The organism is Paucibacter sp. DJ2R-2 (assembly GCF_025717675.1).
Lineage (GTDB): Bacteria > Pseudomonadota > Gammaproteobacteria > Burkholderiales > Burkholderiaceae_C > Paucibacter_A.
This window is the reverse complement of the sequence record NZ_JAJIRT010000006.1, coordinates 170,366-225,527: the sequence shown is the minus strand read 5'-3', so window position 1 is coordinate 225,527 and position 55,162 is coordinate 170,366. Positions and strand designations below refer to the sequence as shown.

At 63.1% G+C, this 55,162-nt stretch carries 57 protein-coding genes, 1 tRNA gene and 1 other RNA gene (1 of these 59 only partly in view); 33 read left to right on the top strand and 26 right to left on the bottom strand.

The annotated features are described in order from the left end of the window. Positions 1-8: 8 nt before the first annotated feature. Positions 9-1,082 carry a 6-phosphofructokinase gene (locus LNV28_RS15925; protein WP_263517353.1) on the top strand — a complete coding sequence of 358 codons (1,074 nt, stop codon included), beginning with the start codon at positions 9-11 and terminating at the stop codon, positions 1,080-1,082. A 16-nt stretch (positions 1,083-1,098) separates the two neighbouring features. Here LNV28_RS15925 and LNV28_RS15920 read toward each other — a convergent pair whose 3' ends face one another. From LNV28_RS15920 to LNV28_RS15880, 9 genes are all read right to left on the bottom strand, one after another. Continuing rightward, positions 1,099-1,773: an AAA family ATPase gene (locus tag LNV28_RS15920; protein ID WP_263517352.1), complete on the bottom strand. Its 675-nt coding sequence runs from the start codon at positions 1,771-1,773 to the stop codon at positions 1,099-1,101. A 13-nt stretch (positions 1,774-1,786) separates the two neighbouring features. Further along, positions 1,787-2,446 (bottom strand): nicotinamide riboside transporter PnuC, encoded by a 660-nt coding sequence (gene pnuC / locus LNV28_RS15915; protein ID WP_263517351.1) that lies wholly within the window; start codon positions 2,444-2,446, stop codon positions 1,787-1,789. Between the two features lie 61 nt (positions 2,447-2,507). Beyond that, positions 2,508-2,777: a septum formation initiator family protein gene (locus LNV28_RS15910; RefSeq protein ID WP_263517350.1), complete on the bottom strand. Its 270-nt coding sequence runs from the start codon at positions 2,775-2,777 to the stop codon at positions 2,508-2,510. 106 nt (positions 2,778-2,883) lie between these two features. Then, a complete protein-coding gene (gene eno, locus LNV28_RS15905) occupies positions 2,884-4,170 on the bottom strand; it encodes a phosphopyruvate hydratase (protein ID WP_263517349.1) in 1,287 nt (428 codons plus the stop codon). A gap of 113 nt (positions 4,171-4,283) precedes the next feature. Then, positions 4,284-5,141, bottom strand: a complete 858-nt coding sequence (gene kdsA, locus LNV28_RS15900; protein ID WP_263517348.1) for a 3-deoxy-8-phosphooctulonate synthase — start codon at positions 5,139-5,141, stop codon at positions 4,284-4,286. 13 nt (positions 5,142-5,154) lie between these two features. After that, positions 5,155-6,798 (bottom strand): CTP synthase, encoded by a 1,644-nt coding sequence (gene pyrG, locus LNV28_RS15895; protein WP_263517347.1) that lies wholly within the window; start codon positions 6,796-6,798, stop codon positions 5,155-5,157. An 88-nt stretch (positions 6,799-6,886) separates the two neighbouring features. Continuing rightward, on the bottom strand, positions 6,887-7,708 hold the full coding sequence (locus LNV28_RS15890; RefSeq protein ID WP_263517346.1) for an alpha/beta fold hydrolase: 822 nt from the start codon (positions 7,706-7,708) through the stop codon (positions 6,887-6,889). 25 nt (positions 7,709-7,733) lie between these two features. Continuing rightward, entirely contained in the window at positions 7,734-10,340 is a 2,607-nt protein-coding gene (mutS, locus tag LNV28_RS15885) for a DNA mismatch repair protein MutS (protein WP_263517345.1), read from the bottom strand. A gap of 102 nt (positions 10,341-10,442) precedes the next feature. Next, entirely contained in the window at positions 10,443-11,402 is a 960-nt protein-coding gene (locus LNV28_RS15880; RefSeq protein ID WP_263517344.1) for an inositol monophosphatase family protein, read from the bottom strand. 184 nt (positions 11,403-11,586) lie between these two features. Here LNV28_RS15880 and LNV28_RS15875 point away from each other — a divergent pair, with 184 nt between their 5' ends. Both LNV28_RS15875 and cysE read left to right on the top strand, forming a co-directional pair. Continuing rightward, positions 11,587-12,306: an RNA methyltransferase gene (locus LNV28_RS15875; RefSeq protein WP_263517343.1), complete on the top strand. Its 720-nt coding sequence runs from the start codon at positions 11,587-11,589 to the stop codon at positions 12,304-12,306. Positions 12,307-12,370: 64 nt separating this feature from the next. Then, entirely contained in the window at positions 12,371-13,147 is a 777-nt protein-coding gene (gene cysE / locus LNV28_RS15870) for a serine O-acetyltransferase (RefSeq protein ID WP_411969984.1), read from the top strand. Positions 13,148-13,151: 4 nt separating this feature from the next. Here cysE and mog read toward each other — a convergent pair whose 3' ends face one another. Both mog and yjgA read right to left on the bottom strand, forming a co-directional pair. Then, a complete protein-coding gene (gene mog, locus LNV28_RS15865) occupies positions 13,152-13,766 on the bottom strand; it encodes a molybdopterin adenylyltransferase (protein ID WP_263568995.1) in 615 nt (204 codons plus the stop codon). Between the two features lie 8 nt (positions 13,767-13,774). Beyond that, positions 13,775-14,344 (bottom strand): ribosome biogenesis factor YjgA, encoded by a 570-nt coding sequence (yjgA, locus tag LNV28_RS15860; protein WP_263517341.1) that lies wholly within the window; start codon positions 14,342-14,344, stop codon positions 13,775-13,777. Positions 14,345-14,516: 172 nt separating this feature from the next. On the opposite strand from yjgA, the gene pmbA reads away from it, so the two are divergent. Beyond that, on the top strand, positions 14,517-15,926 hold the full coding sequence (gene pmbA / locus LNV28_RS15855; RefSeq protein ID WP_263517340.1) for a metalloprotease PmbA: 1,410 nt from the start codon (positions 14,517-14,519) through the stop codon (positions 15,924-15,926). Positions 15,927-16,035: 109 nt separating this feature from the next. Continuing rightward, on the top strand, positions 16,036-17,118 hold the full coding sequence (locus LNV28_RS15850; RefSeq protein WP_263517339.1) for a TRAP transporter substrate-binding protein: 1,083 nt from the start codon (positions 16,036-16,038) through the stop codon (positions 17,116-17,118). 136 nt (positions 17,119-17,254) lie between these two features. Here LNV28_RS15850 and LNV28_RS15845 read toward each other — a convergent pair whose 3' ends face one another. The 6 genes from LNV28_RS15845 to LNV28_RS15820 all read right to left on the bottom strand — a co-directional run bounded on the left by LNV28_RS15845 (position 17,255) and on the right by LNV28_RS15820 (position 22,177). Continuing rightward, on the bottom strand, positions 17,255-18,859 hold the full coding sequence (locus LNV28_RS15845; protein WP_263517652.1) for a TRAP transporter large permease: 1,605 nt from the start codon (positions 18,857-18,859) through the stop codon (positions 17,255-17,257). Then, complete coding sequence (locus LNV28_RS15840) at positions 18,859-19,467, bottom strand: TRAP transporter small permease subunit (RefSeq protein ID WP_263517338.1); 609 nt, start codon at positions 19,465-19,467, stop codon at positions 18,859-18,861. Before LNV28_RS15840 ends, LNV28_RS15845 begins: the two co-directional genes overlap by 1 nt. Positions 19,468-19,600: 133 nt before the next feature. After that, positions 19,601-19,942, bottom strand: coding sequence for a protein tyrosine phosphatase family protein (locus LNV28_RS15835; protein WP_263517337.1), 342 nt, complete (start codon positions 19,940-19,942; stop codon positions 19,601-19,603). Between the two features lie 11 nt (positions 19,943-19,953). Then, complete coding sequence (locus LNV28_RS15830; RefSeq protein WP_263517336.1) at positions 19,954-20,400, bottom strand: GatB/YqeY domain-containing protein; 447 nt, start codon at positions 20,398-20,400, stop codon at positions 19,954-19,956. A 175-nt stretch (positions 20,401-20,575) separates the two neighbouring features. After that, positions 20,576-20,788, bottom strand: a complete 213-nt coding sequence (gene rpsU, locus LNV28_RS15825; protein WP_007833691.1) for a 30S ribosomal protein S21 — start codon at positions 20,786-20,788, stop codon at positions 20,576-20,578. A 162-nt stretch (positions 20,789-20,950) separates the two neighbouring features. After that, positions 20,951-22,177: a BaiN/RdsA family NAD(P)/FAD-dependent oxidoreductase gene (locus tag LNV28_RS15820; protein ID WP_263517335.1), complete on the bottom strand. Its 1,227-nt coding sequence runs from the start codon at positions 22,175-22,177 to the stop codon at positions 20,951-20,953. Positions 22,178-22,505: 328 nt separating this feature from the next. Between LNV28_RS15820 and LNV28_RS15815 the strand changes: the two genes are divergently transcribed. Then, a complete protein-coding gene (locus LNV28_RS15815) occupies positions 22,506-23,534 on the top strand; it encodes a GGDEF domain-containing protein (RefSeq protein ID WP_263517334.1) in 1,029 nt (342 codons plus the stop codon). 27 nt (positions 23,535-23,561) lie between these two features. On the opposite strand, the gene LNV28_RS15810 is transcribed toward LNV28_RS15815, so the two are convergent. The 8 genes from LNV28_RS15810 to LNV28_RS15780 form a co-directional block, all read right to left on the bottom strand. After that, positions 23,562-24,029 (bottom strand): EVE domain-containing protein, encoded by a 468-nt coding sequence (locus LNV28_RS15810; RefSeq protein WP_263517333.1) that lies wholly within the window; start codon positions 24,027-24,029, stop codon positions 23,562-23,564. Positions 24,030-24,095: 66 nt separating this feature from the next. Further along, positions 24,096-24,275, bottom strand: a non-coding RNA gene (gene ssrS, locus LNV28_RS25260) — 6S RNA. Between the two features lie 38 nt (positions 24,276-24,313). Beyond that, a complete protein-coding gene (locus LNV28_RS15805; protein WP_263517332.1) occupies positions 24,314-24,631 on the bottom strand; it encodes a cell division protein ZapA in 318 nt (105 codons plus the stop codon). After that, positions 24,628-24,843: a cell division protein ZapB gene (locus LNV28_RS15800; RefSeq protein WP_263517331.1), complete on the bottom strand. Its 216-nt coding sequence runs from the start codon at positions 24,841-24,843 to the stop codon at positions 24,628-24,630. The genes LNV28_RS15805 and LNV28_RS15800 overlap by 4 nt, the downstream gene beginning before the upstream one ends. Positions 24,844-24,859: 16 nt before the next feature. After that, positions 24,860-25,531 (bottom strand): endonuclease III, encoded by a 672-nt coding sequence (nth, locus tag LNV28_RS15795; protein ID WP_263517330.1) that lies wholly within the window; start codon positions 25,529-25,531, stop codon positions 24,860-24,862. 34 nt (positions 25,532-25,565) lie between these two features. Further along, positions 25,566-26,231 (bottom strand): electron transport complex subunit RsxB, encoded by a 666-nt coding sequence (gene rsxB, locus LNV28_RS15790; protein WP_263517651.1) that lies wholly within the window; start codon positions 26,229-26,231, stop codon positions 25,566-25,568. A gap of 17 nt (positions 26,232-26,248) precedes the next feature. Continuing rightward, the gene (locus LNV28_RS15785) at positions 26,249-27,559 is read right to left on the bottom strand and encodes a polyhydroxyalkanoate depolymerase (protein WP_263517329.1); all 1,311 of its coding nucleotides are present in this window, start codon (positions 27,557-27,559) and stop codon (positions 26,249-26,251) included. 240 nt (positions 27,560-27,799) lie between these two features. After that, complete coding sequence (locus LNV28_RS15780; RefSeq protein WP_263517328.1) at positions 27,800-29,002, bottom strand: amino acid aminotransferase; 1,203 nt, start codon at positions 29,000-29,002, stop codon at positions 27,800-27,802. Positions 29,003-29,161: 159 nt separating this feature from the next. Between LNV28_RS15780 and uvrB the strand changes: the two genes are divergently transcribed. The 9 genes from uvrB to tsaD all read left to right on the top strand — a co-directional run bounded on the left by uvrB (position 29,162) and on the right by tsaD (position 38,003). Beyond that, positions 29,162-31,255, top strand: coding sequence for an excinuclease ABC subunit UvrB (uvrB, locus tag LNV28_RS15775; protein WP_263517327.1), 2,094 nt, complete (start codon positions 29,162-29,164; stop codon positions 31,253-31,255). A gap of 207 nt (positions 31,256-31,462) precedes the next feature. Next, entirely contained in the window at positions 31,463-31,996 is a 534-nt protein-coding gene (locus LNV28_RS15770) for a Fe-S cluster assembly transcription factor (RefSeq protein WP_263517326.1), read from the top strand. A 47-nt stretch (positions 31,997-32,043) separates the two neighbouring features. Beyond that, entirely contained in the window at positions 32,044-33,264 is a 1,221-nt protein-coding gene (locus LNV28_RS15765) for an IscS subfamily cysteine desulfurase (RefSeq protein ID WP_263517325.1), read from the top strand. A 90-nt stretch (positions 33,265-33,354) separates the two neighbouring features. Beyond that, on the top strand, positions 33,355-33,741 hold the full coding sequence (gene iscU, locus LNV28_RS15760; RefSeq protein WP_102770308.1) for a Fe-S cluster assembly scaffold IscU: 387 nt from the start codon (positions 33,355-33,357) through the stop codon (positions 33,739-33,741). 10 nt (positions 33,742-33,751) lie between these two features. After that, positions 33,752-34,075, top strand: coding sequence for an iron-sulfur cluster assembly protein IscA (gene iscA / locus LNV28_RS15755; protein ID WP_102770309.1), 324 nt, complete (start codon positions 33,752-33,754; stop codon positions 34,073-34,075). A 131-nt stretch (positions 34,076-34,206) separates the two neighbouring features. Beyond that, positions 34,207-34,737, top strand: coding sequence for a Fe-S protein assembly co-chaperone HscB (gene hscB, locus LNV28_RS15750; protein ID WP_263517324.1), 531 nt, complete (start codon positions 34,207-34,209; stop codon positions 34,735-34,737). Positions 34,738-34,740: 3 nt separating this feature from the next. Then, positions 34,741-36,597, top strand: coding sequence for a Fe-S protein assembly chaperone HscA (gene hscA / locus LNV28_RS15745; protein WP_263517323.1), 1,857 nt, complete (start codon positions 34,741-34,743; stop codon positions 36,595-36,597). A 27-nt stretch (positions 36,598-36,624) separates the two neighbouring features. Next, positions 36,625-36,963, top strand: coding sequence for an ISC system 2Fe-2S type ferredoxin (gene fdx / locus LNV28_RS15740; RefSeq protein ID WP_102770312.1), 339 nt, complete (start codon positions 36,625-36,627; stop codon positions 36,961-36,963). 8 nt (positions 36,964-36,971) lie between these two features. Continuing rightward, positions 36,972-38,003, top strand: coding sequence for a tRNA (adenosine(37)-N6)-threonylcarbamoyltransferase complex transferase subunit TsaD (gene tsaD, locus LNV28_RS15735; RefSeq protein ID WP_263517322.1), 1,032 nt, complete (start codon positions 36,972-36,974; stop codon positions 38,001-38,003). 12 nt (positions 38,004-38,015) lie between these two features. Here the strand turns inward: tsaD and LNV28_RS15730 are convergent, their stop codons facing one another. After that, complete coding sequence (locus LNV28_RS15730; RefSeq protein WP_263517321.1) at positions 38,016-38,453, bottom strand: Hsp20/alpha crystallin family protein; 438 nt, start codon at positions 38,451-38,453, stop codon at positions 38,016-38,018. A 376-nt stretch (positions 38,454-38,829) separates the two neighbouring features. On the opposite strand from LNV28_RS15730, the gene rpsO reads away from it, so the two are divergent. The 18 genes from rpsO to nuoL all read left to right on the top strand — a co-directional run. Beyond that, positions 38,830-39,099, top strand: coding sequence for a 30S ribosomal protein S15 (gene rpsO, locus LNV28_RS15725; RefSeq protein ID WP_102770315.1), 270 nt, complete (start codon positions 38,830-38,832; stop codon positions 39,097-39,099). A gap of 256 nt (positions 39,100-39,355) precedes the next feature. Beyond that, on the top strand, positions 39,356-41,485 hold the full coding sequence (gene pnp / locus LNV28_RS15720; RefSeq protein WP_263517320.1) for a polyribonucleotide nucleotidyltransferase: 2,130 nt from the start codon (positions 39,356-39,358) through the stop codon (positions 41,483-41,485). Positions 41,486-41,494: 9 nt separating this feature from the next. Beyond that, the gene (locus LNV28_RS15715; protein ID WP_263517319.1) at positions 41,495-42,481 is read left to right on the top strand and encodes an NAD(P)H-quinone oxidoreductase; all 987 of its coding nucleotides are present in this window, start codon (positions 41,495-41,497) and stop codon (positions 42,479-42,481) included. A gap of 41 nt (positions 42,482-42,522) precedes the next feature. Next, complete coding sequence (gene tpiA / locus LNV28_RS15710) at positions 42,523-43,263, top strand: triose-phosphate isomerase (protein WP_263517318.1); 741 nt, start codon at positions 42,523-42,525, stop codon at positions 43,261-43,263. A gap of 71 nt (positions 43,264-43,334) precedes the next feature. Next, on the top strand, positions 43,335-43,703 hold the full coding sequence (gene secG / locus LNV28_RS15705; protein WP_263517317.1) for a preprotein translocase subunit SecG: 369 nt from the start codon (positions 43,335-43,337) through the stop codon (positions 43,701-43,703). Between the two features lie 184 nt (positions 43,704-43,887). Beyond that, positions 43,888-43,972: transfer RNA gene (locus LNV28_RS15700), tRNA-Leu, on the top strand. A 228-nt stretch (positions 43,973-44,200) separates the two neighbouring features. Next, positions 44,201-44,560: an NADH-quinone oxidoreductase subunit A gene (locus LNV28_RS15695; RefSeq protein WP_263517316.1), complete on the top strand. Its 360-nt coding sequence runs from the start codon at positions 44,201-44,203 to the stop codon at positions 44,558-44,560. A gap of 147 nt (positions 44,561-44,707) precedes the next feature. Next, a complete protein-coding gene (locus LNV28_RS15690) occupies positions 44,708-45,184 on the top strand; it encodes a NuoB/complex I 20 kDa subunit family protein (RefSeq protein ID WP_047484384.1) in 477 nt (158 codons plus the stop codon). Positions 45,185-45,198: 14 nt separating this feature from the next. Continuing rightward, complete coding sequence (locus tag LNV28_RS15685; RefSeq protein WP_263517315.1) at positions 45,199-45,792, top strand: NADH-quinone oxidoreductase subunit C; 594 nt, start codon at positions 45,199-45,201, stop codon at positions 45,790-45,792. Positions 45,793-45,795: 3 nt separating this feature from the next. Next, the gene (locus LNV28_RS15680) at positions 45,796-47,049 is read left to right on the top strand and encodes an NADH-quinone oxidoreductase subunit D (RefSeq protein ID WP_263517314.1); all 1,254 of its coding nucleotides are present in this window, start codon (positions 45,796-45,798) and stop codon (positions 47,047-47,049) included. 15 nt (positions 47,050-47,064) lie between these two features. Further along, entirely contained in the window at positions 47,065-47,598 is a 534-nt protein-coding gene (locus LNV28_RS15675) for an NADH-quinone oxidoreductase subunit NuoE family protein (protein WP_263568994.1), read from the top strand. Positions 47,599-47,613: 15 nt separating this feature from the next. Then, the gene (gene nuoF, locus LNV28_RS15670) at positions 47,614-48,966 is read left to right on the top strand and encodes an NADH-quinone oxidoreductase subunit NuoF (protein WP_263517312.1); all 1,353 of its coding nucleotides are present in this window, start codon (positions 47,614-47,616) and stop codon (positions 48,964-48,966) included. 18 nt (positions 48,967-48,984) lie between these two features. Next, a complete protein-coding gene (nuoG, locus tag LNV28_RS15665; protein WP_263517311.1) occupies positions 48,985-51,324 on the top strand; it encodes an NADH-quinone oxidoreductase subunit NuoG in 2,340 nt (779 codons plus the stop codon). Positions 51,325-51,337: 13 nt separating this feature from the next. Then, positions 51,338-52,396: an NADH-quinone oxidoreductase subunit NuoH gene (gene nuoH / locus LNV28_RS15660; protein ID WP_263517310.1), complete on the top strand. Its 1,059-nt coding sequence runs from the start codon at positions 51,338-51,340 to the stop codon at positions 52,394-52,396. Positions 52,397-52,410: 14 nt separating this feature from the next. Beyond that, entirely contained in the window at positions 52,411-52,896 is a 486-nt protein-coding gene (nuoI, locus tag LNV28_RS15655) for an NADH-quinone oxidoreductase subunit NuoI (RefSeq protein ID WP_263517309.1), read from the top strand. A 154-nt stretch (positions 52,897-53,050) separates the two neighbouring features. Further along, entirely contained in the window at positions 53,051-53,704 is a 654-nt protein-coding gene (locus LNV28_RS15650) for an NADH-quinone oxidoreductase subunit J (RefSeq protein ID WP_263517308.1), read from the top strand. Continuing rightward, positions 53,704-54,012 (top strand): NADH-quinone oxidoreductase subunit NuoK, encoded by a 309-nt coding sequence (nuoK, locus tag LNV28_RS15645; protein WP_102770459.1) that lies wholly within the window; start codon positions 53,704-53,706, stop codon positions 54,010-54,012. Before LNV28_RS15650 ends, nuoK begins: the two co-directional genes overlap by 1 nt. 6 nt (positions 54,013-54,018) lie before the next feature. Then, a protein-coding gene (gene nuoL, locus LNV28_RS15640) for an NADH-quinone oxidoreductase subunit L (protein ID WP_263517307.1) crosses the window boundary here: on the top strand, positions 54,019-55,162 show its 5' portion. The gene runs 908 nt beyond the window's last position; the window shows 1,144 of its 2,052 coding nt (coding positions 1-1,144); the start codon lies at positions 54,019-54,021; its stop codon lies beyond the right edge, outside the window.

The following is a 55,162-nucleotide window of genomic DNA, read 5'->3' as shown; positions in this document are numbered from 1 at the left end:
GGCCCAGCATGCACATAGCCATCCTCACCGGCGGCGGCGATTGCCCCGGTCTCAATGCCGTGATCCGGGCCGTCAGCCTGGCCCTGATCCAGCAGTGTGGCGCGCGCGTCAGTGGCGTCGAGCGCGGCTTTCTGGGCCTGATCGAGCAGCGCCTGCGGCCCCTGGCCCTGGCCGATGTGCAAGACATCCTGGCGCAAGGCGGCACCATTCTCGGTACGCACAATCGCTGCGACCCTTTCCATTACTTCGCCGAGGGTGGCGCCGATGTCTCGGCGCGCGTGCTGGACTACGTTCGGACCCAGGGCATCGATGCCCTGGTTGCCATTGGCGGTGATGGCACCATGGCGATTGCTGAGCAATTCAGCCGTTTGGGCCTGCCGGTGGTGGGCGTGCCCAAGACCATCGACAACGACCTGTTCCTGACCGAGCGCAGTTTCGGTTTCGACAGCGCCGTGGCGGTGGTGTCAGAAGCACTGGACCGGCTGGAGACGACAGCGCGCAGCCACGGCCGGGTCATGATTGCCGAGACCATGGGGCGCAATGCCGGCTGGATCGCGCTGGAAGGCGGTCTGGCGGGCGGGGCCGACGCCATCCTGCTGCCCGAGCTGCCGTACCGGCTGGAGGCGGTGATTGAGCACTGCCGGCGCCGAACGGCCGGTGGCGGCCATGCCTTGATCTGCGTGGCCGAGGGCGCTCACGCCCAGGCGCAAAGCCAGGTGGTGCGCGCACTGTTGAGCGATAGCCCTGACCCGGTGCGCCTGGGCGGCATCGGTGCGGTGCTGGCGCAGCAGCTGCAGCAGGCTTTGGGGGAGCACGGCGAGGTCGAAGTTCGCTCCACCTTGTTGGGCCATGTGCAGCGTGGCGGCACGCCCACTGCATTTGATCGCGTGCTGGCCACGCAGTTCGGCTGGGCTGCGGCTCAGCTGGTGCGCGAGCGGCGATTTGGCCGCATGGTGGCCTTACAGGGGGCCGAGTTCACCAGCGTGCCCCTGGCCGAGGTGGCGGGGCGTAACCGGCTGGTGCCGCTGGATCACCCCTTGCTGCAAGCGGCTCAAGGCCTGGGGCTCTGTCTCGGTCAGTGAAGCGGCGGAGCTGCGTTCAGCGGCGCGGGTTCCAAAGGTGCTCGCATTCGGGCACATCGCAGTTGTCACAGGCCCAGCGCCATTCGGGCAAGGCATCCTGGCGTGCCTGCAGGCGGCTGAACAAGCCCGTAGCCGGTAGGGGTGAAGCCCGCTTGGCCAGCAGCAAGGGTGTGATGGCATTGAGCGCTGCGTCCAAACGCCGTTCGCCGCTGCCGGCTACCACCGACCAGCCCAAGCCGGCGCCCAGGAGGGCGCGACGAACAGCGGCGTCCACCGGCGCTCGCACATGGGCTCCGTCGCGCTGCAGCCCATCGGCCACCCAAGGCAGGTCCAGCGCGGTCAGCAGGGTCAGGGCGCAGCGGCGATGAAAGGCCAGGCCAGCGTCGAGCAAGGATCGGTCGGCAAACAGCAGCTCGCTATAGACGGCCGTCATCAAGGGCGTGGTGTCGCAGAGCACCAGATCGGCCGTCAGGGCCAGGGCCTCGCAGCGTGCGGCCTGGGCCTCGGCAATGGCGGCTTGTTCCTCGGGTCGGGGCGTACGGCCGGCGGCTTCGCACCATTCGCGCAAGACCTCGGGTGCGAGCGCACAGCGCAGGCCGGTGGCCGTGCTCAGCGCAGAATGGAGGGCTTGAGCGAGGCTCGACTTGCCGGTGCTTTCCGCACCGACGATGGCGATCAGCAGACCAGGCACGGCGTGCTGAGTTTCAGGCCAGAGCCTGGCGCGAAGCCGGCGGTGTGCCTTGTTGCAGCTGCTGCGCCCAGGCGCGCCAGCCGGCCACCGACATGGGGATGAAGACGGCGTACAGCAGCACGGTCAACCAGTAGCCCTTGTAAGCAAACAGGGCCACGCTGACGCCATTGACCAGCACCCACACGCCCCAGTTCTCCTGGTACTTGCGCGACAGCAGCCATTGGCCCAGCAAGCTGGCAACGGTGGGGAAGGCGTCCCAGTAGGGAACCTGGGAGTCGGTCTGGTGCTGGAGAAACAGGCCCAGCAGCGGCCAGGCCAGCAAGGTGGCGAGCACCGACAGGGCCAGGCCCGGCCGGCTCAGTCGCTGTACACGCAAGGCCTGGCCGTCCTCCCCCTTGCCGCGCAGCCACTGCCACCAGCCCCAGAGCGACACGCTGACGAAGACCAGCTGCAGGCTGGCCTCGCCGTAGAGCTTGCCGCTCCAGAACAGCAGGAAATACAGCAGGGAGCTGATGATGGCCAAGGGCCATGCCAGGGCGTGGACGCGCATATTGCAGACCACCATCCACAGGGCCAGCACAAAGGCGATCAACTCGGTCCAGCTGATCGGGCTGCCCAGCAGCTCGAAAGCTGGGGCGAACAGGGGTTGCAGCAGGTGCAGCAAGGCGTCCATGCGGAACGGCGTCTCCTCGAATGGGGTGTGTGGCGGCGCCGCAGCGTGTGAGCGCGTCGGCTCAGCGGCGCACTTGCACGTAGATCTCGTCGGGCTTGATCATGCCCAGCTCGAAGCGCGCTTTTTCTTCGACCATCTCCAGGCCTTCGCGCAGGTCGCGCAGCTCGGCTTCGAGCTGAGCATTGCGGACGCGGGCCTGTTCATTGGCGGCCTCGACGTTCGCCAGCTCAGCGCGCAGTTGCACGCCGCGAGGCAGGCTGCCCTTGCCCATCCATAGCTGGTACTGGATCAGCATAAGAAAGGCCGCGAGGATGACGCCGAGTGTTTTCACGCGAGCAGTTTAGCCGAGGCGCGAGAAGAAGAAAAAACGCCGCGAGACCGGGCGGTCTGGCGGCGTTCGCGGCATACAGCCACTCGCTGCGGAGTGGCGGGCAGGATCACTTCAGGTTGTAGAAGGCAGCGCGGCCGGGGTACACGGCCACATCGCCCAGGTCTTCTTCGATACGCAGCAGTTGGTTGTACTTGGCCATGCGGTCCGAGCGCGACAGCGAGCCGGTCTTGATCTGGCCGGCGTTCAGGCCGACGGCGATGTCGGAGATGGTCGAGTCTTCGGTTTCGCCCGAGCGGTGCGAGATCACGGCGGTGTAGCCGGCGCGCTTGGCCATCTCGATGGCGGCGAAGGTTTCGGTCAGGGTGCCGATCTGGTTGATCTTGATCAGGATCGAGTTGGCGATGCCCTTCTCGATGCCTTCTTTCAGGATTTTGGTGTTGGTGACGAAGAGGTCGTCGCCGACGATCTGCACATTCTTGCCCAGACGATCGGTCAGCAGCTTCCAGCCGTCCCAGTCGCCTTCGGCCATGCCATCTTCGATCGAGATGATGGGGTACTTGTCGACCCAGGTCGCCAGCATATCGGTCCATTCCTGGGCCGTCAGCTGGATGCCACCTTCGCCTTCGAGCACGTACTTGCCGTCCTTGTAGAACTCGCTGGCGGCGCAGTCCAGGCCGATGGCGATCTGCTCGCCGGCGGTGTAGCCCGCTTTGTCGATCGCGTCCAGGATCAGCTGGATGGCGGCTTCATGGCTTTCCACGCTGGGCGCGAAACCACCTTCGTCACCCACGGCGGTGGAGATGCCCTTGTCGTGCAGGATCTTCTTCAATGCGTGGAAGACCTCGGCGCCCCAGCGCAGGGCTTCACGGAAGCTCGGTGCGCCCACGGGAATGATCATCAGCTCTTGCAGGTCGAGGCTGTTGTTGGCGTGCGCGCCGCCGTTGATGACGTTCATCATCGGCACGGGCAGCTGGTTGCCGTTCATGCCGCCGAAGTAACGGTACAGCGGCAGACCCGACTCTTCGGCCGCAGCGCGGGCCACGGCCATGGACACGGCCAGCATGGCGTTGGCGCCCAGGCGGCTCTTGTTCTCGGTACCGTCCAGATCGATCAGGGTGCGGTCCAGGAAAGCTTGCTCGGAGGCATCCAGGCCCAGCACGGCCTCGGAGATCTCGGTGTTGATGTGCTCAACCGCCTTCAGAACACCCTTGCCCAGATAACGGCTCTTGTCACCGTCACGCAGTTCGATCGCTTCGCGCGAGCCGGTCGAGGCGCCCGAAGGCACGGCGGCACGGCCCATCACGCCGGATTCCAGCAAGACATCGCATTCGACGGTCGGGTTGCCGCGGCTGTCCAGAATTTCGCGGCCGACGATATCAACAATGGCACTCATTCAAGCTCTCCAAAAGGTCAAAAATTCGGGTTCGGCGCGCATCTTGCCAGCTGGCAGTTACCGGCGCTGAACAATCTTGCGCGGGGTCCGCCCGCCAAGACGGGCGATCCAATTCAGGCCGAGAAGTCGTTCTCGAGCAAAGGCTGGCTCTTGACCAGGCGGTCCAGGGCCACCAGTTGTTCCAGCAGGGCGCGCATGCGCTGCAGCGGCACGGCATTGGGGCCGTCGGACCAGGCCTCGGCCGGGCGCGGATGGGTTTCCATGAAGAGGCCCGCCACGCCTGCGGCCACGCCGGCGCGGGCCAGCACCGGCACCATTTCGCGGGCGCCGCCGCTGCTGGTGCCTTGGCCGCCGGGCTTCTGCACCGAGTGGGTCACATCGAACACCACCGGCGCGCCGGTCTTGCGCATCTCGGCCAGGCTGCTCATGTCGGCGACGAGGTTGTTGTAGCCGAAGCTCACGCCGCGCTCGCAGGCCAGGAATCGGTCTTCCGACAGGCCAGCTTCGCGCGCGGCGTCGCGGGCCTTGTCGATGACATTCTTCATGTCCCAAGGGGCCAGGAACTGACCCTTCTTGATATTGACCGGCTTGCCGGACTTGGCCACGGCGCGGATGAAATCCGTTTGGCGGCAAAGGAAGGCCGGGGTCTGCAGCACGTCCACGACGCTGGCGACTTCCGCCACCTGGGCCTCATCATGCACATCGGTGATGATGGGCAGCTGCAGTTGGCGGCGCACTTCGTCGAGGATCTTCAGGCCGGCATCGATGCCGACGCCGCGCTTGGTCGAACCCGAGGAGCGGTTGGCCTTGTCGAAGGAACCCTTGTAAATCAGCGGAATGCCCAGAGCCGTGCAGGCTTCCTTGAGCTGACCTGCCACTTCGAGAGACATTTCCAGGCCCTCGATCGAGCAGGTGCCGGCGATCAGGAAGAAAGGTCGGTCGATACCGACCTCAAAACCGCAAAGCTTCATGGGCAGGATTCCTTCAGGCCTGTTTGTGGTTCAGCGCCGCCTTGATGAAGGCGGTGAACAGCGGGTGGCCGTCCCAGGGGGTGGACTTGAACTCGGGGTGGAATTGCACGCCGACATACCAGGGGTGCACCTCGCGCGGCAGCTCCACCATCTCGGTCAGCTTCTCACGCTGAGTGATGGCCGAGATCACCAGGCCAGCCTTTTGCAGCTTGTCCAGGTAATGGGTGTTGGCTTCGAAGCGATGGCGGTGACGTTCGCTGACGACCGGGCCGTAGATGTCGAAGGCCAAGGTGCCGGGCGCCACGTCCGAGCTCTGAGCGCCCAGGCGCATGGTGCCGCCGAGGTCGCTCTTTTCGTCGCGCTTCTGGATCGAACCGTCGGCGTCCTGCCATTCGTCGATCAGAGCGATCACCGGATGCGGGGTCTCGGGTTCGAACTCGGTCGAGTTGGCGCCGCTGAGGCCAGCCATATTGCGGGCGTACTCGATGGTGGCAACCTGCATGCCCAGGCAGATGCCCAGATAAGGCACCTTGTGTTCACGGGCGTACTGGGCGGCCAGGATCTTGCCTTCCACGCCGCGCTTGCCGAAGCCGCCGGGCACCAGGATGGCGTCGAATTGCTTCAGCTGCGAGATGTTCTCGGCATTCAGCATCTCGGAGTCCACGTACTCGATGTTGACGCGCGAGTGGTTGTGGATGCCGGCGTGGCGCAGGGCCTCGTTCAGCGACTTGTAGGAATCGCTCAAGTCGGTGTACTTGCCGCACATGGCAATCGTCACATCCTTGGCGGGGTTCTCGACCTCGCTGACCAGGGTGTCCCAGCGCTTCAGGTCGGCCGATTTGGTGTTGAGCTGCAGCTTGGTGCAGATCAGCTGGTCCAGGCCCTGCTCGTGCAGCATGCGCGGCACTTTGTAGATGGTGTTGACGTCCCACATGGAGATCACACCGTACTCGGGCACATTGGTGAAGAGCGAGATCTTCTCGCGCTCGTCATCAGGGATGCGGCGGTCGGCGCGGCACAGCAGGGCGTCCGGCTGGATGCCGATTTCGCGCAGCTTCTGTACCGTGTGCTGGGTCGGCTTGGTCTTCAGTTCGCCGGCCGCAGCAATCCAGGGCACATAGGTCAGGTGCACGAAGGCGACGTTGTTCGGGCCGGCCTTCAAGCTCATCTGGCGCGCCGCTTCGAGGAAGGGCAGGGACTCTATGTCGCCGACCGTGCCGCCGATTTCCACAATGGCCACATCGACCGCATCGGGCGTTCCGGCACCGGCGCCGCGGCGAACGAAGTCCTGGATTTCGTTGGTGATGTGCGGAATCACCTGCACCGTCTTGCCGAGGTAGTCACCGCGGCGTTCCTTCTCCAGCACGGACATGTAGATCTGGCCGGTGGTGAAGTTGTTGGCGCGCTTCATGCGCGTGGTGATGAAGCGCTCGTAGTGACCCAGATCCAAGTCCGTCTCGGCACCGTCTTCAGTCACGAAGACTTCGCCATGCTGGAACGGGGACATCGTGCCCGGATCAACGTTGATGTACGGATCCAGTTTGATGAGGGTGACCTTGAGGCCGCGCGATTCGAGGATGGCAGCCAGTGAGGCTGATGCGATGCCCTTGCCGAGTGAGGACACCACACCGCCTGTGACGTAGACGTACTTGGTCATGTCGTGCAGCGTTCTCGTGAAAAACGCTGTGGTGGTAAAGCGCGATTATAGCGAGGCCCGGCGCGTCGCTCGAGCGCGGGCCTGCGATTCAGGCCGGCGCTTGCGTGGAAAGCTGCATGGCTTCCAGCAACTGCAGCACCAGCGCCGCAGTGTCGTCGGGGCGCTCAAAGGGAAAGAGGTGGCTGCCCTCCAGCCACACAAAATGTTGCCGGGCCAGGGCCTGGCTGGCCGCGGCGCCGCCCTGGCGCAACTCGTCCGACCGGGTGCCGGCAATGAAGCCGACCGGGCAGTGTGGCGGATGCTGGCGCAGCAAGGTGCCCAGGTGATGGGGCAGGGTGTTGTAGATGCGCGTCTCGATGTCGCGCCGGAAACGCAGTCGTGTGTGGCCTCCGCTCTCCTCGAAGCCTCCGGCGATGTAATCCTGCAGCACACGGGGGTCCCAGCGTGCAAACTTCCGCTTGGACGCGAAGTGACTCAGCACGTCCTCGCGCGTGGGCCACTCGTGGCGCCGTTGGCTGGAGATCTTGCCGGGCGAGACCCGCTGGATCAGACGCGTCGCCTTGGCCATGCGCACGCTGTGGGCGCGCCAGCCGCTGATCACAGGCGAGTCCAGCATCACCAGGCTCTGCACCAGGTCCGGCCGTTTGCAGGCCACCATCAAGCTCATCAGGCCGCCCAGGGAATGGCCGACCAGGCTGACCGGCCCGCTGGGTTTGACCTCGTCGGTGATGAAGGCGATCAACTCGTCGCGCAGATGCGGCCAGTTGCTGCTGACCGGATAGGCCGGGTTGTGGCCGATCTGGGGCAGGGCGTGCACGGTCCAGCCGGCGCGGCGCCAAGCCTCGAAGTGCAGGCGGTAGCAGGCGGCACCGAAGCCGTTGGCGTGGGAGAAGACGAGGGTGCGGTTCATTCCTGTGGGCGTTTGGCTTGCGTGGCTACTCGGTCTGGCTCAGCTTCTTGAGCCGGTAGACCAGGTCCAGCGCTTCGCGCGGTGTCAGCGTGTCGGGGTCCACATCATTGATGGCCAGGCTCAAAGCGCTTGTCGCTTGGGAGACAGGCAGTGGCTCGGGCGCGGCCGGCGGCGGCGCGAACAGATCGATCTGGGCCTGGCCTTCGCCGGCCTTGGCCTCCAAGGCTTCCAGTGTGGCGCGCGCCTGACGCACCAGGGAGGCCGGCATGCCGGCCAGACGTGCCACCTGCACGCCATAGCTGCGGCTGGCCGGGCCGGGCTGGATCTCGTGCAGGAAGACGATGCTGTCGCCGCTCTCGACCGCGCCAACATGGCAGTTGATCGCTTGCGGGTGCTTGCTCGGGAACTCGGTCAGCTCGAAATAGTGGGTGGCGAACAGCGTGAAGGCGCGGCTCTTGTCGTGCAAATGGCTGGCGATGGCGCCGGCCAGGGCCAGGCCATCGAAGGTGGAGGTGCCGCGGCCGATCTCGTCCATCAACACCAGAGACTGTTCGGTGGCGCTGTGCAGAATCGCCGCGCCCTCGGTCATCTCCAGCATGAAGGTGGACTGGGCATTGGCCAGGTCGTCGGCCGCGCCGATGCGGGTGTGGATGGCATCCATGGGCCCCAGCCGGCAGGCGCTGGCCGGCACATAACTGCCAATCGCGGCGAGCAGGCTGATCAGGGCCACCTGGCGCATGAAGGTGCTCTTACCGCCCATATTCGGACCGGTGATGATGGCCATGCGGGTGCGCGCATCGAGACGGCAGTCATTGGCCATGAACTCGCCCGCGCCGGTCTCGCGCAGCCGCGATTCCACCACCGGATGACGGCCCTGGATGATGTCGATGCAGGGTTGGTTGACGAACTCGGGCCGGCACCAGTTCAGGGTCGAGGCTCGCTCGGCCAGGGCGGCAAGGGCATCGAGGCTGGCCAGGGCCCGGCCCAGGGCGGACAGCGGTTGCAACTCCTCGACCAGCTGGTCCAGCACCAGCTCGTAGAGCAGCTTTTCTCGGGTCAGCGAACGTTCTTGGGCCGACAGCGCCTTGTCTTCGAAGGTCTTGAGCTCGGGCGTGATGTAGCGCTCGGCGTTCTTCAAGGTTTGGCGACGCTGGTAGTCCAACGGCACCTTGTCGACCTGGCCTTGCGTCACCTCGATGTAGAAGCCATGCACCTTGTTGTACTGCACACGCAGATTCGGAATGGCGGTGCGGGCGCGCTCACGGGTTTCCAGGTCGAGCAGGAAAGCATCGCAGTTGTTCTGGATGGCGCGCAACTCGTCAAGTTCGGCATCGAAGCCGCCGGCGATCACGCCGCCGTCGCGCACCAGCACGGCGGGTTCTTCGGCGATGGCGCGGCTCAGCAGCTCCTCAATATGGGGCGAGGCCGAGAGGCCTTGCGCCAGCTGGTCCAGCAAGGCGCTGCCCCCGGCCGGCAGGGTTTGCTGCAGCTCGGGCAGGATGCGCAAGGTGGCGCGCAAGCCGGTCAGCTCTCGCGGCCGTACCTGGCGCAGGGCCACGCGGGCGGCGATACGCTCGACATCGGAGACATGGCGCAGGGCATCCCGCAGCTTGCCGAATGCGGGCTCAGGACTGGCTTGCAGAAGGGCGGCGATGGCCTCGTGCCGACCCAGGGCTTCGGCGCGCTCGCGCTTGGGGTGCAGCAACCAGTGGCGCAGGGCGCGGCTGCCCATGCCGCTGCGGCAGCTGTCTAGCAGCGAGAGCAGGGTGGGGCTGGTTTCGCCGCGCAGGGTCAGGGTCAGTTCCAGATTGCGCTGGGTGGCCGGTGGCAGGTCCAGCAAGTCGCCGCTGCGCTGCACGCTGAGCGCACGCACATGGGCCAGGGCCCGGCCCTGGGTGTGCTCGGCATAGCTGAGCAGGGCGGCCGCGGCCGCTTGCGCCGCCGTCATCTGCTGGGCGTTGTAGCCGGCCAGGCTGGCCACGCCGAGTTGCTCGCAGAGCTTGCGCGCACCCAAGGCGGTGTCGAACTGCCAGCTCGGGCGGTTGGTGATGGGCGCCCGGGCGGCCAGCACCGCGGCGGGCTGGCGTTCCCGGTCCACGAGCACCTCGGCGGGGCTCAGGCGGGCCAGCCAGGACGGCAGCTCACGCTCCGAGCATTCGGCCAGGCCCAGTTGGCCCTGGGTGATGGACAACCAGGCCAGGCCGTGGGTCTTGCCCTGCTGCACCACGGAGAGCAGCACCGAATCCTGCTTGTCAGCCAGCAACTCGCTGTCGGTGACCGTGCCCGGCGTGACCACGCGCACCACCTTGCGCTCGACCGGACCTTTGGAGGTGGCGACATCGCCGACCTGCTCGGCAATCGCCACGGCCTCGCCCAGCTTGATCAGCTTGGCCAGATAACTCTCCAGCGCATTGACCGGCACACCGGCCATCACCACCGGCTCGCCGGCGCTCTGGCCGCGGGTGGTCAGTGTGATGTCGAGCAGCTGGTTGCACTTGCGCGCGTCGTCGAAAAAGACCTCGTAAAAGTCGCCCATGCGGAAGAACACCAGCTCCTCGGGGTGCTCGTGCTTGATGCGCAGGTACTGCGCCATCACCGGCGTGTGGGCAGAAAAATCCGGGGCGTGGCTCATGGTCGTGATGCGGGCGGCAGTGATGCGGGCGTCAGAAATGAACAAAGCCCTCGGACGGAGGGCTTTGTCGGTCAGGGGTGCTGAGACAGCTCAGCGCGCAGTTTAAGCGCCTTCGCCGCCCAACTCGTCCTTGCGGATGCGCACAGCGGCGCGCTTCTTCGGCGCGGCCGCAGCCAGAGCAGCAGCAGGCGAGAGCTCTTCGCCGGCGTCTGCGGCTGGCTTGGCTTCGCTGCCAGCCTCTTCGGCTGCGATCACACGGGTGTAGGGTGCGAGGATCTGCACCAGCTGGCCGTAGATCTTGGGGCTGCCGGCCACCACTTCGCGCTGGTGCAGGAAGTCGGACTCACCGGTGAAGTTGCCGATCAGGCCACCGGCTTCGGTGATGATCAGCGAACCAGCGGCCACATCCCAGGGCTGCAGGCCGGTCTCAAAGAAGGCGTCGTAGTAGCCAGCAGCGACATAGCAGAGGTCCAGCGCGGCCGCGCCCGGGCGGCGCAGGCCGGCGCATTCGACCATCACCGCTTCGAACATCTTCATATAGCGCTTGAAGTTGTCGCCGCGGCGGAAGGGGAAGCCGGTGCCGATCAGAGCGTCGCTCAAGCGGGTGCGCTTGGACACGCGCAGGCGGCGGTCGTTCAGGAAAGCGCCGCGGCCCTTGGTGGCGTAGAACAGGTCGTTGCGGGTCGGGTCGTAGACGACGGCCTGCTGCACCACGCCGCGATGTGCCAGCGCGATCGACACGCAGTACATGGGCAGGCCGTGGATGAAGTTGGTGGTGCCGTCCAGGGGATCGATGATCCAGACGAATTCGGAATGCTTGGCACCGTGCTCACGGCCGGACTCTTCGGCGAGGATGCCGTGGTCGGGGTAGGCCTGGAGCAGGGTTTCGATGATGATCTTTTCCGCCGCTTGGTCCACCTCGGTCACAAAGTCATTGGGCGACTTGGTGTTGATCTTCAGGATATCGAGGTCCATCGAAGCGCGGTTGATGATGGCGCCTGCTGCACGTGCAGCCTTGATGGCGACATTGAGCATGGGATGGAGTGAAGCTTGCTGCGTCATGCGTGAAACCTTGCCTGAAGAAGGAGTGAGGTGGACTGGCGAAGAAAAAGAGCGGTTCCTGATAGCGCAGCGGCACCGTTTAAGGGTTGCTGGCCTAGGATAATCCCGCATTTTAACCGAGGCGGGCTGTTTGCCTAGTGTTTCCTCGGTTTCCTCTTGATTGATCGAAGCGGCCCGCGTTGATATGACACGTTTTGTCCTGATCCAGACCAGCCACCCCGGCAATGTCGGTGCCACGGCGCGAGCCATGAAAGTGATGGGTTTTTCCGAGCTGGTGCTGGTTCGCCCGCGCTTTGCCGATGTGCTGAGCCAGGAGGACACGGTGGCCATGGCCAGCGGCGCGGCCGACATCCTGGCGCGTGCCCGCATCGTCGACAGCCTGGACGAGGCTTTGGACGGCGTGAGCTTCGCCTGCGCCACGGCCATGACGCCGCGCGACTTCGGCCCGCCGGTGCGCGAGCCACGTTCCTTGTTTGCCGAGCTGGCAGCCTCCGAACACAAGCTGGGCCTGGTCTTCGGTTCCGAGCGCTATGGCATGAGCAACGAGGACGTCTACCGCTGCCATGCGGTGCTGTCGATTCCGACCCACCCCGACTACGGCTCGCTGAACTTGGCACAGGCGGTGCAATTGCTGGCCTATGACTGGCGCCAGGCCTTGGGTGGCTTTGCGGTGGCCGCTCGCACTCCAGACCCGAATTTGGCCGATGCCCGGGCGGTCCAAGGCTTGCTGACGCATCTGCAGGCTTCGCTGGAACAGATCGGCTTTCTCGACCCGGCCGCGCCGCGCAAGCTGATGCCGCGCCTGAACCAGCTGTTCAACCGCGCGCAGCTGACGGCGGAGGAGGTGCACATCTTGCGCGGCATTGCCCGCGCCATGGTGGAGCCGCCGCGCGCCAAGGGCTGAATACGCCCAAACTCAGTCACCGCTAAACTGGCCGACCCTGGTTTCTTTCGAGTCACAGCCTTTCATGTTTCAGCGCCTACGCGAAGACATCGCCTGCATTCTTGAGCGCGATCCAGCCGCCCGTTCGACCTGGGAGGTGCTGACCTGTTACCCGGGCCTGCATGCCTTGTGGATGCACCGCCGTGCCAACTGGTGCTGGCGCCACGGCCTGCGCTGGACCGGGCGCTTCATCTCGCATCTGGGGCGATTCTTGACCGGCATCGAAATCCATCCGGGCGCCACCATTGCCCGGCGTGTCTTCATCGACCACGGCATGGGCATCGTCATCGGCGAGATGGCCGAGATTGGCGAAGGCTGCACCATCTATCAAGGTGTGACTCTGGGCGGGACCTCGCTGGTCAAGGGCGCCAAGCGCCACCCGACCCTGGAGGCCGGCGTCATCGTCGGTGCCCATGCCTGTGTGCTGGGCGGTTTCACCGTCGGGGCCGGTGCGCGCATCGGTTCGGGTGCGGTGGTCACGCGCCCGGTGCCGGCCAATGCCACGGCGGTCGGCAACCCGGCGCGCATCATTGAGGCACAGGCCGATGCCAAGCGCGAGGAGCAGGCCGCCAAGATGGGTTTCTCTGCCTATGGCATCAGCCAGGGCGATGACCCGGTGACCCAGGCCATGCGCGGCTTGATCGACAACGCGGCCAGTCACGATCATCAGATCGCGCTGCTGTGGCAGGCGGTTTGCAAGCTCTCGGCTGCGTCCAAAACCCAGGTGGGGGACTGCGTGCCGGCGGATGCCCAGCAATGCGAGGCCTTCGATGCGGCCTCGCTCAATCAGCTGGTGAAGTGAGGCCTCAGGTGCGGGTCCGCAGCGCGGTCTTGGGTCGGAATCCCTTGCAGATCTCGTCGCGGGTTTCCAAGTAAGGCCCGCCGATCAAGTCCAGGCAATAGGGCACGGCGGCAAAGATGCCAGGCACGAGGGCACGGCCTTCGGCATCCTTCAAGCCTTCCAATGTCTCGGCAATCGCCTTGGGCTGGCCCGGCAAATTGATGATCAGGGCGCGGCCCCGAATCACCGCGACCTGGCGCGAGAGGATGGCCGTGGGCACAAAGCGCAGCGAGATCTGGCGCATCTGTTCGCCGAAGCCGGGCATTTCCTTGTCGGCCACATCCAGCGTCGCTTCCGGGGTGACATCACGCAGCGCTGGACCGGTGCCACCGGTCGTCAGCACCAGCTCGCAGTGCACCTCGTCCACCAGCTCACGCAGGGTCTGGGCGATCAGTGGGCGCTCATCGGGGATCAGGCGCGCGACGAACTCGATCGGGTTGTGCAGCGCCGCGCTCAGCCAGCTTTGCAGTGCCGGCAAGCCCTTGTCTTCATACACACCGCTGGAGGCGCGGTCGCTGATCGAGACGATGCCGATGCGAACTGGCTCGGGCGTGGGTGGCAGCGGCAGAGGAAGGGGCAAGCCTGCGCTCATTCCTCCTCGTCCTCCGCAGCCTCGCCTTCAGCGGCCGGGTTGACGCGCAGGCGCTCGGTCTTGATGAACTGGAAGAGGTCGCGGAAGGCGCGACCGCTGCGCTGCTCGGGCGCGGCTGCGGCGTCCTTGCGGGCCGCCCGCACCAGGCTGCGCAGCTGCTGCACGTCAATGCCTGCATGCTCGGCGATGAAGCTCTGCAGTGCCGCGTCGTCGGCCAGCAGGCGCTCGCGCCAGGCTTCGCTCTCGTGCAGGGCCAGGCTGTCCTTGGCATGGCCGAGCTTGTAAGCTGCCACCGCCTCGCGCAGCGGCGCCGGGTCGACCCGGCGCATCAGCTTGCCGATGTACTGCATCTGCCGGCGCCGCCCTTCGTGGGCCGTGATCTTCTTGGCCATGCGCAGGGCGTCCAGCAGGATCTCGGGCAGGTTCAGCGGCTCCAGGCGGCTGGCGGGCAAGGTCAACAAGTCTTCACCCAGGCCTTGCAGATCATGGCTCTCACGCTTCAGCTGGCTTTTGCTGGGGCGGTCGAAGTCGTCGTCGTCTTCGGGCAGATCTTCTTGTGTTCTCATGGTCGTTCTTGGGCGGAAAGAGTTGGGGCAAGGCCTGTCGGGAGATGCCGGGCAGCAAGGCGCTGCGACTCGTATGATTGTCCCCCAGTTCTGAACCCCCGGTTTGAGCGCCCCCTTGTCAGTTGCATGGGCTCGCGAGGGCCGGGCTCCATCTCTTGTCTTGATGCCATCCATGACCCAATCTGCACCGTCCTCTTCCGCCCCTGCCCAAGCCGCCCTGAGCTCCAGCAGCGGCTTCGCATACCGGGTCGACCAGTTCGAGCAGCTGATCGAAGACGTGCTTGCGGAAGCCAAACGCCTGGGCGCCAGCGATGCCGGTGCCGAGGTCTCGGAAGGCTGTGGCCTTTCGGTCTCCACCCGCATGGGGCAGTTGGAGAACGTGGAACGCAATCGCGACAAGTCGCTCGGTATTTCGGTGTATCTGGGGCAGCGCCGCGGCAATGCCAGCACCTCGGATTTCTCGCTCAAGGCCCTGCAGGACACGGTGCGAGCCGCCTTCGACATTGCCCGCTTCACGGCCGAGGACCCGGTGGCCGGTCTGCCTGACGCGCAAGACCTGTCGCTCGATGCCGGCCAGCGGCCGGATCTGGATCTGTTCCACCCCTGGGCCATTGATGCGCAGGCCGCAGCGGCCATCGCCCTGCGTTGCGAGGACGCGGCGTTTGCGACCGACAAGCGCATCGCCAACAGCGAGGGCGCGGCCGTGTCCGCCCAGCAGTCGCATTTCTTCATGGGCAACAGCCGTGGTTTCCGCGGCGGCTATGCCAGCTCGCGCCATTCGATCTCGGTGGCGCCGATCGCCGGCCGTGGCGCGCAGATGCAGCGTGATGCCTGGTACAGCTCCATGCGCGATGCCCAGGACCTGGCCTCGCCCGAGGCGATTGGTCGTTATGCGGCCGAGCGTGCTTTGTCGCGCTTGAAGGCCCGCAAGGTCGGTACCGCCGAGGTCTCGGTGCTGTTTGAAAGCACGGTGGCGGCCGGTCTGCTTGGCGCCTTGGTTCAGGCTGTCAGCGGCGGCGCGCTCTACCGCCGCGCCAGTTTTTTGCTCGACAGCCTCGGCCAAAGCGTGCTGGCTTCTCACATCGACATCAGCGAGGACCCGCATCAGGTCAAAGGCAAGGGCAGCTCGCCCTTTGACGACGAGGGCGTCGCGACGCGCGCGCGCTCGGTGGTCGAGGCCGGTGTGCTGCAAGGCTACTTCTTGTCGACCTATTCGGCCCGCAAGCTCGGCATGCGAACCACAGGCCATGCCGGCGGTTCGCACAATCTGCTGATGAGCAGCCGTCTGACAGCGCCTGGCGATGATCTTCGCACCATGTTGCGCCGGCTCGGTACGGGGCTGTTCGTGACCGAGTTGATGGGGCAGGGCGTGAATTCGGTCACCGGCGACTATTCGCGCGGCGCCAGCGGCTATTGGGTCGAGAACGGTGAGCTGGCCTTCCCGGTTCATGAAGTGACGATTGCCGGCAACCTCAAGACCATGTTCCAGGACATCATCGGCATTGGCACCGACCGCTACACCATGGGTGGCAAGACCCTGGGTTCGGTGCTGATTTCGCGCATGAAGCTGGCCGGTAGCTGAGCTTGGCCGTACCTGCTTTGCGCTGGGGTTAGCCCCCGGTTTGCTGGTGTCTCTGCATCCTAGAATGGTCCGGCCTATCACAGTGCTGAGAGCACAACAGGAGACATCAATGCAGCGTCGTTCCTTCGTTCGGCAGGCAGGTTTGGCCGGTGTTTTGGCGGCGGGTGTGGCACCCGCCGTCGTGCATGCCCAGGCGCAAATCCGCTGGCGCCTGGCCTCGAGTTTCCCCAAGCCGCTGGACACCATCTTCGGTGCCGCCGACACCTTCGCCAAGAAGGTCAGCGAGATGACCGGGGGTAAGTTCCAGGTGTCCGTGCATGCCGCCGGCGAACTGATGCCGGCATTTGGTGTGGTCGACGGGGTGCAGAACGGCACCGTCGAAATGGCGCACACGGCGCCCTATTACTTTTTCGGCAAAGACGAGACCTTCGCGCTCGGCTGCGCCATACCCTTCGGGCTGAACAGCCGGCAGATGACCGCTTGGATGGTGGAAGGCAATGGCCTGAAGCTGATGCGTGAGTTCTACCGCAACTACAACATCATCAATTTCATGGGTGGCAACACCGGTGCTCAGATGGGTGGTTGGTATCGCAAGGAGATCAAGTCGACCGCCGACATCAAGGGTCTGAAAATGCGTATCGGCGGTTTTGCCGGCCGCGTGCTGGAGCGCATGGGCGGCGTGCCTCAGAACATCCCGGGCGGGGAAATCTATTCGGCGCTCGAGAAGGGCACCATCGACGCGGCCGAATGGGTCGGTCCCTACGATGACCAGAAGCTGAGCTTCAACAAGGTTGCGCCTAACTACTACTACCCCGGTTGGTGGGAAGGCGGCCCGCAGCTCGATTTCTATATCAACACCAAGGCTTTTGATTCTCTGACGCCCGAGTACAAGGCCATCGTCGAGGCGGCTGCTGCCATTGCACACATCGACATGCAGGCACGCTACGACGCCAAGAATCCGGTGGCACTGAAGCAGCTGGTGGGCTCGGGAACCAAGCTGCTCAAGTTCCCCAAGGAGGTGCTCGATTCGGCCTTCAAGGAATCTATGGGTATCTACGCGGAACTGTCGGCCAAGAATTCCAATTGGAAGAAGGTCTATGAAGACTATTCCAATTTCCGGCGTGATCAGAACCTCTGGTTCCGCTTTGCCGAGGCTGGATTTGACGATTTCATGCAGTCTCAGCGCCTCTGATTTGGACAGGCCCAGCGCGGGCCTGTCGCGATCGGCCTGATTCGAAACAGTCACGAAAGCCCCGGCTTGCTTCAGCAGCAAGCCGGGGCTTTGCTTTGGCCTGGTGTTTTTTTACTCTGGCCGCTGCGTTCGCAAGTTACTTTTTGCCAGATGCGTCTTGCTGCAGGCTGCGTTTGACGGCTTCCATCGGGTCCTCGCCACCCTCGCTGGTCACCGCTGACGAAGCGGCCGACGCAGCGCTGGGTGCTGCCTCAGGTGCGAACAAACGCGCTGCGTCCTCGGCACTGGTGTCGGGCTTTGCATCGTTGGCCTCGCTGGCGCGGCCCAGGTCTTGCAACATTTCGGTGGCCTGATTCATGTCAACGGCCTTTTCCTTGTCCAGAAAGGCGGTCACCGTCTGCGGGAAAAAGATCACCACGGCCACCAGGACCAGCTGCATCAATACCCAAGGAATGGCGCCGAGATAGATGTCGCGGGAAGCGACCGGCCGCGGGATGGAGCCGCTCTTGAACAGGCTGTCCGAGATGCCGCGCAAGTAGAACAAGGCGAAGCCAAAGGGTGGATGCATGAAGCTGGTTTGCATGTTCACGCACAGCATGACGCCGAACCAGATCAGATCGATCCCCATCTTCTCGGCCACCGGTGCCAGCAAGGGCAGGATGATGAAGGCAATCTCGAAGAAGTCGAGGAAGAAGGCCAGGATGAAAATGAAGATATTGACGGCAATCAGGAAGCCCAGTTGACCGCCGGGCAAGCCGGACAACATGTGCTCGATCCAGACGCCGCCCTCAACGCCTTGAAAGACCAGGGAGAAGGTTCGCGAGCCGATCAGGATGAACACCACCATGGCGGTGATGCGCATGGTGCCGGCCATGGCTTCGCGCACCAAGGGCCAACTCAGTCGGCCGTGCAAGGCCGCCAGAATGAAGGCGCCCACGGCGCCCATGGCACCCGCCTCTGTGGGCGTACAGACGGCGGTGTTGATGCCGGGCAAGCCGCCCATGCTGCCCAACACGGCAAAGATCAGGATGGCCGAGGGAATGATGCCGCGCAGGCACTTGACCCACAGTGCCATCCCTTGCAGTGTGCGTGCGGACTTGGGGACGCCGGGCACATGGTCCGGCTTCACTCGGCTCAGCACAAAGGTGTAGAGCGCGAAGATCAGCACCTGCAGAATCGCCGGTCCCCAGGCGCCCTTGTACATGTCACCGACGGACTTGCCCAGTTGGTCGGCCAGCACTACCAGGACCAAGGAGGGCGGCACCAATTGAGTGATGGTGCCTGAGGCCGACAGCACGCCGGTGGCATAGCGCATGTTGTAGCCGTAGCGCATCATGACGGGCAGAGAAATCATGGCCATGGCAATCACTTGGCCGGCCACCGTGCCTGTGATGGCGCCGAGGATGAAGCCGACGATGATGACCGAGTAGCCCAGCCCCCCGCGGATCGGGCCGAAGAGCTGACCCATGGAGTCCAGCATGTCCTCGGCCAAGCCGCATTTCTCCAGCAGCGCGCCCATCATGGTGAAGAAGGGGATGGCCAACAGCAGGTCGTTGGACAGGATGCCGAAGACATTCTGCGGCAATGCAGCCATGAAGGCGGGCGGGAACCAGCCCTGAGAGACGGCAAAGAAACCGCAGGCCAGGCCCAAGGCCGCCAGGGAAAATGCGACCGGAAAGCCGATCAGCATGACCGCGATCAGGCCCGCGAACATCAGCGGCGGGAAACTCTCCATGGCCATCATTGCAGCGGTCTTTCGTAGTGGATATCCATGTCGTAGCCGTGCCCCAGCCAGGCAATGCGCTTGATCAGTTCTGCCAGGCCTTGCAGCCAGACCAGGGCGAAGCCCAGGGGCAACATGAGCATGGCGGGCCAGCGAATCAGGCCGCCTGAGTTGTTGGATACCTCGCCGCTGCTCAGCAGCTTCCAGATATAGGGCAGGGCGCCCAGGCTGGCCATGCTGTCTTCCGGGCGCATGCCGGTGCTGAGCTTGACCATGAAAAGGTCCCAGGACAGCATGCAGAGGTAGGCGATCACAGGCAGCAAGAAGACCAGCAGGCCACCGAGGTCAAGCCAGACCTTGCCGCGCCCCGACAAGCGGCTGTAGAACAGGTCCACCCGGACATGCTCGTTGACCTTGAGGACCTGGGCTGCGCCCAACATGACGCAGGCAGCAAACAGGTACCACTGGATCTCCAAAAACGAGTTGGAGCTGTAGTCGAAGGTGTAGCGCACCACAGCGTTGCTGGCGCTGACCAGGCAGGATAAAAAGACGGCCCACTGGGCAATGATGCCGAAGCGGGCCGTCAGGGCGTCGATGGCGCCGGCGAGCGCAAGCAGTGCTTTCATGTCCGAGGTCCTGGTCGCAGGGCTGACCAAGTCGGTCAGCCGGGTTCACTAGCCCGGCACTGTAGCGACTCTGTCCCTGCCTTCGCCGCATTCTTGGGCGGCTTCAGGGAAAGCACCGAGCCATTTGCAGGGCTTAGAGCAGGGACGCGGCGTTGAACAAGCGGGTCGAACGTGCGCCGGAACGGCAGAACGCCAGGATGGGCTTGGGCAGTTGGTCCAGCAGTTGCCGAAACCGTGCGATCTCTTCCGGCGACTGGTAGCTGCCGTTGACTGGCAGGTGCTGATAGGCCAGGCCTGCGGCCTGAGCGGCGGCCGCCATTGCGGCACTGCTGGGTTGATCTGGGCCGCCTTCGAAATCCGGTCGGTTGTTGATCACGCTGCGAAAGCCGGCTGCGGCTGCCTGCGCCATGGCTTCAGGCAGCAGCTGCGGTGCCACGCAAAAGTCGGCACTGATGGTTTGCACGGGCAGACTCATGACAGCTCCTCTCAGGGATTCAATGCTCGTTTGACGGCGCCTGATACCAGGCCCATATCAGCCTTGCCGGCCAGCTGGGCCTTGACGGCGGCCATCACCCGGCCCATATCGCCGGGGCCGGCGGCGCCCAGTTCGCTGACGATGGCCGAGACGGCGGCTTGCACCTCTTCGGCCGACATGCGCTGCGGCAGATACGGTTCCAGGATCTGCAGCTCCAGTTGCTCCTTCTCAGCCAGATCGGGGCGGCCGCCGGCGTTGAACTGGCTGATGGAATCCTTGCGTTGCTTGATCAGCTTGTCGACGATGGCGACGACGCCGACGTCATCGACCACCACACGTTCGTCCACCTCTTTTTGCTTGATGGCGGCGAGCAGGCCACGGATGGTGGTCAGGCGCTCGCTGTCCTTGGCGCGCATGGCGGCTTTCATGTCGTCGGTGATGCGGTCTTTCAAGCTCATGGCAAATCCTGGCTGATTTGGGGTGGAGGAATTGAGTGGCAGCGAGGGCGCGGTACTTGCCTGGCTTGGCGCTTGGAGCGCCCTCGCAAAATCAAAAAAAACCCGCTACAGCGTCCTGTGCGGGTTTTTTCGGCCGAGCGGCTGTTCTGGAAGAACCGCCGTGGCGATCAGGCGATCAGTACAGCTTCTTCGGCAGCTGCATGCTGCGAACGCGCTTGTAGTGACGCTTGACGGCAGCTGCCTTCTTGCGCTTACGTTCAGCCGTGGGCTTCTCGTAGAACTCGCGGGCACGCAGATCAGTCAGCAAGCCCAATTTTTCGATAGTGCGCTTGAAACGGCGCAGGGCCACATCAAACGGCTCGTTCTCTTTGACGCGAATCGTGGTCATGAAAAGGTAGTTCCTTCAATATGCGCTCGGTGTTCGCCAAGTACTTCGTCCAAGACATTTGGAACTCAGTGTCTGAAACGGCTTATCCGGATTCCGCTTCAGAAAGCGTTGCGAATCGACGCGCAGGGTTTGCCAGCAAAGACGAAGATTATAGCCTGATTTTCAAGCTATGGAATCATCCTTGTTCAAAGAACGTGCGCAAGCGACGGCACTGGACCAGGCCCATTGGAAGTTGTAGCCGCCCAGCCATCCGGTGACATCCACCACCTCGCCAATAAAGTGCAGTCCAGGCACGCGTTTGCTCTCCATATTCTGCGAGTTGAGCTCACGGGTATCGACGCCGCCGCGCATCACCTCGGCCTTGCGCCAGCCTTCGCTGCCATTCGGGCTGAGCTGCCAGCCTTGCAACTGCTGCGCCAGGGTCTGCAGGTCCCGGTCCTTGCATTCGGGCATTGGGCGTTGCGCCGGCAATGCCAGGCGTTCCAGCCAGGCCAGGGCCAAGCGCTGAGGAAACAGGCTGGACAGTTCATTGCCCAGTTGACGCTTGGATTCGTTCTTGGCCGTCTGCAGCAGCGCCAGCAGCTTGTGTTCGGGAGCCAGATCAATCTGCAGGGGCTGACCTTCGACCCAGAAGCTGGAAATCTGAAGAATGGCGGGCCCGCTCAAGCCGCGGTGGGTGAACAGCAGGTCCTCGAGGAAACGACCTTTGTTCTTGCCCTGCCCAGTGCTGACCGCGACCGGCAGGGACAGTCCGGCCAGCGCTGAAAATGGCGCCCAGACTTGCTCATCAAAGGTCAAGGGCACCAGCGCGGCACGCGGCTCGACGATGGCGTGGCCCAGTCGTTTGGCAAGGCGCAGGCCCCAGTCGGTGGCGCCGATCTTCGGGATGGGCAGGCCACCGGTGGCGACCACCACCGAGCGCGCGGTGACGGTGCCTCTCGAGGTATGCAGCTCAAACCGCGCATTGGATTCAGGGATGTTCTTGAGCTGCAGGTCCTGCACGCTGCAAGGCTGCCAGTGGGTGACGCCGCCGGCGGCGCATTCCTTCAGCAGCATCTGGATGATCTGATCGCTGGATTCATCGCAGAACAGTTGCCCCTTGTGCTTCTCGTGAAAGGCGATGCCGTGCTTTTGCACCAGCGCGATGAAGTCCTGACTGCTGTAACGAGCCAATGCTGAGCGACAAAAGGCCGGGTTGTCCGACAGGAAATTGCCAGGCCCGACATCACGGTTGGTGAAGTTGCAGCGCCCGCCGCCGGATATTCGAATCTTCTCGGCCACCTTCTCGGCGTGATCGATGAGCAGCACGCGCTGGCCGGCTTGACCGGCCTGGCCGGCGCAGAACAGCCCGGCTGCGCCGGCACCGATGATGATCAGATCGAAATGCATGAAATAGAAGGGAGAGGGAGGCCCGCACGGTGCTGTGCGCGCAGGCATTGTCCCGCAGTCATTCGTCGCTGCCCTTGAGAACCCGTCGGTGCGTGTCGATATGGAGTTGAAGTGCGCCAAACGTGAAGAATTTCCCGTCTCCGGCCTCGGCCGGCTCCCCGTGACTTCGCTACCATGCAGCTTGTTGCCAACTTAGGGGGAAGGCCCCTGCCGAGCCGCGACTCGCTTGATTCGTTGACTCGAAGCCATCTACAGTGCCTGAACGTTTGCGCAAAAGCCCGAGGACGGAGCCAGGCTTTGCGTGGGGACCCCGAATGATTGAGAACGCATGAACAATTCAGCCGCTCAGAACGACGCGCCGCCGGCAGCACCGGGTAGCTTGAGCCATTGGCTGGCGGGGCATGCCGATTTGGCGAGCGAGATGGGCGGCACCTTGCTTGGCTTGGTGGAGCCGCTCAGTTTGCTTGCAGCGATCAAGTCGCTGGCCACCGGTCGCTATGTGTTTGCCAGCGCCGGGCTCGATCGTCTGTTTGAGCGTAGCGAAAGCTCAGTAGTCGGCAGCGTCGACAACGACTTGATGCGTGCCGAGGAAGTGGTGGCCATGCGCCGTGTTGAGCAGGCCGTGATGGCCCAGCGCACCATCACCGTCAGCGAGCATCGTCTGGAACTGAGTGGGCGACGTCGCGAGTTCACCGTCACGCGTGCCGCGCTGGGTAGCGAGTTTGTCTTGTCCGTGTGGCAGGAGCGAACCGAGGAGCGGCACCGCGAGAGCCATTTACAGCGCGCCTTGCAACAGTTGGAGCAGCAGCAAAAAGCGCTGGAACAGATCCGCCGCGAGCTGCAGCAGGGCAGTGGACGTGATGAGGTCTCCGGCCTGTATCTGCAGGCGCAGTTCGACGATCAGCTTCTGCGCGAGATCGATCTGTCCACGCGCGAGCACCGTGAGTTCGCCTTGGTCATCATTGCTCTCGATCCGGCGCCAGCTGCCGTGCAGGCCCAGGGCGAAGAGGCCAATCAACGCCTGCTCGAAGGCATGGGTCGTATGCTGCGCGCTAACACGCGCGCGATGGATGCCGCCTGCCGGGTTGGGCATAGCCGCTTTGCCGTGCTGCTTTCAGGCGTGGGTCTGGCCACTGCACATGCCCGGATGGAGCAGCTGCGCCGCCAATGCATGGCTCAGATCATCGTGCTCAATGGGCAGGACATGGGTCTTTCCTTGTCCATGGGGGTGAGCAGCTTCCCGCACACAGCATCCAAGCATGAAGAACTCTGGTCGGCCAGCGAGGCCGCTGTGCATGAGGCTCAGCGTCGTGGCGGCAATCAGGTGGTGCTGGCTTCGATTCCTTTCGGAGGCTGAGTCGGTCTAAGCCTGCCGCTGTAGCGCTCAGCTCAGCAGCTCAATGATCAGCGCCCATTCCTCGGCGCTGACTGGCGTGATGGAGAGTCGGCTTCCTGCCTGCAGCAAGCGCATACCGGCCAGGTCCGGTTGCATCCGCAACTCGGCCAGGCTTAACAGCCGGGTCTTGCGCTCGAAGCGCACGTCGACGTTCAGCCAGCGCGCGGCCTCTGGTTTGGATTTGGCGTCAAAGTAGGGGCTGCTCGGATCAAACTGCGTGGCGTCCGGGTAGGCCGGGCTGGCCACCCGGGCGAAGCCGGCGATGCCAATCTGTTCGGGCTTGGGGCAGGACGAGTGGTAGAACAGCACACCGTCCCCGGGCGCCATGTCGTCACGCATGAAGTTGCGCGCCTGGTAGTTGCGCACGCCGACCCAGGGCAAAGTTTGGTCTTGCGCGCGCGCAAGGTCATCGATCGAGCATTCCGAGGGCTCGGACTTCATCAACCAATGCTTCATGGTCTGCGGTGTCTCGACAGGGGCGGCAATGAAAATCGGCCCGCAAGGGGCCGATTGGAAGAATGAGGTGTCCACCGCGAGCCGTGAGCCGCATTCCTGAACCCAGGGGATTCAGGTGGGCAAGGTCAGCCAAACTTCGGGTTCATCTGACGCGAGACGATCACACCAGTCGGGCGATGTTCCAAGCCCAAGCTCTAAGAGCATCGGTTCAAGGAAATATAGAACTCACGCGAATGCGATGGACGATGTCATTCTACGGCGACCGAGGCCTGCCGAGGATGAAATCAGAGCAATTGCCCGTCGTGACCCAGGGCTTCATCGAGGCGGCGGATCAGGCCGTCGAGGTCAGGAAGCTCAGCGCCGATGGCACCGGAGGCCTTGCCGCGAACCCCGGGCACAGGCTTGTCTTCTGCCAGTTGGTAAGCCAGGTTTAGTGCTGCCAGCACGGCGATGCGCTCACGCGCCTTGACGCGGCCGGCGTCACGAATGGCGCTCATTTCTTTGTCGACCTGGCTGACGGCCTTGCTCAGCGCCGCTTCGCCACCTTCAGGGCAGCCCAGCAGATAACTCTGCCCCATGATGGTCACTTCCATCTGCTTCATGGATGATTCTTTCCGGATTCACTTTCGACGGGCAGGCGTTCCAGCAAGGCATCGATGCGCGCGCGAGCGGCATTCAGGCGCGAGCGCTGACTGTCACGCTCTTGGCTCAGCGCTTGAACTTGCTCCTGAAGCAGCGCATTGGTGCGCTTCAACTCTTCATGGCGCAAGAGCAATCTCTCGACGCGGTCGATCAAGTCGTTGAGGCTTGGCATGGTTTCCCGTGGCTCCCTAGGGCTTTTTCGGAACAGTTCCTACTTTGGCAAGCCGGGATTGTAGGCGGCGGCCTTCGTCGCAGAACGAAGCCACGCTGCAGCTTTCACACAGCGGCGCCCGCGCCTTGCAGACATAGCGGCCATGCAAGATCAACCAATGGTGTGCATCGACCAGAAACTCGGCTGGAATTCGCTTGAGCAGGCCGAGCTCGACGGCCAATGGCGTCTTGCCTGGCGCCAACCCGGTGCGGTTGCCGAGACGGAATAGATGGGTGTCTACCGCCATGGTCGGCTCGCCAAAGGCGACGTTGAGCACCACATTGGCGGTCTTGCGCCCGACACCGGGCAGGGCCTCCAGCGCCTCGCGGGTGCGTGGAACCTGGCCACCATGTTGCTCGACCAGGATCTGGCAGGTGGCGATCAGGTGCCGCGCCTTGCTGCGATAGAGGCCGATGGTGCGGATGTACTCGCTCAGGCCTTCTTCGCCCAGCGACAAGATCTTCTGTGGCGTGTTGGCGACCGGGAACAAGCGCCGAGTGGCCTTGTTGACGCCGACATCGGTGGCCTGGGCCGAGAGCAGCACGGCCGCCAGCAGCTCGAACACGCTGCTGTACTCCAGCTCGGTCTGCGGGCTGGGGTTGGCAGCGCGCAGGGTGGTGAAAAAGCCGTGGATCTGTTGCGCGTTCATGGGCGCGATTGTGCATGGGCCGTTGAGGCCTGAATCAAGCTTCGCGCTGCGCTCGTGCCCGTGCCAAGGCCGCCTGGATCACGGCCCGCTTGCGCTCCAGATCGTCCGGAGCCGTCAGCTTGGACGCGGCAGCCAGGTCAGCCAGCTTGGCTTCAGCCTTGGCTTGCAAGCGGGCGGCGTTGTCGCGCAGCTCACGCTCGACCTTGAACTGGTGAAAGCTATATCGCGCGCGCGCCGCTTCGGCCTGCAAGGGGCTCCATGCCTGCCAGCCAGTTTGTTCGCCACTGACCGGGCTCATGGAGATGCAGTCCACCGGGCAGGCCGGCACGCAAAGCTCGCAGCCTGTGCACTGTTCGGTCACGATCAGGTGCATTTGCTTGGGTGCGCCGACGATGCAGTCGACCGGGCAGGCCTTGATGCACAGGGTGCAGCCGATGCACCAGGCTTCGTCGATGACAGCCAGCGCCCGCGGCCCTTCCTGGCCATGGTCTGCGCTCAGAGGCAGGGTGTGCCGGCCCGTCAGCGCAGCCAGACGCTCCACGCCTTCGCTGCCACCGGGCGGGCATTGATTGATTTCGGCCTCGCCGCTGGCCACGGCCTGCGCGTAGGCGCGGCAGTCCACATAGCCGCAGCGAGTGCACTGCGTCTGCGGCAAGGCGGCATCGATTCGATCTGCCAGCGTCAGGCCGACGACCGGCATGGCTTCAGTCGAGCGCTTCAAGTCTTGGCGCGGCCTTTGCGTGCCTTGCTGACGGTTGCCTGAGCTTCGGCCTCGGCAGCGGTTTCGCCGTGGTCGTATTTGGCAATGAAGTCGCGCACTTCCGGGTAGACCTTCTCACGCCAGCGGCGGCCGGAGAAGATGCCGTAGTGCCCGGCGCCGACGGCGTCGTAGTGGTACTGATGCTCGGGCGCGATGCCGGAGCACAGGGCATGGGCGGCACGGGTCTGGCCGGCTCCAGAGATGTCGTCCAACTCGCCTTCCACGGTCAACAAGGCTGTGCCTTGGATGTCCTGTGGGCGAACCAGTTGACCCTTGACGTTCCAGCTTCCGTTGACCAGCGCAAAGTCCTGGAACACGGTCTTGATGGTGTCCAAGTAATACTCGGCTGGCATGTCCAGGACGGCGTTGTACTCGTCGTAGAACTGACGGTGCGAATCAGCGCCGTCGTCGTCGCCACGCACCAGGTCGAGGAAGTAGTCGTAGTGCGAGCTCAGGTGGCGGTCCGGGTTCATGGCCACAAAACCGGTGTGCTGCAAGAAACCGGGGTAGACCGCGCGGCCAGCACCGGGGAAATTGGTGGGCACGCGGTAGATCACATTCGACTCGAACCAATTGAAGCTGCGGTTCATGGCCAGGTTGTTGACCGCAGTCGGGCTCTTGCGAGCGTCGATGGGGCCGCCCATCATGGTCATGCTGCGCGGCGTGGTCTCGCCAAGGCTTGCCATCAAGGAGATCGCAGCCAGCACCGGCACGGTGGGCTGGCAGACCGAGATCACATGGCAGTCCGGGCCCAAGTGACGGATGAACTCCTGCACATAGGCGATGTAGTCGTCGAGGTGGAAGGGGCCGACTTCCAGCGGCACCATGCGGGCGTCCGTCCAGTCCGTGATGTAGACCTTGTGGTCCTTGAGCAGTTGCTTGACGGTGTCGCGCAGCAGGGTGCTGTGGTGACCCGACAAAGGCGCGACGACCAACACCGTCGGCTGGTCTTTCATCTTGCTCAGCACCGCCAGGTCGTCGGTGTAGCGCTTGAAGCGCAAGAGGCGGCAAAAGGGCTTGTTGATGGGCACCAGTTCCTGCACGGCCACTTCCACGCCGTCCACTTCGACTCCGCGGATGCCGAATTCCGGCTTTTCGTAGTCCTTGGCCAAACGATGCATCAGGTCCAGCCCGGCCGAGACGCGTTGGGCCATAGGGGCATGGGAAAACGGCGACAGCGGATGGCTGTAGAGCTTGGCAGAGGCTGCCGCGAACTCCGAAAACGGGCTCATCAGGGCGCGTTGGGTTTCAAAAAGCTGGTACAGCATGGGTAGGCCTCGGGGTCATGGCGCGCCGAACCGCGGAGAGGGCGGTGCTGCGCTGGGTTGCTGAAGCTCGATCTTGCCTGAAATCAATGGTGCGGTGCAGCATTTTACTCCGCGCGGCACAGTGGCATGGTCGGCTATTAGCGGTGAAAAGCGTGACAGCTCGCAGCGAACAAACCCGAAATTGTGCGCAGAACGCCCCAAATCGGGGCGTTCTATGAGTGGCTCACGCGACTCCGGGCCTCAGCCTCGCAGCACCGCCGACATGGCTGCAGCCACTGCCGGCAAGTTCTTCTCGTTCAACGCGGCCACGCAGATGCGGCCTGAATCCACGCCGTAGATGCCGAACTCCGTGCGCAGGCGCTGCATTTGCGCGGCACTCAGACCCGAGTAGCTGAACATGCCTTTTTGGCGGGTGACGAAGCTCAGGTCCTGCTTGACGCCGGCGGCCTGCAGGGCGCTAACCAGGGCTGTGCGCATGGCGCGAATGCGCAGGCGCATGCCGGCCAGTTCTTCTTCCCACAGGGCGCGCAGGGCCGGGCTGGACAGCACGGTGGCCACCACCTGGGCGCCGTGCGTCGGCGGGTTGGAGTAGTTGGTGCGGATGACGATCTTGAGCTGGCTCAGTACGCGGCCGGCTTCTTCGCTCGACGCGCACACCACGCTCAGCGCACCGACACGCTCGCCGTAGAGCGAGAAGCTCTTGGAGAAGCTGGTCGAAACAAAGAAGTCCAGGCCGGCGGCCAGGAACTGCTGGATGACGGCGCCATCTTCGGCAATGCCTTCGCCAAAGCCCTGGTAGGCCATGTCGAGGAAGGCGACCAGGCCGCGGGCTTTCACGGCCTCGACCACCTGGCTCCACTGGGCCGATGTCAGGTCGTAGCCAGTTGGGTTGTGGCAGCAGGCGTGCAGCACGACGACTGTGCCGGCTGCGGCGGCATTCAAAGCAGCCAGCATGCCTTCAAAGTTGACGCCCAGATTGGCGGCGTCGAAGTAGGGGTAGGTGTCGACCTGGAAGCCGGCATTGGTGAACAGGGCGCGGTGGTTTTCCCAGGAGGGGTCGGAGATCAGCACGCGGGCGCCGGGGTTCAGGCGCTTGAGGAAATCGGCGCCGATCTTCAGGCCGCCGGTGCCGCCGATGGCTTGCACGGTGGCCACGCGCTTGTCGGCCAGCACGACGCTGTCCGCGCCGAAGACCAGGCCTTGCACGGCCTTGTCGTAGGCCGCGATACCGTCGATGGGCAGGTAGCCGCGGGCCTTGGGGTCGGCCAGCATGGCGCGCTCGGCCTCGGCCACGCATTTCAGCAGGGGGAGCTTGCCGTTTTCGTCAAAGTAGACGCCCACGCCCAGATTCACCTTGGCCGGGTTCGGATCGGCATTGAATTGTTCGTTGAGGCCCAGGATGGGGTCGCGGGGGGCCATTTCGACGGCGGCAAACAAGGACATGGAAAGCTTCCTGACAGGACGGTGGCATGAACAACAAAGTGCAATCGCTGGGGCTTGCGGCGCTGCGGCTCGGCCTGCGCTACCCTTGCGGGTTGCCCAGCCTTGCGATTTTAGGTGGGCCCTTCGCTTCTCTCCTTGTTACTGACCCGGCTCCAGCACATGCAAGATTCAGATCGCCTCATTGACAAAACTGCCGAAGGTGCTGAGGTGCCCAAGGGTGAGTTCGTGTCTTTCGAAGGCTCGCCGTTCCAGCTGTTCCAGCCATTTCCACCAGCTGGAGACCAGCCGACGGCGATTGCGCAGCTGATTGAAGGCATCAATGACGGCTTGAGTTACCAGACCCTGCTGGGCGTGACCGGCTCGGGCAAGACCTTCACCATGGCCAATGTGATCGCCCGCCTGGGTCGCCCGGCCATCATCTTTGCGCCCAACAAGACGCTGGCGGCCCAGCTATACAGCGAGTTCCGCGATTTCTTTCCCAACAATGCGGTCGAGTATTTCGTCAGCTACTACGACTACTACCAGCCCGAGGCCTATGTGCCGCAGCGCGACCTGTTCATCGAGAAGGACAGCGCCATCAACGAGCACATCGAGCAGTTGCGCCTCTCCGCCACCAAGAGCCTGATGGAGCGGCGTGATGTGATCATCGTGGCCTCTGTTTCGGCCATCTACGGCATCGGCAACCCGAGCGACTACCACCAGATGGTGATGACGCTGCGCAATGGCGACAAGATGGGGCAGCGTGATGTCATTGCCCAGCTGATTCGCATGCAGTACACCCGCAATGAGGTGGAGTTCAGCCGTGGCGCTTTCCGAGTGCGTGGCGACACCATCGATGTCTTTCCTGCCGAGCATTCGGAATTGGCCCTGCGCATCGAGCTCTTCGATGACGAGGTCGAGACTTTGCAGCTCTTCGACCCGCTGACCGGCAAGATCCGTCAGAAGATCGCTCGCTTCACCGTCTATCCGAGCAGCCATTACGTCACGCCGCGCGAAAAGGTGCTGGGCGCGATGGAGACCATCAAGGAGGAGCTGCGCGAGCGCCTGGGTTTCTTTGTCAAGGAAGGCAAGCTGGTCGAGGCCCAGCGCCTGGAGCAGCGCACCCGCTTCGACCTGGAAATGTTGCAGGAGGTGGGGCACTGCAAGGGCATCGAGAATTACACCCGGCACCTGTCCGGCGCCGCGCCAGGCGAGCCGCCGCCGACCTTGGTGGACTATCTGCCCAGCGATGCGCTGATGTTCCTGGACGAAAGCCATGTGCTGATCGGCCAGTTCGGCGGCATGTACAACGGCGACCGAGCGCGCAAGACCACGCTGGTGGAGTATGGCTTCCGCCTGCCCTCGGCCCTGGACAACCGCCCACTCAAGTTTGACGAGTTCGAGCGCAAGATGCGCCAGGCCGTATTTGTGTCCGCCACACCGGCGGCCTACGAACAGCAGAATGCCGGGCAGGTGGTGGAGCAGGTGGTGCGACCCACGGGCTTGGTCGACCCGCTGGTCGAGGTGCGCCCGGCCACCCACCAGGTGGACGATGTGCTGCAGGAAATTCGCCTGCGAGTGGAGGTCAATGACCGCGTCTTGATCACCACCCTGACCAAGCGCATGGCCGAACAGCTGACCGATTATTTGAGTGACAACGGCGTCAAGGTGCGCTACCTGCACTCCGACGTGGACACGGTCGAGCGGGTCGAGATCTTGCGCGACCTGCGATTGGGTGCATTCGATGTGCTGGTCGGCATCAACTTGCTTCGTGAAGGTCTGGACATTCCCGAGGTCTCGCTGGTGGCGATTCTGGATGCCGACAAGGAGGGCTTTTTGCGTTCCGAGCGCAGCCTCATCCAGACCATCGGCCGTGCTGCCCGCAACCTCAACGGCAAGGCCATTCTGTATGCCGACCGGGTGACGGAATCGATGCGTAAGGCCATGGGGGAGACCGAGCGCCGTCGCAGCAAGCAGCTGGCTTTCAATGAGGCGAATGGCATCACGCCGCGCAGCATCAACAAGCGCATCAAGGACTTGATCGACGGCGTCTACTCCGACAAGAGTGGCAGGGATGATCAGAAGCTGCTGCAGGTGGCCGAGGTCGAGCAGATGTCCGAGAAGGACCTCAGCAAGCGCATGGCCTTGCTGGAGAAGCAGATGCTGGAGCATGCCCGCAACCTGGAGTTCGAGAAGGCGGCGCGCGTGCGGGACCAGCTGGCCCAGCTGCGCGAGCAAGCCTTTGGCGCGGTGGTGCACGACAATATCGGCTAGTCGCGGCGCCCGGCCCGGCTCCGCCCTCTGGGCTCAAGGCCCTGCCGAATCCCTGGTTTTCGGGTTGCCGGGCAAGACTCTCAGTAATTGAGTAAAATAGTCGGAATTGGTCAAGGGTAAACCCGTCAAACGGGCCAGCCCTGACCCCCGGTGCTTCACAGGGCTTCGCTCTTGGCGCCTGGTTCTGCGGACTCAAAGGAGAGTGATATGCGTCTCACCACCAAAGGTCGGTTTGCCGTCACAGCGATGATTGACTTGGCCCTGCGTGAAAACGGTGGCCCGGTCGCGCTGGCTGCCATCAGCCAGCGGCAGCAGATTTCGCTGTCCTATCTGGAGCAGTTGTTCGGCAAGCTGCGTCGCCATGAGCTGGTGGAAAGCACACGCGGCCCGGGCGGCGGGTATTCCTTGGGTCGCAAATCCAGCGAAATAACCGTGGCCGACATCATCGTGGCCGTCGACGAGCCCATCGATGCCACCGGCTGCGGCGGTAAGGAAAACTGCATGGGCGAGGACACCGGGCGCTGCATCACCCACGAGCTCTGGACCAGTCTCAACGCCAAGATGATCGAGTACCTCGATTCGGTGTCCCTGCGCAAGCTAGTGGAAGACCAGCTGTCCAAGGGCGTCACCATTGAAGAGTCGCCGATGAAGCGCGCCATTTCATCGACGCCGGTGGTCAAACCCATTCGCATCACCGCCCCGAATTCGGTCTTCGCCCTCGGCAACGCCTTTACCAAATAAGACTGCCAGCCCAGTCGCCAGCACAGAACAAAAAGCCAATCTCGAACATGGACATGACCCCGCATTTCCCCATCTATCTCGACTACGGTGCTACCACGCCGGTGGACCCGCGTGTGGTCAGCGCCATGGTGCCGTGGCTCAGTGAGCATTTCGGCAACCCGGCGTCGCGCAGCCATGCCTGGGGCTGGGAGGCGGAAGCGATCGTCGAGAAGTCGCGTGAACAGGTCTCGGCTCTGATCGGCGCCGACCCGCGCGAGATCGTCTGGACCTCGGGTGCCACCGAGTCCATCAACCTCGCCATCAAGGGCGCAGCCCAGTTCTACAAGACCCGCGGCAAGCACATCATCACGCTCAAGACCGAGCACAAGGCGGTGCTGGACACCTGTCGTGAGTTGGAGCGCCAGGGCTTTGAGGTCACTTACCTCGAGGTGCAGGCCGATGGCCTGCTGGATCTGGAGGCGTTCAAGGCGGCTATCCGCCCGGACACCATCCTGGCCTCGGTGCTGTATGTCAGCAATGAGATCGGAGTGATTCAGGACATCCCTGCCATTGGCGCGATCTGCCGCGAACGCGGCATCATCTTTCACGTTGATGCGGCCCAGGCTACCGGCAAGATCGCCATCAATTTGGCCGAGCTGCCGGTGGATCTGATGAGCCTGGCTTCGCACAAGACCTATGGCCCCAAGGGCATCGGCGCCTTGTATGTGCGCCGCAAGCCGCGTGTGCGCCTTGAAGCGCAGATGCACGGTGGCGGCCAGGAGCGCGGTATGCGCTCGGGTACCTTGGCCACGCACCAGATCGTCGGTATGGGTGAGGCGTTTCGCATCGCCAAGGAAGAAATGGCGTCCGAGGGCGAGCGCATCCGCATGTTGCATCAGCGTCTGCTGAATGGCCTCAAGGACATCGAACAGGTCTTCGTCAATGGCGACCTGGAGCGCCGCGTGCCGCACAACTTGAACATGTCCTTCAACTATGTGGAGGGCGAGTCCCTGATCATGGGTGTCAAGGGCTTGGCGCTGTCGTCCGGATCGGCCTGCACTTCGGCAAGCCTGGAGCCGAGCTATGTCTTGCGCGCCCTGGGTCGCAGCGACGAGCTGGCGCATTCTTCTCTGCGCATGACCATCGGCCGCTTCACCACCGTGGAAGAAATCGATTACGCGATCGCAACCCTCAAGGACCGTGTTGCCAAGCTGCGCGAGCTCTCGCCGCTGTGGGATATGTACAAGGACGGCATCGACCTCAGCACCATCCAGTGGGCTGCCCACTGAAAGACCACAGCCCGCCGCGGACCTGAATCTGTGGTGAGCCGGCTCTGCGTCCACTTTGTCGCAGGGCAGCCAATAGCTAGGAGAAAAATCATGGCATACAGCGAAAAAGTCGTTGATCACTACGAAAACCCCCGCAATGTCGGCGCCTTCGAAAAGGGCGACGAGTCGGTCGGCACCGGCATGGTCGGTGCACCGGCCTGCGGCGATGTGATGAAGCTGCAGATCAAGGTCAACCCGGCCACCGGTTTGATCGAAGACGCGAAATTCAAGACCTACGGCTGCGGCTCGGCCATTGCATCGAGCTCGCTCGTGACCGAATGGGTCAAGGGCAAGAGCCTGGATCAGGCCCTGGCCATCAAGAACACCCAGATCGCCGAGGAACTGGCCCTGCCGCCGGTCAAGATCCACTGCTCCATCCTGGCCGAGGACGCCATCAAGGCGGCCGTGGACGATTACCGCGCCAAGCACACGCAGTAAGGACGGCGCCATGTCAGTGACCGTGACCGAAGCCGCCGCACGCCATGTGACGCGCTACATCAGCAAGCGCGGCCGTGGTGTCGGCGTGCGCCTGGGTGTCAAGACCACCGGCTGCTCCGGCCTGGCCTACAAGCTGGAGTACGCCGATGAGGTGGCCCCCGAGGATGTGATCTTCGAAGGCCATGGCATCAAGATCCTGATCGATCCCAAGAGCCTGCCCTATCTGGATGGCACCGAGCTGGACTTTGTCCGCGAAGGCCTGAACGAAGGCTTTAAGTTCCGCAACCCGCGCGAGAAAGACCGCTGCGGCTGCGGCGAGTCCTTCCGCGTGTAATACAGTGCTGCGCCGCGCGAGCGGTGCAGGCCAGGAGGGCGCGGCGTCGGTCCGCGCTTTTTTCATGGCTGAAGCCGAGTGGCGGCAGCTCTGCACGCGCCCAAAGATTTGAAAAGCCCGAGACCTGTTCCATGAAACTCGATGACGACGACTTCAGCCTGTTCGGCCTGCCGCAGCGGCAGACCCAGGATCGCGCCGCCATCGATGCCAGTTGGAAGGCCTTACAGGCCCAGGTCCACCCCGACCGTTTTGCGGCCCAGGGCGCCGCGGCGCAGCGCCTGAGCGCGCAGTGGGCGATGCGGGTCAACGAGGCGCACCAGCGCTTGCGCGATCCGCTCAAGCGCGCGGCCTATCTGTGCGAGCTGCGCGGTGTGCCGCTGCAGATCCACGAGAACACCCGCATGCCCACGGCGTTCCTGATGGAGCAGATGGCCTGGCGCGAGGCCCTGGACGACGCGCAAGGCCTGGCCGAAGTGGAGGCGCTGGATGCCGAGGTGGCCACGCGCGAGCGTGAGCTGCTGGCCGAGGTGCAGGGCCTGCTCGATGCCGACACCGATATGGCTGCCGCCACCGCCGCGGCCGCCCAGCAGGTGAGGGCGCTGATGTTCATTCACCGATTCCGTTCCGATCTCGATCGACGCCTGGAAGCCCTAGGACAATAAAACATGGCTTTGCTGCAAATTTCCGAACCGGGCCAGTCTCCCAATCCGCATGAGCGTCGCATCGCGGTGGGCATTGACCTGGGCACCACCCATTCCCTGGTGGCCGCTGTGCGCCACGGTGTGGCCGAATGTCTGCCCGATGAGCAGGGTCAGGTGATCCTGCCCTCGGCTGTGCGCTACCTGGAAGAAGGTCGCCGTCAGATCGGCGCCGCTGCACTGGCCGCGCAAGCCGAGGACCCGGTCAACACCATTGTTTCGGTCAAGCGTTTCATGGGCCGCGGCCTGGCCGATGTCGCCGAGCGCAGCAAGATGCCCTATGACTTCGAGGACACGCCGGGCATGCTGTCCCTGCGCACCCGCGATGGCCTGAAGTCGCCGGTGGAGATCTCGGCCGAGATCCTGGCCACCTTGCGCTTCCGCGCCGAAGACAGCTTTGCCGACGATGTGTTCGGTGCGGTGATCACCGTGCCGGCCTATTTCGACGACGCGCAGCGCCAGGCGACCAAGGACGCGGCACAGCTGGCCGGCCTGAATGTGCTGCGCCTGATCAACGAGCCCACGGCCGCGGCCATTGCCTACGGCCTCGATAACGCCAGCGAAGGGCTCTACGCCGTCTACGACCTCGGCGGCGGCACCTTTGACATCTCACTGCTGCGCCTGAGTCGCGGCGTCTTCGAGGTGGTGGCGACAGGTGGCGATGCTGCGCTGGGCGGTGATGATTTCGACCGAGTCCTGGCGGATTGGGCGCTGGCGCAAAGCGGCCTGCAACTGAGTTCGGCCCATGACAAGCGTGCGGTTCTGGTGGCAGCGCGTGCGGCCAAGGAGCAACTCTCAAGTGCTGATAGCGCAGTGCTGCAGGTTCGGCTGGATGCAGGCGCGCTCGAGCTGCGCGTGTCTCGCAGCCAGTTCGAAACCCTGGCCCAGCCGCTGCTGGCTCGCACGCTGAGCGCCGTCAAGCGCGTGCTGCGCGACGCCAAAGTGCGGGCCGACGAGGTGCAGGGCACGGTCATGGTGGGCGGCTCCACCCGCATGCCTTGCGTGCGCGAGGCGGTGAGTGCCTTGTTCGGCCGCGAAGTGCTGACCAATCTGAACCCCGATGAGGTAGTGGCTCAAGGTGCCGCCATCCAGGCCAACCAGCTGGCCGGCAATGCGGCCGATGGCGACATCCTCTTGCTGGACGTGATCCCGCTCTCGCTGGGGCTGGAAACCATGGGCGGCTTGGTCGAGCGCATCATCGAGCGCAACGCCACCATCCCCGTGGCCCAGGCGCAGGACTTCACCACTTTCAAAGATGGCCAGACCGCCATGGCCCTGCATGTGCTGCAGGGCGAGCGCGAGCTGGTCAGCGAATGCCGTTCGCTGGCGCGCTTCGAGCTTCGCGGCATCCCGCCCATGGTGGCCGGTGCTGCGCGCATCCGCGTGACCTTCCAGGTCGATGCCGATGGCCTGCTCAGCGTCTCAGCCAAGGAATTGGGCTCGGGTGTGGAGGCCACCATCCAGGTCAAGCCCAGCTATGGCCTCAGCGATGACCAGATCGCCGGCATGCTCAAGGACGGCTTTGCCAGTGCGGAGTCCGACATGGCGGCGCGCAAGCTGCGCGAGGCGCGTGTCGAGGCCGAGCGCATGCGCCTGGCGACGCTGTCCGCCCAGGCGGCCGACGGCGATCTACTTTCCGAGGCCGAGCAGGTTGACATCGCCAGCTTGCTGCAAGCGATGGCGCAGGCGGCAGATGGCGAAGACGCCGATGCCATCACCGCCGCCGTTGAAGCCCTGGCCAAGGGCACCGAAGCCTTTGCCGCCGCGCGCATGAACCGCGGCATTCACAAGGCCTTGACCGGCCGCAGCGTCGACCAGATCTGAGCCGGCGCGCCGCGCCAGGAGAGCCCCATGCCCGTCATCAAGATTCTTCCCCACGCCGAATACTGCCCCGAGGGCAAAACGGTCAACGCGCCGGCCGGCACCTCGATCTGCGAGGCGCTGCTGGACAACCAGATCGCCATCGAGCACGCCTGTGACATGGTCTGCGCCTGCACCACCTGCCATGTGATCGTGCGCGAAGGTATGGCCTCGCTGTCCGAGATGGAGGAGGGCGAGGAGGACATGCTGGACCGCGCCTGGGGTCTGGAGCCTGATTCGCGCCTGAGCTGCCAAGCCATCCTGGGCCAGAAGGACGTCACCATCGAGATCCCCAAGTACTCGATCAACCACGCCAAAGAAGGCCACTGAGCTCCGTCATGCTGGTTCTGGGATTCGAATCGTCCTGCGACGAAACCGGCGTGGCGCTGGTCGAGGTGCCTGCTACCGGCGCACCCCAGCTGCGTGCCCAGGCCTTGCACAGCCAGATCAGCATGCACCAGGCCTACGGCGGCGTGGTGCCAGAGCTGGCTTCGCGCGATCACATCCGCCGTGTGCTGCCGCTGACGCGCGAGGTTTTGTCGCAAGCCCATGTGGCTTTGAACGACATCGATGTCATCGCCTACACCCAGGGCCCAGGCCTCGCTGGCGCTTTGCTAGTGGGCGCCGGTGTGGCGGTGGCCATGGCGGCGGCGCTGGACAAGCCCACGGTGGGTGTTCATCACCTCGAGGGGCATTTGCTCTCGCCGTTTCTGTCGGTCGATCCGCCGGAGTTTCCCTTCGTCGCTTTGCTCGTGTCCGGCGGGCACACCCAGCTGATGCGGGTGGACGATGTCGGCGAGTACCAGATGCTGGGCGAGACCATCGACGACGCCGCAGGTGAAGCCTTTGACAAGAGCGCCAAGCTGCTGGGTCTGCCCTATCCGGGCGGCCCGCATCTGGCCAAGCTGGCCGAGCATGGCGACCCGACGGCATTTGATCTGCCCCGGCCCATGCTCAAGAGCGGCAGGCCCGATTTCAGTTTTGCCGGCCTGAAAACAGCCGTGCTGACTCAGGTGAAGCGCCTGGGCGATGCGCCGACCGAGCAGCAAAAAGCCGATCTGGCCGCCAGCACCCAGGCGGCCATCGTCGAGCTGCTGCTGCGCAAGTCCTTGCTGGCCTTGAAAGAGACCGGGCTCAAGCGCCTGGTGGTGGCCGGCGGCGTCGGCGCCAACCAGCATCTGCGTGAGCAGCTCAATGCGGCCTGCGCCAAGCGTCAGATCCGGGTGCATTACCCAGAACTGAGCTTGTGCACCGACAACGGCGCCATGATCGCCATGGCCGCCGCGATGCGTTTGCAGCGCGGCATGGCCACGCTGCGGCCGGGTGCCGGTTTTGAGGTCAGACCGCGCTGGACCCTGGGCGCGGCCTGAGGCGAGCGGTGCTCAGCTGACCTTGAGTTGGCTCGCGCCACTCGCTTGGCGCTTGACCAGGGTCAGGGTCAGCACGCCGTGCTCCAGTTTGGCGCTGGAGTCGCCCTGGTTCACTTCTTGGGGCAGGGTCAAACTGCGCGAGAACCGTGTGGCGGCTCGCTCGCGGTGCAGCATGCGGCTGCCTTCGGTGGGTTCCGCAACTGCGGCCTGCTCTGCATCGATCGTGATGCGTCGACCGTCGATGGTGATCTTGACCGCTTCCTTGCTGACGCCGGGCAGGTCCAGTTGCAGGCGGTACTCCAGGTCGGTTTCGCTGACATCAAGCGCCGGGCTGCGCAGTGAAATGGCTTTGCTGTCGGCTTGAAGCAGGCTTTCCAGGCGACGTTCAATCTGGCGCTCCAGCTGGCGCGAGAACTCGTGGCTGTGGCGGGTCATGGGAAGCACGAACATGGCAATCTCCTGTTGATGTAAGCCGATGGTGGCCTTGGGAAGCTAGCGACTGCCGGCCCCGTGCTGTGTGAAATTGGCCTGCTTGCCGCGCCTTCAAGAGCTGTCAAAAATATGCTTGTCCGCCACTTGGTAGAAGCGCAAACGCCTCCATTTGCGGCCGCCGCCCATGTGGACCCGTGGCGGGCGCATCGTCATTCGCCTTGTTTGCGCTATACTTAGCAGGTTTTTCGCCTTCGACTGTGGTCGGGTGGTGGAGAGCAAAGGCACGGCTCGGGTCGGTTTCACCCGTGACCGCAAGTTAAAACCATGGAAACCGTCTGAGTATCTGCAAAGCAATCTTTGCGGGCCGGCGGCTTCCGACAATCAGGAACGCAACATGTCCGTCGCAGATATCAACAAAGCAGAAATCGTTCAATCGAACGCCCGCAGCGCCAACGACACCGGCTCGCCGGAAGTCCAGGTCGCTTTGCTGACAGCCCGTATCAACGCGCTGACCCCTCACTTCAAGGCCAATATGAAGGACCACCACGGTCGTCGCGGCCTGCTGAAGATGGTCAACACTCGCAAGAGCCTGCTGGCCTATCTGAAGGCCAAGGACGCAACGCGTTACACCGCGCTGATCCAGAAGCTGGGCCTGCGCAAGTAATTTGCCGCTGAGATCAAGGAGCCTGTCTGGGTTGTTCGTCCAGTACAGGCTCTTTGTCTTTTGGCTTCGCATGGAGTTGAGCTGAAGTGGCGCTGCTGTGTCATTCCAAGGCCTCTGTGGGCGGTGTCGCTCGATCAGATTCCCTGGAATGGCATCCCGCCAAACCCAGTCTCACTCTCGGTTTTGAGGCGGCACCGCAAGCCGCTTCGACACAGCCTGCAGGCCTGGGTGCCGGCGGGCAAAGAGGAGAGACACAATGAGCTTGTTCAATAAAGTCACCAAGACCTTCCAGTGGGGCAACCACTCCGTCGTGATGGAAACCGGCGAAATCGCTCGCCAGTCCAGCGGCGCTGTCGTCGTGAACATCGAAGGCACCGTGGTGCTGGCCACTGTGGTGGCCAAGACCGAAGCCAAGGCCGGCCAGGATTTCTTCCCGCTGACCGTCGACTACCTGGAAAAGACCTATGCCGCCGGCAAGATTCCGGGCAGCTTTTTCAAGCGTGAAGGTCGCCCGAGCGAGTTGGAGACACTGACCAGCCGCCTGATCGACCGCCCGATCCGCCCGCTGTTCCCTGAAGGCTTCTACAACGAAGTCCAGGTCGTCGTGCATGTGTTGTCGTTGAATCCTGAAGTCCAGGCCGACATCGCTGCCCTGATCGCTTCCAGCGCTGCGCTGGCTGTGTCCGGCATCCCGTTCAATGGCCCCATCGGCGCTGCGCGCGTGGGTTATGTCAACGGTGAGTACATCCTCAACCCCGGCAAGACCGAGCTGATCAACAGCAAGATGGACCTGGTCGTTGCCGGTACGCAAGCTGCTGTGCTGATGGTTGAGTCCGAGGCCGATGGCCTGAGCGAAGAGATCATGCTGGGCGCCGTGGTGTTCGGTCATGAGCAGGGCAATATCGCCATCGCCGCCATCGACGAGCTGGTGCGCGACGCCGGCAAGCCGAGCTGGAACTGGGTGGCCCCGGCCAAGAATGAGCCCCTGATCGCCAAGGTCGGCGCTCTGGCCGACGAGGCCCTGGCTGCTGCTTACCAGATCCGCAACAAGCAAGCCCGTACGCAAGCCTGCCGCGCCGTAACCGCCAACGTGATGGCTGGCCTGAAGGCCGATGGCGTCGAATTCGACAAGGTCGAAGTCGAAAGCTTGCTGTTCGAGATCGAAGCCCGCATCGTGCGCGGCCAGATCCTGGCCGGTGAGCCGCGTATCGATGGTCGCGACACCCGCACCGTGCGCCCGATCGAGATCAGCAACAGCATCCTGCCGCGCACCCACGGTTCGGCCCTGTTCACCCGCGGTGAAACGCAGGCTCTGGTCGTCGCTACGCTTGGTACTGACCGTGACGCTCAGCGCATCGACGCGCTGGCCGGCGAGTTCGAAGACCGCTTCATGCTGCACTACAACATGCCTCCGTTCGCCACCGGCGAAACTGGCCGCGTGGGCAGTCCGAAGCGCCGCGAAATCGGCCACGGTCGTCTGGCCAAGCGCGCTCTGATTGCTGCGCTGCCGAGCAAGGAAGACTTCCCCTACACCATGCGTGTGGTGTCGGAAATCACCGAAAGCAATGGCTCCTCGTCGATGGCTTCGGTCTGCGGCGGCTGCCTGGCGCTGATGGACGCTGGCGTGCCTATGAAGGCCCACGTGGCCGGCATCGCCATGGGCCTGATCAAGGACGGCAACCGTTTCGCCGTGCTGACCGACATCCTGGGTGACGAAGATCATCTGGGTGACATGGACTTCAAGGTGGCGGGTACCACCGGTGGCATCACTGCCCTGCAGATGGACATCAAGATCCAGGGCATCACCAAGGAAATCATGCAGGTCGCTCTGGCTCAAGCCAAAGAAGCTCGCCTGCACATCCTGGGCAAGATGGTTGAAGCCATGGGCACGGCCAACACCGAGGTGTCGCAGTTCGCGCCGCGTCTGTACACCATGAAGATCAACCCGGAAAAGATCCGTGACGTGATCGGCAAGGGCGGCGCCACGATCCGCGCGCTGACCGAAGAAACCGGTACCACCATCGACATCGGCGAAGACGGCACCATCACCATCGCCTCGACCGACGCTGAAAAGGCCGAATACGCCAAGAAGCGCATCGCCGAGATCACCGCCGAAGTCGAAATCGGCAAGGTCTACGAAGGCCCGATCACCAAGATCCTGGACTTCGGTGCACTGGTGAATCTGTTGCCTGGCAAGGACGGCCTGCTGCATATCAGCCAGATCGCCCACCAGCGCGTCGAGAAAGTGACCGACTTCCTCAAGGAAGGTCAGATCGTCAAGGTCAAGGTCATGGAAACCGACGAGAAGGGTCGTATCAAGCTATCCATGAAGGCGCTGATCGACCGCGACGCAGCTCCGGTGCAAGCACCGGCTGACGCTGAGTAAGTCCAGCCCATGAAGGCGATCGCCATCAACCGCCCTGGCGGACCTGAGGTGTTGCAGATGGTCGAGCGACCCGATCCCCTTGCCGGGATTGGGGAGTGCTTGATTGCGGTGGAGGCCTATGGCATCAACCGCCCAGATGTCTTGCAGCGCAAGGGCGCTTATCCGGCTCCGGTGGGTGCTAGCGATTTGCCGGGGTTGGAAGTGGCGGGGCGCATCGTCGGCGGTGATGCTGACGCTTTGGCGGCGGCGGGGCTGGGCGTGGGCGATGCAGTTTGCGCCCTGGTGGCTGGTGGTGGCTATGCCGAGCTTTGTGTGGCGCCCATTGGTCAATGCCTGCCGGTGCCGACTGGCTGGACCATGGCCGAGGCGGCCAGCTTGCCGGAGACTTGCTTCACGGTCTGGTCGAATGTGTTCGGCCGTGCCGCGCTTCAGCCCGGTGAAAGCCTGCTGATCCATGGCGGCAGCAGTGGCATCGGCGTGACGGCGATCCAGATGGCCAAGGCCTTGGGTTCGCGCGTGCTGGTGACGGTGGGTTCGGCCGCCAAGGCGGAAGCTTGCTTGAAGTTGGGGGCTGATGTGGCCATCAACTACCGGGAGCAGGACTTCGTCGCGGAAGTGAAGCGAAGCACTGACGGGCGTGGCGTCGATGTGATCTTGGACATGGTCGCTGGCTCCTATGTGGAGCGCGGTGTTCAGTGTTTGGCTGACGATGGGCGCATGGTCATCATCGCGGTGCAGGGCGGTGTCGACGCGCGTTTTGATGCGGGTGCTGTCTTGCGGCGGCGGCTGACGGTCAGTGGCTCGACCTTGCGGCCGCGTTCGCTGCCCTTCAAGGCGGGCGTGGCGCGGGCGCTGCGCGAGCGAGTCTGGCCTTTGCTGGCCTCGCGTGTGATCGCGCCGGTGATTTATCGTGAGCTGCCGGCCAGTGAGGCCGCGCAGGCTCATGTGCTGATGGAGTCGGGCGAGCACATCGGCAAGATTGTCTTGAGCTGGTGATTGGCCCTGCAGCCCTTCGGGTGGAGAGTTTGGAGAACAAGATGCGCAAGAAACTGGTCGTTGGCAATTGGAAGATGCATGGCAGCCGCGCTGCCAATGCGGCCCTGTTGTCGGGGCTGAAAGAGCAGGGTCCATGGTCCGCCGAGGTGGCTGTCTGTGTGCCGTTTCCTTATCTGGCGGAAACGGCGCTGGCCTTGACCGGTCAGGCTGTGCTCTTGGGTGCGCAGGATTGCTCGGCTTTTGAGCAGGGTGCGTATACCGGTGAGGTTTCCTCGGCCATGTTGGCCGATCTGGGTTGCCGTTATGTCATCGTCGGTCACTCGGAGCGGCGTGCCTATCACCATGAGAGCGATCAGCTGGTGGCGGACAAAGCCAAGGCAGCGCTTGCGCATGGTGTGACACCGATTGTCTGTGTCGGTGAGACTCTGGCGGAGCGCGAGGCGGGGCAAACCGAAACCGTGGTCAAGCGTCAGCTGGCCGCGGTGATCCACACCCTGACGCATTGCATTGGCGAGATCGTGCTGGCTTATGAGCCGGTCTGGGCCATCGGTACCGGCCTCACGGCCAGCCCCGAGCAGGCGCAGTCTGTACACGCGGTGCTGCGCACGCAGCTCCACGCGGCCACGCAGAAGTCCGATGCCATGCGCATTCTTTATGGCGGCAGTGTCAAGCCGGACAATGCGGCCCAGTTGTTTGCGCAGGCGGACATTGACGGCGGCTTGATCGGCGGAGCTGCCCTGAAGGCGGCGGATTTCGCGGTCATCTGCCGCGCTGCGAATTGAATCGAATGTGAGTGGTCTCCGCTGTGGATGGCGGAAGCCTTGAAAAAGAACGATTGATTGGAGAGTTAGAAATGCAGGTCATGATGAATTTGGTTTTGGTGGTCCAGCTGCTGAGCGCGCTGGCCATGATTGGTTTGGTCTTGGTGCAGCAGGGCAAGGGCGCCGATATGGGTGCTTCCTTTGGCAGCGGCGCCTCGGGCAGTCTGTTCGGCGCCACAGGTAGTGCCAATTTCCTGTCGCGTAGCACGGCCGTTTGCGCCACCTTGTTCTTTGCCTGCACCTTGGCCCTGGCCTATTTGTCCAACCACCGCGCCGGCGCGGCTGGTGCGGAAACCGTTCTGGATCGTGCCGCTCCCGCTGCTGTTGCGGCTTCGGGCGCTGCGGCCATTCCTGGTGCTGCACCTGTGATCGCGCCGGCGACACCTGCGGCCTCGAACTGAAGCCCTTGGCCCATCCTGGGTCGACTCAGCGTTGACCTTGGGCGGGCAAGCGTCAGAAATTCAGAAAATCCTTGCGAGCTTGTTAAAAAGCTCAAAATTTTCGGTATAGAATTCAAGGCTGTCTGGGAAGCAATCCCTCTCACTGACAAGATCAGTGCCAGGCAGAATGAGTAAGTGAGTATCAGCCGTCGTGGTGAAATTGGTAGACACGCTATCTTGAGGGGGTAGTGGCGAAAGCTGTGCGAGTTCGAGTCTCGCCGACGGCACCAAATGTTCGGTTAATATCCAAAGGTTGGAGCCTGCGGAATATTGGTCGTAGCGCCTCTGTTGCAAGGGTGTGGGCAAACAAAGTTTGTCGCATTTTTGCGGGGGACATGGCGGGCGCAGTCCGTGAGCGATACATTCGCTGGCGGCGCGCCCGTTGCTTTTGTCAAATCACTGCATAAAACTCGGCCGGGGCCTGGAGGCGTACGGCGGTTTTTCAAAGAGCGTCACCTATGAACTTGGATCAGTACCTCCCCGTCATCCTCTTCATCCTGGTCGGCGCAGGCGTCGGTGTGGCGCCCCAAGTGCTCGGCTTCCTGCTCGGGCCGAATCGGCCGGATCAGGCCAAAAACTCCCCCTACGAATGTGGCTTCGAGGCCTTTGAAGACGCGCGCATGAAATTCGATGTGCGCTATTACCTCGTGGCCATTCTGTTTATCTTGTTCGATCTGGAAATTGCCTTCCTGTTTCCCTGGGCTGTATCGCTCCGCGAGATTGGTGCAGCCGGTTTCTGGTCCATGATGATTTTCCTGGGCATTCTGGTCGTGGGTTTTGTCTACGAATGGAAAAAGGGCGCCCTGGACTGGGAGTGATTGTTAGCCCCTCGCCCGGCGCTGTGCGCTGGTCGGTCCCCCGAGGGGACGCCAATCCTTGGTTGGCATGGCGGGCCCGCTTGGCAGAAATGCTGGGTCAGGGCTTGGCGCTCGGCCCGCAAGGGCCTGAACGAATGAAAGCTTGCAATGGGTATTGAAGGCGTATTGAAAGAAGGCTTTGTCACCACTTCGGTCGACACGCTGATCAACTGGTCCAAAACCGGTTCCCTCTGGCCGATGACCTTCGGTCTGGCCTGTTGCGCGGTTGAAATGATGCACGCGGGCGCGGCCCGTTATGACATCGACCGCTTCGGCATGTTGTTCCGCCCGAGCCCTCGTCAGAGCGATCTGATGATCGTGGCCGGCACGCTGTGCAACAAGATGGCTCCGGCCCTGCGCAAGGTGTACGACCAGATGGCCGAGCCGCGCTGGGTGCTCTCCATGGGTTCCTGCGCCAATGGCGGCGGCTACTACCACTACAGTTATTCCGTCGTGCGCGGCTGCGATCGCATCGTGCCGGTCGATGTCTATGTGCCGGGCTGTCCGCCGACGGCCGAGGCCCTGCTGTACGGCATCCTGCAGTTGCAGGCCAAGATTCGCCGTGAAAACACGATCGCGCGCTGAAGGATCAAGCACCGATGAGCAAACTTGACACCCTGAAGGCCGCGCTGCAAGCAGCGCTGGGCGAGCGAATTCAGAGCCTGAAGACGGAGTTTGGTGAGGTCACCTTGCAGGTGCGTGCCGCCGACTACCTCGCTGTGGCCAAAACCCTTCGCGACCATTCCGAGCTGCGTTTCGAGCAACTGATCGATCTTTGTGGTCTGGATTACAGCAGCTACAAGGACGGTGCTTATGAGGGGCCGCGTTATGCCGTGGCTTCGCACCTGCTGTCGGTCAACAAGAACTGGCGTTTGCGTCTCAAGGTGTTCTGCCCTGATGACGATCTCCCTTGTGTTGCCGCTGTCACGTCGATCTGGAATTCGGCCAACTGGTTTGAGCGCGAAGCCTTCGATCTTTACGGCATCATTTTCGATGGCCACGAAGACCTGCGTCGCATCCTGACTGACTACGGCTTCATCGGCCATCCGATGCGCAAGGACTTCCCGACCTCGGGTCATGTGGAAATGCGCTACGACGCAGAGCAAAAGCGCGTGGTCTACCAGCCGGTGACCATCGAGCCGCGTGAAATCACGCCGCGCATCATTCGCGAAGACAATTACGGTGGACTTTGATTCATGGCTGAAATCAAGAACTACACCCTGAATTTCGGTCCCCAGCATCCCGCCGCCCACGGCGTGTTGCGCCTGGTGCTGGAGTTGGATGGCGAAGTCATCCAGCGCGCCGATCCGCACATCGGCCTGCTGCACCGAGCGACCGAAAAGCTGGCCGAGAGCAAGACCTACATCCAGTCGCTGCCCTATATGGACCGTCTGGACTATGTGTCCATGATGGCCAATGAGCAGGCCTACTGCCTGGCGATCGAGAAGATGCTCGGCATTGAAGTGCCTGAGCGCGCGCAGTACATCCGCGTGATGTTCGCCGAAATCACCCGCCTGCTGAATCACCTGATGTGGTTGGGCGCGCACGGTCTCGATTGCGGCGCGATGAACGTGCTGATCTACGCTTTCCGCGAGCGTGAAGACCTGTTCGACATGTACGAAGCTGTGTCGGGCGCGCGCATGCACGCGGCCTATTTCCGCCCGGGCGGTGTCTACCGCGATCTGCCGGACACCATGCCGCAGTACCGCGTGTCCAAGATCAAGAACGCCAAGACCCTGGCCAAGATGAACGAGAACCGCAGCGGCTCGCTGCTGGACTTCATTGAGGACTTCTGCAATCGCTTCCCCAAGAACGTCGACGACTACGAAACCCTGTTGACCGACAACCGGATCTGGAAGCAGCGCACCGTGGGCATTGGCGTGGTGTCGCCTGAACGCGCACTGAATATGGGCTTCACCGGCCCGATGCTGCGTGGTTGTGGCATTCCTTGGGATTTGCGCAAGACCCAGCCTTATGACGCCTACGCCAAGGTGGACTTCGACATCCCGGTCGGCACCAACGGCGATACCTACGACCGTTACGTCGTTCGCGTCGAGGAAATGCGCCAGTCCAATCGCATCATTCAGCAATGCGTGAAATGGCTGCGCGCCAACCCGGGCCCGGTCATCACCGACAACCACAAGGTGGCGCCGCCTTCGCGCGTGGACATGAAGTCGAATATGGAGGAGTTGATCCACCATTTCAAACTGTTCACCGAAGGCTTCCATGTGCCCGAAGGCGAAGCCTACGCGGCCGTCGAGCACCCCAAGGGCGAGTTCGGCATCTACATCGTCAGCGATGGTGCCAACAAGCCTTACCGTTTGAAGATCCGCGCCCCGGGCTTCGCCCACTTGGCTGCGCTGGACGAGATGGCCCGCGGCCACATGCTGGCCGATGCGGTGGCCATCATCGGCACGATGGACATCGTGTTCGGTGAAATCGATCGTTAAGTGATGAGCAGAACGATGACAACGAACAACGAATCCTATGTGTTGAGCGAGGCCACTGCGGCCCGCTTTGCGCCTGAAGTGGCCAAGTACCCGGCGGACCAGAAGCAGTCGGCTGTGATGGCCTGCCTGTCCATCGTGCAAGACGAGATCGGTTACGTCTCCCGCGCCAGCGAGGATGCGATCGCCGCCTACCTGGGCATGCCGGCGATCGCCGTCTACGAAGTGACGACCTTCTACAACATGTACAACCAGCGCAAGCTGGGTCAGTTCAAGTTGAACGTCTGTACCAATCTGCCTTGCCAGCTGCGCGACGGCCAGAAGGCGCTCAACCACCTCTGCGAAAAGCTCGGCGTGGAAGAGGGCGGCACCACGGCCGATGGCTTGTTCACCGTGCAGAAGAGCGAGTGCCTGGGCGCCTGTGCCGATTCGCCGGTCATGCTGGTCAACGACCGTCAGATGTGCAGCTTCATGAGCCACCAGCGCCTGGATGAGCTGGTCGACGTGCTCAAGGCCCATGCCGCGGCCCAAGCCGCTGCGGCCAAGAACTGAGGAACGGGAAGAAGCATGCTGGATCTATCCAAGTTTCAGAGTCAGGGCGTCGAGACCTGTTTCCATGACCGCCACATTGGCGCTCAGATCTATGACGGTCTGGACGGCAAGAACTGGAGCCTGAAGGACTACGTCGCACGTGGTGGTTATGCCGCATTGCGCAAAATCCTGAAAGGCGAGGGCGCTCCTGAAGGCGCGCCGCTGACCCAGGATCAAGTCATTGCCGAAGTGAAAGCTTCGGGCCTGCGCGGCCGTGGCGGCGCCGGTTTCCCCACCGGTCTGAAGTGGAGCTTCATGCCGCGCCAGTTCCCGGGCGCCAAGTACCTGGTCTGCAATTCGGACGAGGGTGAGCCGGGTACCTGCAAGGATCGTGACATCCTGATGTTCAACCCGCACATCGTGATCGAAGGCATGGCCATTGCCGCCTTCGCCATGGGCATCAAGACGGGCTACAACTACATCCACGGCGAGATCTTCGAGGTCTACGAGCGCTTCGAGGCGGCCCTGGAAGAAGCCCGCGCGGCCGGTTTCCTGGGTGACAACATTCTGGGGTCCGACTTCAGCTTCCAGCTGCATGCGTTCCACGGTTTCGGCGCCTACATCTGCGGCGAAGAAACTGCGCTGCTCGAGTCGCTGGAAGGCAAGAAGGGCCAGCCGCGCTTCAAGCCGCCGTTCCCGGCCAGCTTCGGCCTGTATGGTCGTCCGACCACCATCAACAACACCGAGACCTTTGCGGCCGTCCCCTGGATCATCCGCAACGGCGGCCAGCCCTATCTGGAAATCGGCAAACCCAACAACGGCGGCACCAAGATCTTCTCGGTTTCGGGTGATGTGGAGCGCCCGGGCAATTACGAGATCCCGTTGGGCACGCCGTTCTCCAAATTGCTCGAACTGGCCGGTGGTGTGCGCAAGGGTCGCACGCTCAAGGCCGTGATTCCTGGCGGTTCGTCCTCGCCGGTGCTGACCGCCGAGGTCATGATGAACTGCACCATGGACTATGACTCCATCGCCAAGGCAGGCTCCATGCTGGGCTCGGGCGCCGTCATCGTCATGGACGACAGCCGTTGCATGGTCAAGAGCCTGCTGCGCCTGTCCTACTTCTATGCCCACGAGTCTTGCGGCCAGTGCACGCCTTGCCGCGAAGGCACGGGCTGGATGCACCGTGTGGTCGAGCGCATTGCCAACGGCCAGGGCAAGCCCGAGGACATCGATCTGCTGAACTCGGTGGCCGACAACATCCAGGGCCGCACCATCTGCGCGCTCGGTGATGCAGCAGCCATGCCAGTGCGCGCCATGATCAAGAATTTCAAAAACGAGTTCGTTCATCTGATCGAACACAAAACGGCTCTGGTGCCGGCCTCGGTCTGAGGCAGGACAGGACACGACATGATTGAAATCGAACTCGACGGCCAGAAGGTAGAGGTCTTGGAAGGCAGCATGGTCATGCATGCTGCCGAAAAGGCCGGCACCTACATCCCGCATTTTTGCTATCACAAGAAGCTCTCCATCGCCGCCAATTGCCGCATGTGCCTGGTGGATGTGGAGAAGGCGCCGAAGCCCATGCCCGCCTGCGCTACGCCGGTGACCCAGGGCATGATCGTCCGCACCAAGAGCGACAAGGCCCTGAAGGCCCAACAGGGCGTGATGGAGTTCCTGCTGATCAACCACCCGCTCGATTGCCCGATCTGCGATCAAGGCGGCGAGTGCCAATTGCAAGACCTGGCCGTCGGCTACGGTTCCGGCAAATCGCGCTACACGGAAGAAAAGCGCGTCGTCTTCCAGAAAAACGTGGGCCCGCTGATTTCCATGCAGGAAATGAGCCGCTGCATCCATTGCACCCGCTGCGTGCGCTTCGGCCAGGAAATCGCCGGCGTGATGGAACTGGGCATGGCACACCGCGGCGAGCATGCCGAGATCCAGACCTTTGTCGGCCGCTCGGTAGATTCTGAGTTGTCGGGCAATATGATCGACATCTGCCCGGTCGGCGCCCTGACCAGCAAGCCCTTCCGCTACAGCGCCCGCACCTGGGAGCTGTCGCGTCGCAAGAGTGTCAGCCCGCATGATTCGACCGGTGCCAACCTGATCATCCAGGTCAAGAACAACCAGGTGATGCGCGTCGTTCCCTTGGAGAACGAAGCCGTCAACGAATGCTGGATTGCCGACCGTGACCGCTTCTCCTACGAGGCCCTGAATAGCGATCAGCGCATCAGCCAGCCCATGATCAAGCAAGGCGGTGCCTGGAAGACCGTCGACTGGACCACGGCACTCGAGTTCGTGGCCAACGGCCTCAAGCTGGTCAAGGCCGAGCATGGCCCGGCGGCCATCGGTGCCCTGGGCTCGGCCCACAGCACGGTGGAAGAACTGCACTTGCTGGCCAAGTTGGTTCGCGGTCTGGGCAGCGAGAACATCGACCACCGCCTGCGCCACGCTGATTTCAGCAACACCGCCGAAGCCGGCAAGGCCCATTGGCTGGGTGGCTCGATCGCCGCGCTGAGCGAGCTGGATCGTGCCCTGGTCGTGGGCAGCTTCCTGCGCAAGGACCACCCTTTGTTCGCGCAGCGCCTGCGTCAGGCCGCTCGTCATGGCGCCCAGATCCATGTGATCCACGGCAGCGAAGATGACTGGCTTTTGCCGGTCGCTGGCCGCATCACGGTGGCGCCGAGCGCTTGGCTGCAGTCGCTGGCCGCGGTTGCTCAAGCCGTCGCGCAAGCCAAGGGCGTCAGCGCCCCGGTCAGCGCGCAGGCTGACGCCGCAGCGACAGCCATCGCCGAGTCCTTGCTGAGCGGCGAGCGCAAGGCTGTTCTGCTGGGCAACGCCGCCGCGCAGCATCCGCAAGCCGCGGCTCTGCTGAGCCTGGCCAACTGGATCGGTGCTCAAGTGGGTGCTCAAGTCGGCTACCTGACCGAAGCTGCCAACACCGTGGGTGCGCAGCTGGTTGGCGCAGTACCGCAAGGCAATGGCCTGAACGCCGCCCAGATGCTGGGTGCACAGGCCGCTGCTGCTCCTTTGAAGGCGGTCCTGCTGTTGAACAACGATCCGGTGCTGGACAGCGCCAATGCCGCCGCTGCGGCGAAGAGCCTGGCAGCCGCCGACATGGTGGTGGTGCTGAGCCCCTTCAAGACCGGCATCGAATACGCGGACGTGATCTTGCCGACCTCGCCCTTCACCGAGACCTCGGGCTCTTTCGTCAATGCGGAAGGCCGCCTGCAGAGCTTCGTCGGTGTGGCCAAGGCTTTGGGTGAAACCCGCCCAGGCTGGAAGATCCTGCGCGTATTGGGCAATCTGCTGGCTCTGGATGGCTTCGGTCAGGAGAGTTCCGAGCAGGTGCGCAACGAGGCCTTGGGTGTCGACTCTGACCTGAGCAGCCGTCTGAGCAATGCCGGCAATTCGACGGTGCAGCTGCAAGCCACTGCCGGTGGTCTGGAGCGCTTGGCCGAAGTGCCGATTTATGCTACCGACGCCCTGGTTCGCAATTCGACTTCGCTGCAGCTGACCACCGACGCACGTCAGGCGGGCGTGGCTCGCTTGCCGCAGGCCCTGTGGGATCAGCTTGGTTTGGGCGAGGGCGCTTCGGTGCGCATCAGCCAGGACGGCGCCGGGACCGTGCAACTGCCGGCCCAGCTCGACGCCAAGCTGCCTGCGAATCTGGTGCGTGTGCCCGTCGGGCTCCCGGAAACTGCGGCCCTGGGCGCGGCCTTCGGTTCGCTGAACGTGTCCAAGGTGTGAGGCGAGAACAGCAATGATTGACACCCTCTACCAAACTGGCGCCAGCCTGCTGGGCGGTGCCTGGCCCGTGGTCTGGAATCTGATCAAGATCATCGTGCTGGTCGCCCCGCTGATGATTTGTGTGGCCTACCTGACCTTGTGGGAACGCAAGGCCATCGGCTGGACGCAGATCCGTCCGGGTCCGAACCGTGTCGGCCCTTACGGTCTGCTGACCCCGATCGCCGATGCGGTCAAGCTGATCTTCAAGGAAATCATCGTCCCGACGGCGGCCAACAAGGGTCTGTTCTTCCTGGGCCCGATCATGACCATCATGCCGGCCTTGGCGGCCTGGGTGGTGATCCCCTTCGGCCCCGATGTGGCGCTGGCCAATATCAATGCCGGCCTGCTGTTCCTGATGGCGATCACTTCTCTCGAGGTCTACGGCGTGATCATTGCCGGCTGGGCTTCGAACTCCAAGTACGCCTTCCTGGGGGCACTGCGTGCTTCGGCTCAGATGGTCAGTTATGAGATCCCCATGGGCTTTGCCCTGGTGATCGTGCTGATGGTGACCGGCAGCCTGAACATGAGCGAGATCGTGCTCAGCCAGGGCCGTGGTCAGTTCGCCGACATGGGCCTGAGCCTGCTGTCCTGGAACTGGTTGCCCCTGCTGCCGATCTTCGGCGTGTACTTCATCTCCGGTCTGGCCGAAACCAACCGCCACCCCTTTGACGTGGTGGAAGGCGAGTCGGAGATCGTGGCCGGCCATATGGTCGAGTACTCGGGCATGTCCTTCGCCATGTTCTTCCTGGCTGAGTACGCCAATATGTGGCTGGTCTCGATCCTGACGGTGATCTTGTTCCTCGGTGGCTGGCTTGCGCCGGTGGCTGCGCTGGACTTCATCCCGGGCTGGATCTGGCTGGGTCTGAAGACCTTCTGCGTCGTCACCATGTTCCTTTGGGTTCGTGCCAGCTTCCCGCGCTTCCGTTATGACCAGATCATGCGTCTGGGCTGGAAGATCTTCATTCCTGTGACCCTGGTCTGGTTGGTCGTCGTCGGCCTCTGGATCCAGTCGCCGTACAACATCTGGAAGTGAGCTGAGGTCCTCCCATGTCTGCAGTGAACTTCGTCAAGAGCTTCATGCTCATCGAGCTGTTCAAGGGCTTGGCCCTGACCGGCCGCCATTTCCTTTCACGCACGATCACCGTGCAGTTTCCGGAAGAAAAAACTCCGCTGTCGCCGCGTTTCCGCGGCCTGCATGCCCTGCGCCGTTATGAAAACGGCGAGGAGCGCTGCATTGCTTGCAAACTGTGCGAAGCCGTTTGCCCGGCGATGGCCATCACCATCGAGTCTGATGTGCGCGATGACGGCTCCCGCCGAACCACGCGTTATGACATCGACCTGACCAAGTGCATCTTCTGCGGCTTCTGCGAAGAGAGCTGCCCGGTCGACTCAATCGTGGAGACCAGTATTTTCGAGTACCACGGCGAAAAGCGCGGCGACCTCTACTTCACCAAGGACATGCTCCTGGCTGTGGGTGATCGCTATGAACCCGAGATCGCAGCCCAGAAGGAGGCCGACGCAAAGTACCGTTGACCCCTCGTCCGGGAGTACCCGGTCGGTCCCTCCTGGGGGACGCAGATGAAGGGCGGTCGTGACCGCCGCCTCATCTGCCCGATTCGTCATGAACTTGCTTCAAGGCGACCCGGCGGACGACTCAGGTTAGAGAGTTACGTATTGCTGGAACGCTATGGAAATCACCACTGCTCTGTTCTACATCTTTTCGGCCGTGCTGCTGGGAGCCTCGTTCCGTGTGATCACGGCGCGCAGCACCGTGCATTCGGCCCTGTTCCTGATCCTGGCTTTCTTCAATGCTTCGTGCATCTGGATGCTGCTGAAGGCGGAATTCCTGGCCATCACCTTGGTGCTGGTCTATATCGGCGCTGTGATGGTGCTGTTCCTGTTCGTGGTGATGATGCTGGACATCAACTCCGACCACGTGCGCGAGGGTTTCTGGAAACACATGCCCATGGCCGGCCTGGTCGGCGCGCTGATCGCGCTGGAGATGGCGGCCATCTTGATGGGCGGCTTCCGCTTGACCGATGCGCCTGAGTTGTCGCCGGCCGCCATGCAGCTGGGTAATACCAAGCTGCTGGGCATTGCGATCTACACACAGTACCTCTATCCCTTGCAGATTGCGGCCGTTTTGCTGCTGGTGGCCATCATTGCTGCCATCGCGCTGACCCTGCGCCGCCGCAAGGATTCCCGCAGCCAGGACGCTTCCGAGCAGGTCAAGGTCAAGAAGGCCGACCGTCTGCGCATCGTCAAGATGGCGCCCACGGTGGAACTGCCCGCCGCTGCGCCTGCAGACGCCGCCGCTGCCGACACAGGAGCCAAAGCATGATGAGCTTGACCTTGGGCCATTTCCTGACCTTGGGAGCGATCTTGTTCGCCATCTCGGTGGTCGGCATCTTCCTGAATCGCAAAAACCTGATCGTGCTGCTGATGGCGATCGAGCTGATGCTGCTGGCGGTGAATCTGAACTTCGTGGCCTTTTCGCACTATCTGGGCGATATGGCTGGCCAGGTGTTCGTGTTCTTCATCCTGACCGTGGCGGCCGCCGAGTCGGCCATTGGCTTGGCCATTCTGGTCGTGCTGTTCCGCAACCGGGCGTCCATCAATGTCGAAGAGCTCGACGCGCTGAAGGGCTGAAGAACAATGTCTGCACAACTCTCTCAGAACCTCTTGCTGGCGGTGCCGCTGGCACCGCTGGTCGGCGCTGTCGTGGCCGGCCTGTTCGGCAAGCAAGTGGGCCGCAAGGGCGCCCACACGGTCACCATCCTCGGGGTGCTGATCGCTTTCATCCTGTCGGCGATGACGCTGGAGTCCGTCATCAATGACGGCGCGCGTTTCAACCAGACCATTTATGAATGGATGGTGGTCGGCGGCCTGAAGATGGAAGTCGGCTTCCTGGTCGATGGCCTGACCGCCATGATGATGTGCGTGGTGACCTTTGTGTCGCTGATGGTGCACATCTACACCATTGGCTATATGGAAGAAGACCCGGGCTACCAGCGCTTCTTCAGCTACATCTCGCTGTTCACCTTCTCGATGTTGATGCTCGTCATGAGCAACAACATGCTGCAGCTGTTCTTCGGTTGGGAAGCGGTGGGCCTCGTGTCTTACCTGCTGATCGGTTTCTGGTACACCAAGCCGACTGCGATCTTCGCAAACATGAAGGCCTTCCTGGTCAACCGCGTCGGTGACTTCGGCTTCATCCTGGGCATCGGCCTGCTGGTGGCTTACGGTGGTTCCCTGAACTACGCCGAGACCTTCGCCAAGGCCGATCAGTTGGCTCAGATCAAGTTCAATGCGCCGCTCTGGGGCTCTGACTGGATGATGCTCAGCGTGGCTTGCATCTGCTTGTTCATCGGTGCCATGGGCAAGTCGGCCCAGTTCCCGCTGCACGTGTGGCTGCCGGACTCGATGGAAGGCCCGACCCCAATCTCCGCGCTGATCCACGCCGCCACCATGGTGACGGCCGGCATCTTCATGGTCGCCCGCATGAGCCCGCTGTTCGAGCTCTCGGACACCGCGCTGAACTTCATCCTGGTGATCGGTGCCATCACGGCGCTGTTCATGGGCTTCCTGGGCATCATCCAGAACGACATCAAGCGCGTGGTCGCCTACTCAACCCTGTCGCAGCTTGGTTACATGACCGTGGCCCTCGGTGCCTCGGCCTACTCGGTGGCGGTATTCCACCTGATGACCCACGCCTTCTTCAAGGCCCTGCTGTTCCTCGGCGCCGGGTCGGTCATCATCGGCATGCACCACGACCAGGACATCCGCAATATGGGCGGCC

Bases quoted from the DNA above. Each gene is read 5' to 3' on its own strand.
- rpsU (WP_007833691.1), bottom strand. From the start codon at position 20,788: ATGACCACGATTCGCGTCAAAGAGAACGAGCCGTTTGATGTGGCCCTG.
- LNV28_RS15880 (WP_263517344.1), bottom strand. From the start codon at position 11,402: ATGACGCAGCAAGCTTCACTCCATCCCATGCTCAATGTCGCCATCAAG.
- LNV28_RS15800 (WP_263517331.1), bottom strand. From the start codon at position 24,843: ATGCCAAGCCTCAACGACTTGATCGACCGCGTCGAGAGATTGCTCTTG.
- fdx (WP_102770312.1), top strand. From the start codon at position 36,625: ATGCCCGTCATCAAGATTCTTCCCCACGCCGAATACTGCCCCGAGGGC.
- nuoH (WP_263517310.1), top strand. From the start codon at position 51,338: ATGATTGACACCCTCTACCAAACTGGCGCCAGCCTGCTGGGCGGTGCC.
- LNV28_RS15695 (WP_263517316.1), top strand. From the start codon at position 44,201: ATGAACTTGGATCAGTACCTCCCCGTCATCCTCTTCATCCTGGTCGGC.
- secG (WP_263517317.1), top strand. From the start codon at position 43,335: ATGCAGGTCATGATGAATTTGGTTTTGGTGGTCCAGCTGCTGAGCGCG.
- cysE (WP_411969984.1), top strand. From the start codon at position 12,371: ATGTTTCAGCGCCTACGCGAAGACATCGCCTGCATTCTTGAGCGCGAT.
- LNV28_RS15810 (WP_263517333.1), bottom strand. From the start codon at position 24,029: ATGAAGCATTGGTTGATGAAGTCCGAGCCCTCGGAATGCTCGATCGAT.
- nuoG (WP_263517311.1), top strand. From the start codon at position 48,985: ATGATTGAAATCGAACTCGACGGCCAGAAGGTAGAGGTCTTGGAAGGC.
- uvrB (WP_263517327.1), top strand. From the start codon at position 29,162: ATGCAAGATTCAGATCGCCTCATTGACAAAACTGCCGAAGGTGCTGAG.
- pnuC (WP_263517351.1), bottom strand. From the start codon at position 2,446: ATGGACGCCTTGCTGCACCTGCTGCAACCCCTGTTCGCCCCAGCTTTC.
- rsxB (WP_263517651.1), bottom strand. From the start codon at position 26,231: ATGCCGGTCGTCGGCCTGACGCTGGCAGATCGAATCGATGCCGCCTTG.
- LNV28_RS15845 (WP_263517652.1), bottom strand. From the start codon at position 18,859: ATGGCCATGGAGAGTTTCCCGCCGCTGATGTTCGCGGGCCTGATCGCG.
- LNV28_RS15925 (WP_263517353.1), top strand. From the start codon at position 9: ATGCACATAGCCATCCTCACCGGCGGCGGCGATTGCCCCGGTCTCAAT.
- pmbA (WP_263517340.1), top strand. From the start codon at position 14,517: ATGACCCAATCTGCACCGTCCTCTTCCGCCCCTGCCCAAGCCGCCCTG.
- yjgA (WP_263517341.1), bottom strand. From the start codon at position 14,344: ATGAGAACACAAGAAGATCTGCCCGAAGACGACGACGACTTCGACCGC.
- LNV28_RS15685 (WP_263517315.1), top strand. From the start codon at position 45,199: ATGAGCAAACTTGACACCCTGAAGGCCGCGCTGCAAGCAGCGCTGGGC.
- kdsA (WP_263517348.1), bottom strand. From the start codon at position 5,141: ATGAAGCTTTGCGGTTTTGAGGTCGGTATCGACCGACCTTTCTTCCTG.
- tpiA (WP_263517318.1), top strand. From the start codon at position 42,523: ATGCGCAAGAAACTGGTCGTTGGCAATTGGAAGATGCATGGCAGCCGC.
- LNV28_RS15675 (WP_263568994.1), top strand. From the start codon at position 47,065: ATGACAACGAACAACGAATCCTATGTGTTGAGCGAGGCCACTGCGGCC.
- LNV28_RS15650 (WP_263517308.1), top strand. From the start codon at position 53,051: ATGGAAATCACCACTGCTCTGTTCTACATCTTTTCGGCCGTGCTGCTG.
- pyrG (WP_263517347.1), bottom strand. From the start codon at position 6,798: ATGACCAAGTACGTCTACGTCACAGGCGGTGTGGTGTCCTCACTCGGC.
- hscA (WP_263517323.1), top strand. From the start codon at position 34,741: ATGGCTTTGCTGCAAATTTCCGAACCGGGCCAGTCTCCCAATCCGCAT.
- hscB (WP_263517324.1), top strand. From the start codon at position 34,207: ATGAAACTCGATGACGACGACTTCAGCCTGTTCGGCCTGCCGCAGCGG.
- LNV28_RS15835 (WP_263517337.1), bottom strand. From the start codon at position 19,942: ATGAGTCTGCCCGTGCAAACCATCAGTGCCGACTTTTGCGTGGCACCG.
- eno (WP_263517349.1), bottom strand. From the start codon at position 4,170: ATGAGTGCCATTGTTGATATCGTCGGCCGCGAAATTCTGGACAGCCGC.
- LNV28_RS15805 (WP_263517332.1), bottom strand. From the start codon at position 24,631: ATGAAGCAGATGGAAGTGACCATCATGGGGCAGAGTTATCTGCTGGGC.
- nuoK (WP_102770459.1), top strand. From the start codon at position 53,704: ATGAGCTTGACCTTGGGCCATTTCCTGACCTTGGGAGCGATCTTGTTC.
- tsaD (WP_263517322.1), top strand. From the start codon at position 36,972: ATGCTGGTTCTGGGATTCGAATCGTCCTGCGACGAAACCGGCGTGGCG.
- iscA (WP_102770309.1), top strand. From the start codon at position 33,752: ATGTCAGTGACCGTGACCGAAGCCGCCGCACGCCATGTGACGCGCTAC.
- LNV28_RS15890 (WP_263517346.1), bottom strand. From the start codon at position 7,708: ATGAACCGCACCCTCGTCTTCTCCCACGCCAACGGCTTCGGTGCCGCC.
- mutS (WP_263517345.1), bottom strand. From the start codon at position 10,340: ATGAGCCACGCCCCGGATTTTTCTGCCCACACGCCGGTGATGGCGCAG.
- iscU (WP_102770308.1), top strand. From the start codon at position 33,355: ATGGCATACAGCGAAAAAGTCGTTGATCACTACGAAAACCCCCGCAAT.
- LNV28_RS15785 (WP_263517329.1), bottom strand. From the start codon at position 27,559: ATGCTGTACCAGCTTTTTGAAACCCAACGCGCCCTGATGAGCCCGTTT.
- LNV28_RS15715 (WP_263517319.1), top strand. From the start codon at position 41,495: ATGAAGGCGATCGCCATCAACCGCCCTGGCGGACCTGAGGTGTTGCAG.
- LNV28_RS15680 (WP_263517314.1), top strand. From the start codon at position 45,796: ATGGCTGAAATCAAGAACTACACCCTGAATTTCGGTCCCCAGCATCCC.
- LNV28_RS15820 (WP_263517335.1), bottom strand. From the start codon at position 22,177: ATGCATTTCGATCTGATCATCATCGGTGCCGGCGCAGCCGGGCTGTTC.
- LNV28_RS15780 (WP_263517328.1), bottom strand. From the start codon at position 29,002: ATGTCCTTGTTTGCCGCCGTCGAAATGGCCCCCCGCGACCCCATCCTG.
- nuoF (WP_263517312.1), top strand. From the start codon at position 47,614: ATGCTGGATCTATCCAAGTTTCAGAGTCAGGGCGTCGAGACCTGTTTC.
- LNV28_RS15730 (WP_263517321.1), bottom strand. From the start codon at position 38,453: ATGTTCGTGCTTCCCATGACCCGCCACAGCCACGAGTTCTCGCGCCAG.
- pnp (WP_263517320.1), top strand. From the start codon at position 39,356: ATGAGCTTGTTCAATAAAGTCACCAAGACCTTCCAGTGGGGCAACCAC.
- LNV28_RS15770 (WP_263517326.1), top strand. From the start codon at position 31,463: ATGCGTCTCACCACCAAAGGTCGGTTTGCCGTCACAGCGATGATTGAC.
- LNV28_RS15690 (WP_047484384.1), top strand. From the start codon at position 44,708: ATGGGTATTGAAGGCGTATTGAAAGAAGGCTTTGTCACCACTTCGGTC.
- nth (WP_263517330.1), bottom strand. From the start codon at position 25,531: ATGAACGCGCAACAGATCCACGGCTTTTTCACCACCCTGCGCGCTGCC.
- LNV28_RS15815 (WP_263517334.1), top strand. From the start codon at position 22,506: ATGAACAATTCAGCCGCTCAGAACGACGCGCCGCCGGCAGCACCGGGT.
- LNV28_RS15830 (WP_263517336.1), bottom strand. From the start codon at position 20,400: ATGAGCTTGAAAGACCGCATCACCGACGACATGAAAGCCGCCATGCGC.
- LNV28_RS15765 (WP_263517325.1), top strand. From the start codon at position 32,044: ATGGACATGACCCCGCATTTCCCCATCTATCTCGACTACGGTGCTACC.
- LNV28_RS15840 (WP_263517338.1), bottom strand. From the start codon at position 19,467: ATGAAAGCACTGCTTGCGCTCGCCGGCGCCATCGACGCCCTGACGGCC.
- LNV28_RS15875 (WP_263517343.1), top strand. From the start codon at position 11,587: ATGACACGTTTTGTCCTGATCCAGACCAGCCACCCCGGCAATGTCGGT.
- LNV28_RS15850 (WP_263517339.1), top strand. From the start codon at position 16,036: ATGCAGCGTCGTTCCTTCGTTCGGCAGGCAGGTTTGGCCGGTGTTTTG.
- rpsO (WP_102770315.1), top strand. From the start codon at position 38,830: ATGTCCGTCGCAGATATCAACAAAGCAGAAATCGTTCAATCGAACGCC.
- nuoI (WP_263517309.1), top strand. From the start codon at position 52,411: ATGTCTGCAGTGAACTTCGTCAAGAGCTTCATGCTCATCGAGCTGTTC.